This window comes from Paenibacillus sp. ALE2, assembly GCF_054113385.1.
In genome coordinates this window covers 842,501-900,171 of record NZ_CM134213.1, presented here as the reverse complement: position 1 = coordinate 900,171, position 57,671 = coordinate 842,501, and the positions used below count along the sequence as shown (strand labels likewise).

The 57,671-nt window shown below is 45.0% G+C and carries 55 protein-coding genes (2 of these 55 running past the window's edge); 37 read left to right on the top strand and 18 right to left on the bottom strand.

Annotated elements, in window-relative coordinates; genetic code table 11:
• From ACXHJ1_RS03695 to ACXHJ1_RS03675, 5 genes are all read left to right on the top strand, one after another.
• Window positions 1-594, top strand: the final stretch of a protein-coding gene (locus tag ACXHJ1_RS03695; protein ID WP_142613585.1) for a sensor histidine kinase. The gene continues 1,188 nt to the left of window position 1, outside the view; only the last 594 of its 1,782 coding nucleotides appear in the window; its start codon lies off the left edge, out of view; the stop codon is at window positions 592-594.
• Complete coding sequence (locus ACXHJ1_RS03690; protein ID WP_142613586.1) at window positions 591-2,141, top strand: response regulator transcription factor; 1,551 nt, start codon at window positions 591-593, stop codon at window positions 2,139-2,141. Before ACXHJ1_RS03695 ends, ACXHJ1_RS03690 begins: the two co-directional genes overlap by 4 nt.
• An 86-nt stretch (window positions 2,142-2,227) precedes the next feature.
• Window positions 2,228-3,184 carry an ABC transporter permease gene (locus tag ACXHJ1_RS03685; protein ID WP_016819520.1) on the top strand — a complete coding sequence of 319 codons (957 nt, stop codon included), beginning with the start codon at window positions 2,228-2,230 and terminating at the stop codon, window positions 3,182-3,184.
• A 14-nt stretch (window positions 3,185-3,198) separates the two neighbouring features.
• The gene (locus ACXHJ1_RS03680; protein ID WP_016819521.1) at window positions 3,199-4,137 is read left to right on the top strand and encodes a carbohydrate ABC transporter permease; all 939 of its coding nucleotides are present in this window, start codon (window positions 3,199-3,201) and stop codon (window positions 4,135-4,137) included.
• 42 nt (window positions 4,138-4,179) lie between these two features.
• A complete protein-coding gene (locus ACXHJ1_RS03675; protein ID WP_016819522.1) occupies window positions 4,180-5,859 on the top strand; it encodes an ABC transporter substrate-binding protein in 1,680 nt (559 codons plus the stop codon).
• Window positions 5,860-6,088: 229 nt separating this feature from the next.
• Here the strand turns inward: ACXHJ1_RS03675 and ACXHJ1_RS03670 are convergent, their stop codons facing one another.
• On the bottom strand, window positions 6,089-8,059 hold the full coding sequence (locus ACXHJ1_RS03670; protein ID WP_193191098.1) for a glycosyl hydrolase: 1,971 nt from the start codon (window positions 8,057-8,059) through the stop codon (window positions 6,089-6,091).
• A gap of 444 nt (window positions 8,060-8,503) precedes the next feature.
• Here ACXHJ1_RS03670 and ACXHJ1_RS03665 point away from each other — a divergent pair, with 444 nt between their 5' ends.
• Window positions 8,504-9,298: a GNAT family N-acetyltransferase gene (locus ACXHJ1_RS03665; RefSeq protein WP_107734806.1), complete on the top strand. Its 795-nt coding sequence runs from the start codon at window positions 8,504-8,506 to the stop codon at window positions 9,296-9,298.
• A gap of 93 nt (window positions 9,299-9,391) precedes the next feature.
• On the opposite strand, the gene ACXHJ1_RS03660 is transcribed toward ACXHJ1_RS03665, so the two are convergent.
• Window positions 9,392-10,153: an SDR family oxidoreductase gene (locus tag ACXHJ1_RS03660; protein WP_045245053.1), complete on the bottom strand. Its 762-nt coding sequence runs from the start codon at window positions 10,151-10,153 to the stop codon at window positions 9,392-9,394.
• A 211-nt stretch (window positions 10,154-10,364) separates the two neighbouring features.
• The gene (locus ACXHJ1_RS03655) at window positions 10,365-12,797 is read right to left on the bottom strand and encodes a UvrD-helicase domain-containing protein (RefSeq protein WP_457905626.1); all 2,433 of its coding nucleotides are present in this window, start codon (window positions 12,795-12,797) and stop codon (window positions 10,365-10,367) included.
• A gap of 311 nt (window positions 12,798-13,108) precedes the next feature.
• Between ACXHJ1_RS03655 and ACXHJ1_RS03650 the strand changes: the two genes are divergently transcribed.
• Both ACXHJ1_RS03650 and ACXHJ1_RS03645 read left to right on the top strand, forming a co-directional pair.
• On the top strand, window positions 13,109-13,954 hold the full coding sequence (locus tag ACXHJ1_RS03650; RefSeq protein WP_025363923.1) for a zinc ribbon domain-containing protein: 846 nt from the start codon (window positions 13,109-13,111) through the stop codon (window positions 13,952-13,954).
• A 65-nt stretch (window positions 13,955-14,019) separates the two neighbouring features.
• The gene (locus ACXHJ1_RS03645) at window positions 14,020-14,808 is read left to right on the top strand and encodes a TrmB family transcriptional regulator (RefSeq protein ID WP_250249071.1); all 789 of its coding nucleotides are present in this window, start codon (window positions 14,020-14,022) and stop codon (window positions 14,806-14,808) included.
• A gap of 8 nt (window positions 14,809-14,816) precedes the next feature.
• Here ACXHJ1_RS03645 and ACXHJ1_RS03640 read toward each other — a convergent pair whose 3' ends face one another.
• Window positions 14,817-15,449, bottom strand: a complete 633-nt coding sequence (locus tag ACXHJ1_RS03640; protein WP_457905625.1) for an NUDIX hydrolase — start codon at window positions 15,447-15,449, stop codon at window positions 14,817-14,819.
• Window positions 15,450-15,622: 173 nt separating this feature from the next.
• Here ACXHJ1_RS03640 and ACXHJ1_RS03635 point away from each other — a divergent pair, with 173 nt between their 5' ends.
• A complete protein-coding gene (locus ACXHJ1_RS03635; protein WP_016819532.1) occupies window positions 15,623-15,916 on the top strand; it encodes a hypothetical protein in 294 nt (97 codons plus the stop codon).
• A gap of 76 nt (window positions 15,917-15,992) precedes the next feature.
• Window positions 15,993-16,694 (top strand): histidine phosphatase family protein, encoded by a 702-nt coding sequence (locus ACXHJ1_RS03630; RefSeq protein ID WP_016819533.1) that lies wholly within the window; start codon window positions 15,993-15,995, stop codon window positions 16,692-16,694.
• Window positions 16,695-16,778: 84 nt separating this feature from the next.
• Here ACXHJ1_RS03630 and mscL read toward each other — a convergent pair whose 3' ends face one another.
• Window positions 16,779-17,273: a large conductance mechanosensitive channel protein MscL gene (mscL, locus tag ACXHJ1_RS03625; RefSeq protein WP_107734810.1), complete on the bottom strand. Its 495-nt coding sequence runs from the start codon at window positions 17,271-17,273 to the stop codon at window positions 16,779-16,781.
• Window positions 17,274-17,423: 150 nt separating this feature from the next.
• On the opposite strand from mscL, the gene ACXHJ1_RS03620 reads away from it, so the two are divergent.
• On the top strand, window positions 17,424-17,867 hold the full coding sequence (locus ACXHJ1_RS03620; protein WP_016819535.1) for a carboxymuconolactone decarboxylase family protein: 444 nt from the start codon (window positions 17,424-17,426) through the stop codon (window positions 17,865-17,867).
• Between the two features lie 17 nt (window positions 17,868-17,884).
• A complete protein-coding gene (locus ACXHJ1_RS03615; RefSeq protein ID WP_107734831.1) occupies window positions 17,885-18,841 on the top strand; it encodes a sigma-70 family RNA polymerase sigma factor in 957 nt (318 codons plus the stop codon).
• A gap of 57 nt (window positions 18,842-18,898) precedes the next feature.
• Here ACXHJ1_RS03615 and ACXHJ1_RS03610 read toward each other — a convergent pair whose 3' ends face one another.
• The 5 genes from ACXHJ1_RS03610 to ACXHJ1_RS03590 form a co-directional block, all read right to left on the bottom strand.
• Window positions 18,899-19,237, bottom strand: a complete 339-nt coding sequence (locus tag ACXHJ1_RS03610) for a DUF4870 domain-containing protein (RefSeq protein WP_019686043.1) — start codon at window positions 19,235-19,237, stop codon at window positions 18,899-18,901.
• Between the two features lie 141 nt (window positions 19,238-19,378).
• Window positions 19,379-20,062 (bottom strand): MOSC domain-containing protein, encoded by a 684-nt coding sequence (locus ACXHJ1_RS03605; RefSeq protein ID WP_107734811.1) that lies wholly within the window; start codon window positions 20,060-20,062, stop codon window positions 19,379-19,381.
• Between the two features lie 443 nt (window positions 20,063-20,505).
• Complete coding sequence (locus ACXHJ1_RS03600; RefSeq protein ID WP_019686045.1) at window positions 20,506-20,787, bottom strand: hypothetical protein; 282 nt, start codon at window positions 20,785-20,787, stop codon at window positions 20,506-20,508.
• 30 nt (window positions 20,788-20,817) lie between these two features.
• Window positions 20,818-21,969 (bottom strand): MGDG synthase family glycosyltransferase, encoded by a 1,152-nt coding sequence (locus ACXHJ1_RS03595; protein WP_457905624.1) that lies wholly within the window; start codon window positions 21,967-21,969, stop codon window positions 20,818-20,820.
• 43 nt (window positions 21,970-22,012) lie between these two features.
• Window positions 22,013-23,050, bottom strand: a complete 1,038-nt coding sequence (locus tag ACXHJ1_RS03590) for a serine hydrolase domain-containing protein (protein WP_457905623.1) — start codon at window positions 23,048-23,050, stop codon at window positions 22,013-22,015.
• A gap of 363 nt (window positions 23,051-23,413) precedes the next feature.
• Between ACXHJ1_RS03590 and ACXHJ1_RS03585 the strand changes: the two genes are divergently transcribed.
• The 3 genes from ACXHJ1_RS03585 to ACXHJ1_RS03575 all read left to right on the top strand — a co-directional run bounded on the left by ACXHJ1_RS03585 (window position 23,414) and on the right by ACXHJ1_RS03575 (window position 25,183).
• Window positions 23,414-23,602: a hypothetical protein gene (locus tag ACXHJ1_RS03585; protein WP_007428354.1), complete on the top strand. Its 189-nt coding sequence runs from the start codon at window positions 23,414-23,416 to the stop codon at window positions 23,600-23,602.
• A gap of 105 nt (window positions 23,603-23,707) precedes the next feature.
• Window positions 23,708-24,490: a type I methionyl aminopeptidase gene (map, locus tag ACXHJ1_RS03580; protein ID WP_107734813.1), complete on the top strand. Its 783-nt coding sequence runs from the start codon at window positions 23,708-23,710 to the stop codon at window positions 24,488-24,490.
• A 183-nt stretch (window positions 24,491-24,673) separates the two neighbouring features.
• Window positions 24,674-25,183: a GNAT family N-acetyltransferase gene (locus ACXHJ1_RS03575; protein WP_017428004.1), complete on the top strand. Its 510-nt coding sequence runs from the start codon at window positions 24,674-24,676 to the stop codon at window positions 25,181-25,183.
• On the opposite strand, the gene ACXHJ1_RS03570 is transcribed toward ACXHJ1_RS03575, so the two are convergent.
• Together ACXHJ1_RS03570 and ACXHJ1_RS03565 are read right to left on the bottom strand one after the other, a co-directional pair.
• Window positions 25,175-26,440 carry a DUF438 domain-containing protein gene (locus tag ACXHJ1_RS03570; RefSeq protein WP_457905622.1) on the bottom strand — a complete coding sequence of 422 codons (1,266 nt, stop codon included), beginning with the start codon at window positions 26,438-26,440 and terminating at the stop codon, window positions 25,175-25,177. The two genes, ACXHJ1_RS03575 and ACXHJ1_RS03570, sit on opposite strands and share 9 nt — an antisense overlap.
• 14 nt (window positions 26,441-26,454) lie before the next feature.
• Window positions 26,455-26,682: a DUF1858 domain-containing protein gene (locus tag ACXHJ1_RS03565; protein WP_017428003.1), complete on the bottom strand. Its 228-nt coding sequence runs from the start codon at window positions 26,680-26,682 to the stop codon at window positions 26,455-26,457.
• A 238-nt stretch (window positions 26,683-26,920) separates the two neighbouring features.
• Between ACXHJ1_RS03565 and ACXHJ1_RS03560 the strand changes: the two genes are divergently transcribed.
• The 5 genes from ACXHJ1_RS03560 to ACXHJ1_RS03540 are packed head-to-tail and all read left to right on the top strand — an operon-like array spanning window position 26,921 to window position 31,265.
• Window positions 26,921-27,640: a hypothetical protein gene (locus tag ACXHJ1_RS03560; protein WP_016819546.1), complete on the top strand. Its 720-nt coding sequence runs from the start codon at window positions 26,921-26,923 to the stop codon at window positions 27,638-27,640.
• A 41-nt stretch (window positions 27,641-27,681) separates the two neighbouring features.
• Entirely contained in the window at window positions 27,682-28,083 is a 402-nt protein-coding gene (locus ACXHJ1_RS03555) for a GntR family transcriptional regulator (RefSeq protein ID WP_019686050.1), read from the top strand.
• A gap of 5 nt (window positions 28,084-28,088) precedes the next feature.
• Complete coding sequence (locus ACXHJ1_RS03550) at window positions 28,089-29,054, top strand: ABC transporter ATP-binding protein (protein ID WP_174821134.1); 966 nt, start codon at window positions 28,089-28,091, stop codon at window positions 29,052-29,054.
• Window positions 29,051-29,953, top strand: coding sequence for an ABC transporter ATP-binding protein (locus ACXHJ1_RS03545; RefSeq protein WP_457905621.1), 903 nt, complete (start codon window positions 29,051-29,053; stop codon window positions 29,951-29,953). The genes ACXHJ1_RS03550 and ACXHJ1_RS03545 overlap by 4 nt, the downstream gene beginning before the upstream one ends.
• Window positions 29,946-31,265 carry an ABC transporter permease gene (locus ACXHJ1_RS03540; protein WP_457905620.1) on the top strand — a complete coding sequence of 440 codons (1,320 nt, stop codon included), beginning with the start codon at window positions 29,946-29,948 and terminating at the stop codon, window positions 31,263-31,265. The genes ACXHJ1_RS03545 and ACXHJ1_RS03540 overlap by 8 nt, the downstream gene beginning before the upstream one ends.
• Before the next feature lie 214 nt (window positions 31,266-31,479).
• On the opposite strand, the gene ACXHJ1_RS03535 is transcribed toward ACXHJ1_RS03540, so the two are convergent.
• Both ACXHJ1_RS03535 and ACXHJ1_RS03530 read right to left on the bottom strand, forming a co-directional pair.
• A complete protein-coding gene (locus tag ACXHJ1_RS03535; protein WP_013369248.1) occupies window positions 31,480-32,061 on the bottom strand; it encodes a TetR/AcrR family transcriptional regulator in 582 nt (193 codons plus the stop codon).
• Window positions 32,062-32,154: 93 nt separating this feature from the next.
• Window positions 32,155-33,165 carry a fumarylacetoacetate hydrolase family protein gene (locus ACXHJ1_RS03530; protein ID WP_025363934.1) on the bottom strand — a complete coding sequence of 337 codons (1,011 nt, stop codon included), beginning with the start codon at window positions 33,163-33,165 and terminating at the stop codon, window positions 32,155-32,157.
• Window positions 33,166-33,330: 165 nt separating this feature from the next.
• On the opposite strand from ACXHJ1_RS03530, the gene ACXHJ1_RS03525 reads away from it, so the two are divergent.
• From ACXHJ1_RS03525 to ACXHJ1_RS03515, 3 genes are all read left to right on the top strand, one after another.
• Complete coding sequence (locus tag ACXHJ1_RS03525) at window positions 33,331-34,353, top strand: MBL fold metallo-hydrolase (protein ID WP_457905619.1); 1,023 nt, start codon at window positions 33,331-33,333, stop codon at window positions 34,351-34,353.
• A gap of 199 nt (window positions 34,354-34,552) precedes the next feature.
• Entirely contained in the window at window positions 34,553-34,723 is a 171-nt protein-coding gene (locus ACXHJ1_RS03520; RefSeq protein ID WP_155399775.1) for a hypothetical protein, read from the top strand.
• 826 nt (window positions 34,724-35,549) lie between these two features.
• Window positions 35,550-36,368 (top strand): alpha/beta fold hydrolase, encoded by an 819-nt coding sequence (locus ACXHJ1_RS03515; RefSeq protein WP_016819554.1) that lies wholly within the window; start codon window positions 35,550-35,552, stop codon window positions 36,366-36,368.
• Window positions 36,369-36,629: 261 nt separating this feature from the next.
• On the opposite strand, the gene ACXHJ1_RS03510 is transcribed toward ACXHJ1_RS03515, so the two are convergent.
• Window positions 36,630-37,844 carry an ROK family protein gene (locus ACXHJ1_RS03510; RefSeq protein WP_016819555.1) on the bottom strand — a complete coding sequence of 405 codons (1,215 nt, stop codon included), beginning with the start codon at window positions 37,842-37,844 and terminating at the stop codon, window positions 36,630-36,632.
• Between the two features lie 364 nt (window positions 37,845-38,208).
• On the opposite strand from ACXHJ1_RS03510, the gene ACXHJ1_RS03505 reads away from it, so the two are divergent.
• From ACXHJ1_RS03505 to ACXHJ1_RS03475, 7 genes are all read left to right on the top strand, one after another.
• Window positions 38,209-39,027 carry a purine-nucleoside phosphorylase gene (locus ACXHJ1_RS03505; protein WP_016819556.1) on the top strand — a complete coding sequence of 273 codons (819 nt, stop codon included), beginning with the start codon at window positions 38,209-38,211 and terminating at the stop codon, window positions 39,025-39,027.
• Window positions 39,028-39,064: 37 nt separating this feature from the next.
• The gene (locus ACXHJ1_RS03500; protein WP_457905618.1) at window positions 39,065-39,976 is read left to right on the top strand and encodes an EamA family transporter; all 912 of its coding nucleotides are present in this window, start codon (window positions 39,065-39,067) and stop codon (window positions 39,974-39,976) included.
• Window positions 39,977-40,022: 46 nt separating this feature from the next.
• The gene (locus ACXHJ1_RS03495) at window positions 40,023-40,484 is read left to right on the top strand and encodes a nucleoside deaminase (RefSeq protein WP_457905617.1); all 462 of its coding nucleotides are present in this window, start codon (window positions 40,023-40,025) and stop codon (window positions 40,482-40,484) included.
• 157 nt (window positions 40,485-40,641) lie between these two features.
• On the top strand, window positions 40,642-41,832 hold the full coding sequence (gene deoB, locus ACXHJ1_RS03490; protein WP_457905616.1) for a phosphopentomutase: 1,191 nt from the start codon (window positions 40,642-40,644) through the stop codon (window positions 41,830-41,832).
• A 314-nt stretch (window positions 41,833-42,146) separates the two neighbouring features.
• Complete coding sequence (locus tag ACXHJ1_RS03485) at window positions 42,147-43,403, top strand: nucleoside permease (protein ID WP_457905615.1); 1,257 nt, start codon at window positions 42,147-42,149, stop codon at window positions 43,401-43,403.
• A 367-nt stretch (window positions 43,404-43,770) separates the two neighbouring features.
• Window positions 43,771-44,505 carry an SDR family NAD(P)-dependent oxidoreductase gene (locus tag ACXHJ1_RS03480; RefSeq protein WP_457905614.1) on the top strand — a complete coding sequence of 245 codons (735 nt, stop codon included), beginning with the start codon at window positions 43,771-43,773 and terminating at the stop codon, window positions 44,503-44,505.
• A 130-nt stretch (window positions 44,506-44,635) separates the two neighbouring features.
• Window positions 44,636-45,064, top strand: coding sequence for a MarR family winged helix-turn-helix transcriptional regulator (locus ACXHJ1_RS03475; RefSeq protein ID WP_430188244.1), 429 nt, complete (start codon window positions 44,636-44,638; stop codon window positions 45,062-45,064).
• 69 nt (window positions 45,065-45,133) lie between these two features.
• Here the strand turns inward: ACXHJ1_RS03475 and ACXHJ1_RS03470 are convergent, their stop codons facing one another.
• Window positions 45,134-46,108: a bile acid:sodium symporter family protein gene (locus ACXHJ1_RS03470; RefSeq protein ID WP_117290132.1), complete on the bottom strand. Its 975-nt coding sequence runs from the start codon at window positions 46,106-46,108 to the stop codon at window positions 45,134-45,136.
• Window positions 46,109-46,191: 83 nt separating this feature from the next.
• On the bottom strand, window positions 46,192-47,073 hold the full coding sequence (locus ACXHJ1_RS03465; RefSeq protein WP_457905613.1) for a helix-turn-helix domain-containing protein: 882 nt from the start codon (window positions 47,071-47,073) through the stop codon (window positions 46,192-46,194).
• 249 nt (window positions 47,074-47,322) lie between these two features.
• On the opposite strand from ACXHJ1_RS03465, the gene ACXHJ1_RS03460 reads away from it, so the two are divergent.
• Both ACXHJ1_RS03460 and ACXHJ1_RS03455 read left to right on the top strand, forming a co-directional pair.
• On the top strand, window positions 47,323-48,609 hold the full coding sequence (locus ACXHJ1_RS03460; RefSeq protein WP_457905612.1) for a cellulase-like family protein: 1,287 nt from the start codon (window positions 47,323-47,325) through the stop codon (window positions 48,607-48,609).
• A 78-nt stretch (window positions 48,610-48,687) separates the two neighbouring features.
• Complete coding sequence (locus ACXHJ1_RS03455) at window positions 48,688-51,045, top strand: beta-galactosidase (RefSeq protein ID WP_457905611.1); 2,358 nt, start codon at window positions 48,688-48,690, stop codon at window positions 51,043-51,045.
• A 111-nt stretch (window positions 51,046-51,156) separates the two neighbouring features.
• Here ACXHJ1_RS03455 and ACXHJ1_RS03450 read toward each other — a convergent pair whose 3' ends face one another.
• Complete coding sequence (locus ACXHJ1_RS03450) at window positions 51,157-52,140, bottom strand: glycoside hydrolase family 5 protein (RefSeq protein ID WP_457905610.1); 984 nt, start codon at window positions 52,138-52,140, stop codon at window positions 51,157-51,159.
• 491 nt (window positions 52,141-52,631) lie between these two features.
• Here ACXHJ1_RS03450 and ACXHJ1_RS03445 point away from each other — a divergent pair, with 491 nt between their 5' ends.
• From ACXHJ1_RS03445 to ACXHJ1_RS03425, 5 genes are all read left to right on the top strand, one after another.
• Window positions 52,632-53,195, top strand: a complete 564-nt coding sequence (locus ACXHJ1_RS03445) for a 5' nucleotidase, NT5C type (RefSeq protein ID WP_107734828.1) — start codon at window positions 52,632-52,634, stop codon at window positions 53,193-53,195.
• A 125-nt stretch (window positions 53,196-53,320) separates the two neighbouring features.
• Window positions 53,321-54,115 carry a Nif3-like dinuclear metal center hexameric protein gene (locus ACXHJ1_RS03440; RefSeq protein WP_457905609.1) on the top strand — a complete coding sequence of 265 codons (795 nt, stop codon included), beginning with the start codon at window positions 53,321-53,323 and terminating at the stop codon, window positions 54,113-54,115.
• A 79-nt stretch (window positions 54,116-54,194) separates the two neighbouring features.
• Complete coding sequence (locus ACXHJ1_RS03435; protein ID WP_457905608.1) at window positions 54,195-56,537, top strand: glycoside hydrolase family 2 TIM barrel-domain containing protein; 2,343 nt, start codon at window positions 54,195-54,197, stop codon at window positions 56,535-56,537.
• Window positions 56,538-56,693: 156 nt separating this feature from the next.
• Window positions 56,694-57,359, top strand: coding sequence for an ArsR/SmtB family transcription factor (locus ACXHJ1_RS03430; RefSeq protein ID WP_016819577.1), 666 nt, complete (start codon window positions 56,694-56,696; stop codon window positions 57,357-57,359).
• A gap of 121 nt (window positions 57,360-57,480) precedes the next feature.
• Window positions 57,481-57,671 carry the 5' end (the start) of an MFS transporter gene (locus ACXHJ1_RS03425; protein WP_290403595.1) on the top strand. The gene runs 1,093 nt beyond the window's last position, so only the first 191 of its 1,284 coding nucleotides appear in the window; the start codon lies at window positions 57,481-57,483; its stop codon lies beyond the right edge, outside the window.

Here is a 57,671-nt window from a genome sequence, read left to right as displayed (position 1 = left end):
CCGCATTTTCTCTTCAATTCTTTGGAGTCCATCAGAATGGAAGCCCACATTCGCAAACAGGACGATATCGCCAAAGCAGTATGGCAGTTGAGCGCGTTGTTACGCAGCAGTCTGGAGGCCGGTAACGACAAGATTCCGCTGCGTAAAGAGCTTGAGCGGGTGTGCTGTTATCTTGATCTTCAAAAGTTCCGGTATGAAGAGCGTTTGGAGTATCGCTTAACGGTTGATCCGGATTTGGAGGAAATGTTGGTTCCACCTCTGATTATCCAACCATTGGTGGAAAATTCTATTGTACATGGTCTGGATAATCAAGCAGAAGGAGCTGTCATTGAAGTGAAAGTAAAGGAAATTCCGGAGGGGGTCCGAGTTATGGTATGTGACAACGGCGCCGGTTTCACAGGTGATCGTCTCGCCCTTGTACGAGAAGAGCTTGCTGCATCCGTACATGAGCAGGAGGTCCAGCGAATTGGATTGCGAAATGTAAACGATCGTCTTGTCTTATTGTATGGGACCTCTAGTGCCTTAAGCATTGAGAGCGAGCCGGGGAAAGGCACTTGTATTCAGTTTTTCATACCTGGGGGTGAATCCAAATGATTAAGGTAGTTATCGTTGACGATGAGCCGAAGCTTCGTCAAGGCCTTCAAACGCTGATTCCATGGGAGAGTCTTGGGTTTACCGTTACAGCTACGGCAGCCAATGGAAAAGAAGCATTGGAAGTCATCCAGGAAAAGTCCCCCGATGTCGTAATCGTCGATATCCGCATGCCGGTTATGGATGGCTTACAGTTGATTGAGCACTTGAGATCTGACGGTCATCATTTACATTTTATGATCCTCAGTGGATATGCCGACTTCGAGTATGCCAAGCAAGCGATCAAATACGGGGTGTGCGGCTATCTCCTTAAACCGGTGGACATTGGTGAAATGTCGGCCAGTTTAAAACAGATACGCGAGCGGATCGAAGAGGAGCGCCTTCAACGGGAGTGGCGTAAGAAGGAGGTTATAAATCGGGATTTATACCTGCACAGCCTGCTCGTCTCTCAAGAGAAGACGGAAGATCCCACCAAGTTGAGAAGTAAGGCAATAGAAGCGGACTTATTGTGGCCCCACTACGAAGTCGTGATCGTCTACCCGCGTGTTTCTGAAGTAGACCGTTCCGATGTCGCATACCAGCTTTCGAATGGATTGAAGGCAACGATCGAGGGGCAGATGATGGGGCTTGTCACAGTAATCCCGCCGTATACGGTCCTTTTGCTCAACGAGCCGCTGCGTGGAAGACAACGACGCGAAACTCTGTACAACGAGATTCGTAACGCTGCGGATAAGGTCCGGTTCGCCGCTGCAACCGGAGGGGGAGTAACTGCTCCCGAAGATATTTGCAAATCTTTTTTAAAGGCCCAGGAAGCGGTAAAACGATCCTTTTTCAGCGAGAAGAACCGACTGCTAGATCCGTATCCTTTCTTTTCTCCTTCGCTGGCTTCCCCCGGATTGTCTGTCGATAAAGCTGAAGAAACGATGGAGGAATTCATCTTCCGCCTGTATTACAGTCTGGAAGTAGGAAACCAGAATGTCATACTACCATTGTTGAACGAGGTGGCAGCATTTTTTCTCCAACAGGGGCAAGATGAAAAGTCGATCAAAGAGTCGTTCTTCTTTCTATCCAATGCGATCATTCACAAGCTGACCGCGGGGTTCTGTATCGAGTTGAAAGAGACGGAGGAAGTTTCCCGTTTTTTGAATGGGATATACCAGCATGATCACCTAGATGACCTTTTGGAAGAGACCTACCGTTTCCTGCTAGCTTTGGCGAAAGACTCCGAACCTCGTGGAAAGGAGCAGGAATTCAAAAAAATGATCGACTTTATTCACAAGCATTATGCAGACAACCTGAGGCTGGAAGCGTTAGCCGGACTACTAAACTATAGTACCGCCTATTTGGGCCAGCTCTTTAAGAACAAGACAGGGGAGTACTTTAACACCTATCTGGACAGAGTCCGTATCCACAAGGCAAAGGAGTTGCTGGATCAGGGAATGAAAGTTTACGAAGTCGCTGAAAGCGTTGGCTACACAAGCGTCAACTACTTTTATAGCAAATTCAAAAGGTACGAAGGCTGTTCACCGTCGGAATATAGAAATCCATAATTTGTGGATGATTTTTCCCGAAATCCGTTATCTGGGCTCGGACTCTCCTCTGTTTTATGATGGATTTTAAGAGAGGGGATGAGAAAATGAAAGCGGTAACAGCAAATTCGGAAAACGTATACAAAAAACCGAAGAGGAATGCTTGGAAGGTATTTAAAAGCCAAAGGTATCTTTACTACATGTCTATTCCGTTTGTTATTTGGGTCTTCGTCTTTCAGTATTTGCCGCTATGGGGCTGGACAATGGCATTTCAGAAATACAGACCCGGTTTGAGTTTTTTTGAACAGAAGTGGGTGGGCTTGGAGCATTTTCGTACTTTGTTCCAAGATGATCATTTCTACCAAGTACTGCGGAACACGTTGGCTATGAGTCTTATGGGACTGGTCGCTGGTTTTATTGTACCGGTTGTCTTTGCTCTATTGCTCAACGAGGTCCGCATACAAGTGATAAAACGTTTTGTTCAGACCGTATCTTATCTGCCACACTTTGTTTCATGGGTGGTTGCTGCAGGCATCGTCACCAAAATGCTTTCAGCGGATGGCGGTGTCGTAAACGATATGCTCATGGGTCTAGGCATCATCGACCAGCCAGTCCAGTTTATGGCCCAAGGTAAATTATTTTGGTGGGTTGTAACTTTCGGAGACATCTGGAAGGAAACAGGTTGGAACGCCATTATTTATCTGGCTGCCATCGCCGGTATTGGTCCTGAATTATACGAGGCTGCGCGGGTGGACGGCGCTAGCCGATTCCAGCAAATGTGGCACATTACGCTGCCGGGAATCCGGCCGACCATTATCATTCTCCTGATTATGTCTATTGGCCATCTGCTCGGTACGGGATTCGAGAAACAATTTCTGCTGGGCAATCACCTGGTCATCGATTACTCTGAAGTACTTGATTTGTATGCGCTTAATTATGGTCTGGCGATGGGACGTTACTCTTTCGGAACGGCCATTAATATTTTCAATTCGGTGATCAGCCTAGTCCTATTGTTTGCGGCTAACGGAATCTTTAAGCGCTATACCAACGAGAGCATTATGTAAGGAGGAGAATGGACATGGAGGCTGTCAAAAGCACTACGCCGGTCGGCGGATTAAACAACAAGCTTCAGGCGAAATCACCACAAGACCGAATCCTGGGGGTAGTTGTTTATCTTTTCATGATTGTGGTCACCGTTCTGACGATCTACCCGTTCTTAAATGTGCTGGCTATCTCTTTTAACGATTCGGTAGACACCATTAGAGGGGGAATCACCATCTGGCCAAGGCAATTTACGTTGAAGAATTACGATTTGATTTTCACCTATGAGGGGTTAATCACTGGATTCAAGATCTCCTTTCTGCGGACCATCATTGGCACCGTAGCGGGTTTGGTCAGCGGCTCGATGCTTGCCTATACACTTGCCCGAAGTGATTTTCAAGCTAGAAGGTTCATCTCCATCTTTCTTGCTGTCACTATGTATGTTTCCGGGGGGTTAATTCCAGGTTTTATCCTGATGAAGGAACTGCATCTAATTGATACATTTGCCGTCTATATTTTACCAGGTCTTGTAAGTGCGTTTAACGTCTTCATTATTCGTTCCTTCATTGACGGCCTGCCTTATGCGTTACAGGAATCAGCCAAGCTGGATGGTGCCAACGATTTCACAATCTACTGGCGCGTTATACTTCCTCTTTGCAAACCGGCATTAGCGACCGTAGCGCTCTTCTTGGCCGTTGGGCAATGGAACTCTTGGTTCGATACTTATCTGTTTAATGGGTCCAATGAATCGTTGACGACCCTGCAATATGAATTGATGAAAATTTTGCAAAGTACGACAACAAGCGCAACCAATTCCCAGGACGCTGCCAATATGGCGGAGCGTATGGCACAGGTATCCCCGGAATCGGTTAAAATGGCAATTACCATCATTGTTACCGTGCCGATTCTTATCGTCTATCCTTTTTTACAAAAATATTTTGTTAAAGGTATGACGCTTGGAGCAGTAAAAAGCTAAAACGAAGCAGCAAACATTCATTATACAGGGAGGTTTCGCTCCATGAAGTCAAGAAAAAACAGAATGATCGTATCTTTCGTAATGTCACTGACTTTAGTGGCTACCCTAGCAGGGTGCAGCGGTAATAATCCGTCTGAGGCTACCAAGGCCGTAACTACAGGTGACATCACGCTTACTTATTTTTCGGAAGACTCCAGCACGAATTGGAATAATATGAAGGATGAAGTCGGCAAGGTCATCGCGGAAAAAACCGGAGTAACTCTAGATGCTGAATTCGCTGTCGGCGACCCGGTCCAAAAGATTTCATTGATTGCAGCCACAGGAAACTATCCTGATTTAATCGCTGCTAAGGCGGATGTCGGCAAACTTGTCGATGCTGGCGCAATCATTGATTTGACGGATTTGATCGACAAGCATGCACCAAACATCAAAAAAATGCTAGGAGACAAGCTTGTTCGGGCGAAGTACAGTTTAGATGACCAATCCATCTATGTTATTCCGACCTGGTCCGCTGTCGAAGAAGAAAAAATCAAACCCGACGTAGGATTTAAACTCCAACACCGTGTCGTCAAGGAAGCGGGATTCCCGGACATTCGTACAGTACAGGATTTCGAAAAAGTCATTAAGGACTATATAACCAAGCATCCGACGGACGAAAATGGCAACAAAAATATCGGACTGTCCCTAAATGCCGACGATTGGCATATGTACCAGGTAACCAACTCAGGTTTCCAAACTACTGGGGGACCAGACGACGGCGAGTATTACATTGATCAAAAAACACACCAAGCGACTTATCATTTCCGCCGACCGGAAGAAAAGGAATATTTCCGTTGGTTAAATCACATGAATGCCATTGGATTGCTTGATTCGGAAAGCTTCGTGCAGAAGACCGATCAGTTTAAGGCAAAAGTGGCTTCTGGCCGCGTACTGGGTCTAGCCGATCCAGAATGGGACTATGGCGATGGACAAAATGCACTGAAGGCGGAAGGCAAATTCGACCAGACTTACGGTCATTACCCAGTCACCATGAGCAAGGAGTACAAGGATACCAACTTCTGGCTGCCTGGTTTTGATGGGGGATACGGAATTTCGATCTCAAGCAAGTGCAAGGACCCGGTACGCGCTATTAAATTCCTCGATTTTCTGGCATCGGAAGAGGGTCAAGTCCTGAATAACTGGGGAATTGAAGGCAAGCATTACACGGTTAAAGACGGCAAACGGACGATTATTCCGGCTGTACTTGAACGGATGAACAATGACAATGCGGCTTTCCAAAAAGAGTCCGGAATCGGTCTATATTGGAACTTGATGGTCCATTATGGTGATGGCATCAAGGACTCAACTGGCAACTATTTTACTCGTAGTTATCCGGAACTGCTGACGGCGACTTATAACAAGTCGGAGAAGGAAGTTCTGAAGGGCTATAAGATTGAGCACTGGAAGGATCTATTCCCGAAGGAAGATGAATTCCAACCGAGAGCATACGGAGCAGCTTACACGATGTCTCTTCCCAATGACGATCCGGCTGTTATTCTCGGAGCCAAGATGAAGGATATTACATGGAAACGAATCCCGGAAGCTGTCATGACCAAGCCGGAAAACTTCGACAAGGTTTGGGATGCCTATATGGCAGAACTGGAGAAAGCCGGAGTACAAGAAATGGAAGAATCTTTTACCAAGCATATCCAAGACCGAATTAAACTGTGGTCCACTAACTAACTTGATTCACATAAAAGAACAGGGCCGTTTCCACTTTCCTGCCGGAAAGGAGACGGTCCTTTTTCATAATGGTTTGCCATAGACAACTTTTGCTCAAGGCACAAACAAACAGCGGCTACCCCGGATATTTTAGAGGTGGCCGCTGTTTGTTTAAAGTAGACTACTTCGTTACTTCATGACGCTGACGGGACGGTATAGTTACGGATACGGTAATTCTCATAAAAGCGCCTTACTCCGCTTTATTTTTGGATAAAGTAAGCAGGTCTTGAGGAAGCTCATCCCTCGTGATCACGTAATCGCTGTTGAACACTTTTATGAGATGATCCAGGGAGTTATATTGTCCATTGCGGATGAAGTCGCCCGTCCACGTAGTGAAAAAGAGCCAATGCGCTGAATATGTTTGAAGCAATTCGGGATCGCTAATCGGGCCGTTTTCAGACAGACCAACCAGCTTCTTACCCTGCACGAGATTTACCAAACTGTCGTACTTGCCAATACTTGGGCTATAATTAGCCGCCTGGTTGTAGATATCCACACTTACAATATCGACGACATCATCCCCTGGATACCAGTCGGGACTCTCGGAGTTCCATACCCAGATCAGGTTGTTCAGGTGATGGTAGTGTGTTAGGCGGTCGTACATGATACGGTACAGCTGCTTGGCGGAGTCTGGACCTTGGGCGCCCCACCAGAACCATTTGCCCTCCGCCTCGTGCAGCGGTCTCCACAGCACCGGAACGTGAGCGTCTTGGAGGCGTTTCAACTGAGCAGCAATGGCATCGATATCCCTTAGGATAAGCTGATACTCTTCCGACTCGGGATGACTAAGTGCATATTGAACGTCGAATGTAGTAGCGTCCGTGTAAAACCCGCGCCACCATTCTTTACCGGGAATATCATACAGTCCCTTAGGAGCATTCCAGTGCCATGCGAATGTGACAAGTCCACCTTCTTGGGCCCATTGAATTGCCTTTTCCACCTCAGTTGAGGTGGCGCCATGCTCGATGCGAGAGGGGGAATAATCCATCATGTCCATTGATAACATGGCAGGATACTTTCCAGTTTGGTCTTTAATCCACTGTGCATCCTCCAAAGTGTGCTGACCGGAAAGAATGTGGCTGCCGTAACTATCCACGAGATAACCCATGAGTGCCGTGGTTTCCGCAGTCGCATTCGGGTTTACTGGCTTTTTCTCAATTTGATGCAGTTTCGGGGGGGACACTGCTGATAGCTTGACGTAGTCGATATGATATTGGTCCGAGTCGACATTGAACTGTAAGATATTGTTTCCCGAATTCAGCATCAGTTTACCGCCGGATACCTCTGTGTAGCTTGCTGTTGTCGGCAGTGATATTTCGCTGGTCTGGCCGTTGACCACCAATTGGGTCTTTTTGTCTCCATTGGGGTTACTGTAACCGATTGCAAGATTGTAAAGCCCGCTTGAAGGTGCATTATAGGCAAAGGTTAACGAACCTGTGCTTTTGAAGGCGGCGTAACCGCTACCCGAATAGCCTGTATCAGCAGCTTCGATCTTGACCTCACCAGTAATGACTCCGTCTTCGGCTTCCATTTTGCTAATTGCAGCAGGCAGATTGGCGAATTCAACCTTCACGTATTCGATCCCGTAATATCCCCAGCCTCTTGCAAAAGTAAGCTCGTTTGTGCCGGCATTCAGCATGATCTTGGTTAATATTTTCTCGTTCACTGCCGCACCTTTCGGAGGAGCAGCCAGCGTTATGTTCTCAGACATTGTGCCATTGACCTCGATGCTGGTATCCTTGGAGCCAGTGCCCGCCGGAATGTAGTAGCCGAGGCTCAGTCTATAAAGACCTGCTGTGGGCACGTTCACTTTAAACGTGGCCGTCCCGTCGGACTTGCCGGAATTTGGGTCGTAGTCATAAAAGAAGGATACATAGCCATCGCCTTTATAAAGCGTATCGCCGGTATAGGGGGTATCCCGTTTTTCTACACCGTAACCTTGAAGAATTGCATCTTTGGAGCTGACGACGATAGAAGAGGAATTGTCATTAGTGGATGAATCTTGACTTGCATTCATCAACGTTCGCCCTTCAACATCGGTGACCAAGTGAGCTGATTCTGCTTTAGCTAAGCTTGGAATTAAATCAAGAGATACCAACAAAAAGGATAAGAGAACAAAACTGAGAATACTGAAAAACCTTTTTTTCCATGGATCTGGCATATGACTCACTCCTTGAATTAGTAGATGATACCGCCTCAATTGACCTGCAACATGCATTACAGAAAACGCTTTCATTATTGTGTACATATGAAGTACGCTTTGAAGTAATCGATGACAGGTGATTAAGGACCAGCTTGCACTTGTAAGCATTTTTTCTTCATTTGTATACGTTTTCAATATTTGGTATTCATTTTTTGGCACCTCACCTCTCTTTAATTTCATCATAAATTAGAGGCGAGGCAGGAACCATACAATGAATTTCGGAGAAAATCATCCTTAAATTATGGATTTTTATACTCCGGTGGCAAGCAATCTTCATATATTCTTTGAGATGTATAACACAAGATTATTAAGGCTATATGGGGTAAGCGGGAAGGATAGTTTCAATTTGTGGTATCATGCCAATAAGAAGATTACCCACATGGAAATGAAAGGGACTAATACATGATTTCTCATCGACTGCTTACCTACGAAACTATTTATCAATTAACGGACCAGATTCATAGGGATCAACACTTGTTATTCTATAGCTATTTAACTCAACGTAAGGAGCAGGCTAAATTTGTTGGTCAATATGTAGATGACAAGCTGACAGGGGTCCTAGCATACTTTTGTGGGCTCTCCTTCCCTGCGTTTTCTTTCCACTGCATCAACCGAGAGCAACTTAACTTTTCAGCTCTTATTGCTTTTACAGAGGAACTCATTCAACTTAAGAAAAATACCGTTTGTGGTACAATCCTGTGTGATTGTGACCTACAACTTTTTCAGTCTCATGGGCTCATAACGGGTAACCCACAACGTTTCTTAACAATGAAGCATAGGGATCAATCGAAACTGCTCGATTCAAACGTGGCTGAGCTAGTTAAGGAAAATGACATTTCAGATATAGTGGATTTATTGCGAAATGGGGGCATGAAATTTTTTACGAGCAGCGAACTTGAACAATATCCTTTCCTTGGGATCAAGGAATGTGGCCATTTTATTGCCGCAGGCGGCTTCCACTTTTATGGTTCTAAGCTCGTGGAGCTCGGGAACATATATACAAGCTCTGCTCACAGGGGGAAAGGACTAGCAAAGCACTTGACGAGCCAACTTACAAAACTGGGCAGAACACTATCATCAGATGTCTATCTGGGAGTACTGGAGGAGAACCAGGCTGCTGTACAACTTTACAAAGGATTAGGATATGAGGTTACGGCTGAGCAAACGATTGTTGATTTTAAACTATCTATTGATTGACGAACTAGGCCAGACTTTGCTTGAATACAATATGGAGAAAAACTCGCCTTTATAGTGGCGAGTTTTTCTTTTTATATCAATCTCATAAGCGTGTTATTCAATTGAATTTTTCGTTGCCTTGTACATATTTTCTACGTGTTCGTCGACTTCATCTCGTGACATTCGTAAGCGAGCCACAGAAGTACCATATCCGATTTCTATTTTCCCCTCTTCTAATCCTTTGAAAATTCCATCTGCGAAGGCATCTAATGGCTCTCCATGCGTATGCAACCCCGCTCCACCTAAATCTGTATTTACTGCTGGCGGGACAACTTCAATTACCTCTACAGACGTATCAGAAAGCTGGTGTCTTAGGCTGATTGTAAAGGAATGAAGTGCCGCTTTCGTTGCTGAATAAATCGGAGCAATCACAAACGGCGTAAAGGCTAACCCAGAAGTGACGTTAATGATAGTCGCCTCTTCTTTTGTTGCAAAATAGGGAGCGAACAACATGGATAGATGGAAGGGTGCTTCAATGTTAGTGGTGATTTCTTTACTGAAATAATCCCAATTGCTTTTTACATCCGTTTTTAGAACGTTAAAGCGTTGTTGGATACCGGCGTTGTTAACTAACACATTTACTTCTGGATAGTTGGCTGTTACCCAATCCGATAAAGCTATACGCTCGGATTCCATATTCAAATCACTTACATGAGTAATAAGGCTAGGCAATTTCTCTTTCGCTTTTTGAAGTACATGTTCACGCCGTCCAGAAACAATGACTTTATTTCCAGCTTTTAAAAATCGTTCTGCAAAGGCTAATCCTATTCCAGTACTTCCACCGGTAATTAGTATTGTATTTCCTGAAAGTTTCATTATATGTTCTCCCCTTTTATTAGTTTTCGTTCTTGTTTCCTGAATGCGTTGTGCCTAAACTGTAACTTTAACTTAGATAAAATTATATATAAAAAAACGGCAGACTAGGATTTTATTCTCACATCCTAGTCTACCGTTATTTATTTTATTTAGTCTGTCTAAAACTTATTTTCGCAAAGAACAGTTCCATCCGGCTATGTGCGCCTCACATTTATCTGGCCGGGATGTTGCGCGTTCCCTCCGTCATCGGGGAGGAGCAAAGCGGACACACCGGCGGCGTGCCTGCACTGGCCCCCGTTGTGCGGCGTCCACCTACTGTGTCGCGCCGCATCCATGCCTTGCAGGCGGCGTCCGTGCATTTCCACACAGGCACATTGACGCGTGGCTCAGTCTGCGACTTAGCCGCCGCCGAAGCCGTACGTGCTGTAGGGGTTACTGGGGCTGTTCCCGGCCTGCTGCTCACACGGGTTGTCGTGTCAGACATTGGCGAACCACCGCCAGCCCGGCTGCCATACCCCGAAGTACCCTTCGGTTGGCCGAAGCTACTGCGGCGCGTTTCTGGCTTGGAGACTTCAGGGGTGACCCCATAGGCTTCCAGCAGAAAACGCGACACGGCGGCAGGCTTGCCGTGATTGGAGGCAGGGGAGGTGATATACAGCAGCTCCTTCGCCCGGGTAACGGCTACGTAAGCGAGGCGACGCTCTTCCTCCAGCGCAGCATCGTTATCCACGGCTGTTGCGGGGGCGGCGCCTGCCCGACGATCCTCTGGCAGCTCGCTGTGTAGAGCTGAGCTGTGCGGCAGGATGCCTTCGCTGGCCCCGATCCAATATACGCAAGGGAACTCTAGTCCCTTGGCTCGGTGGATCGTCATGAGCCGAACAGCATCGCTGTCTTCCTCTCTGCGCAGAGATTCCATCTGGCGGTGGCGCTCGGAAAGCTCGTCCGCAAAGTTGACGAATGCCTCTATCGTGTCAAAGCGCTTGGCTGCCGTTTCGAGCTCCTCCAGACTTTCTTGCATCGTTTCCTTATAATGTGTCCATGCGCCTGTATCTCCGCTTTCCAAATATTTGTCATAAAAGACGCGCCGCATTTCTTGAATGGCATAGGCAGGCTTCATGGTAGTGAGACTGCGAATCAATCGAATGCGTTCTTTCACCTGTTCACGCTGAAAATCACGTAGTCGATCCCAACGGCTGAGGTGGATTAGCGGGTATTTTTTAGCCTGCTGCTTCTCTTCACGCATAATCCATTCCATTCCGGCCTCACGAGAGACATACAGCGGTCCAAGGGTGCTTGGAATAGATTCCATTCGCCGGGGATTCAGCGACAGACGCAAGTGGTCCATTAAGGGACGAATCAGAGATTGATCGTAAAATACGGCTCCCGCTCCGTACTGAATAAATGGGACATCCCGCATAATCAATTGCTCAAAAATAGATCGGCTTCCGCTGGCTGTCCGGTGCAAAATAGCGATATCCCGGTAGCGAAGCCGACCTTCCTCTACCTGTTCGAGTAAATGAGTAACAATATGTCCCGCCTCTTCCTCAGGCCCGGATGGGGTGGCAAACTGTGGCGGCAAGCCCTCACGCCCGGCAGCCGCAAGACGTTTGGAACGTCGATGAACATTTTTAGCGACGATGTTGGAACCCAGCCCCAAAATGCGCGCATCACTACGATAATTAATATCAAGGGTGATGACCTTTGCATCTTTATAGACCTTGTCAAATTCCAGAATGGATTCCTGGCGGGCTCCGTTAAAGGTATAGATCGTCTGGTCATCATCTCCGACGACCATCAGATTGCGATGCCTCGCAGCCAATCGCTGCACCATTTCGTATTGCAGGGCATTCGTATCCTGGAATTCATCGACCATGATATAGGAAAAACGCCGTTGAAGCGGCTGAAGCACATCCGGGTCACGCAGGAGAACAGAGGCACGCAGCAGAATATCGTCAAAATCCATCTTATTGCGTTCCTGTTTCCACGCTTCATAGGCGAGCATGGCACGCTTGGCATCCGCTTCCTCGCGCATGGTTTCCGGCAACTCGTCTGCGCTACGGCCTTCCGCTTTCCAGGCGGAGAGTGCGGACAGCAGGCTTTCCGGCTGGAAAGCCTCACTCAGTCCAAGCTGGCGTAGCATCATTTTCATAACGGTATGTTGGGCCTGCGTTTCACCGAACACTTCGTCTTGCACGCCGCGATGACGCAGCATCGCCAAAGCGAATGAGTGGAAGGTACGCGCCTGTACTGCGCGTGCAGCGGCAGGTCGCACACCGGGTAATCCCGCGATGCGCAGCTTCATTTCGGCAGCTGCTTTGCTGGTGAAGGTCACCAGCAGGATGGACGATGCAGGGACATCCCGCATCGCCATAAGGTAGCCTGCACGGGCTGCCAGCACCGTGGTTTTGCCGCAGCCAGCCCCTGCCAGGGTGAGAAGGGGGCCTTTACCATGGCGTACAGCCTGAATCTGCGGGCGGTTCAGATGAATGCCCGCATTCTCTATAGCACGAAAATAGGCCGCGTCTTGGTCGCTGTCGGGTACCAGCGTTATACTGGTATCCATAGAAGCTCGACGTGCCTGAGGGCTCGTCGTTGAATAAGGAACCCCGATGGGTCGGGGGTAAAATGCAGGATTTGGGTTCATGATCCTGAAACCCCTTTCGTTCTTAAAATCTTCCATTTTCACAAATGGGGGTAGTTTTTGGTATGATAGAGTTCTAGTCAGCTTTAGATGATGATAAGAACAAGGCGATGGACTAAAATGATACTGAATTCATGCGGATCTAGAGCTGGAGCGTCAGAACGTTAATAGGTTGACGCCAATGCCTATAGCCTTCAAACAGGCAATATGACCGCATTCCATTATACAGGAGTTCGAGGCTTGCCAACAGAAAAAAACTTTGGGATATACGGACGGTACAGTGAAATCCGGCTGGATATGGGGAGGAAATAACGATGAAGCTGATTCAACGTATAAAGGAAGGCGCTAATCGCGCAACAGAAAAGGCGCAGCATGCTGTCGAGATTAGTAAGATCAATTCGCAAATTACAACAATTCAGCAGGAAATGGATGTACACTTTTTACGAATGGGTCAAATTTTTTACGAAGGCTACCGGGCGGCCGATATGTCAGTGGCTGAAACCGAGATGACACAGTTGTCTACTGCTTGTGATGAGCTTCAGGATGAAATTGATGAACTGCGCAGCAGAATTGCAGAATTGAAAAATGCCCATTTATGTACCTGTGGTGCAGTTGTGCCGCTGGATGCGAACTTTTGCCCCAAATGCGGACGCAAGCTGAATGAAGGGCAGGCTGCCTCCAAGCAAGTAGCGGCCGTGCGGGAAGAGGTGCCGACAGACGCCTATTCGTTTGATCTGCGCAAGTCAGAGGCAGTGAAGGATGCTGCGCCTGCTTACACGGAGTATGCAGTAGATGAAGTCATCGATCGGCATGAACAGGATGAGCGGTATGAAACGCATGATCCAACGGAATTAGACCGCAATTACACGGTGTCTGATTTTACTCCGGAAGAAAAAGCGGCATTTGATGAAGAGTGGGAGCGCCGTCGTCAGGAAGAACTGGAGAAAGAACACCAGCGTCTTGAAGAACTGGAACGTGAGCGGGAGCGTCAAGAGGAGCTGGATGAGCGCATTCGATATTGGAAGGCCAACAATTCCGGGTCCGAGAAGCCGGCAACACCGTCTACGCAAATACGCGAAAATGTAAAATGCCAAATCTGCACAGCGGAACTACCCAAAGGCTCCAAATGGTGTCCGCGCTGTGGAGCTGAACAGATTTGACGCAGCCGAACAGGCTGCCGCAGGACACAGACATAACGCCGGGCAGCATAGGGGGAACAGAACATATGGAGCGTTTGCTGCAACATCTGCGGAATCTGGGTTTTACGGAGATGGAAGCCAAGGTGATGGTCGAGCTTTCGAGACAAAATGCAGCGTCCGGCTATGAAGTGGCTAAGCGTTTGGGGGCATCGCGCTCCAACGTGTACGCAGCTTTGCAGCGTTTGGCCGGACAGGGATATCTCAGAGCGAGTGCAGGAGAACCTGTACGCTACAGCATGCTGCCGCCGGGTGAGCTGACCCGGATGATTGAAGGGCAGATGCGGGAATCCCTGCTGGCGGTGGAGAAGGAGATGCCACGAACAGAACCAGCCAAGCCGACCTTTTATAATGTGGAAGGTGACCGGAAGGTGCTGGAAAGCCTGACACGCGAGCTGGAACGGGCCAAGCATGAGATTGTGCTGGATTTGTGGCGTGAGGAAGCCGAACTGCTGCGGGAAGAGTTGAAAAAAGCCGAGAGTCGGGGTGTGCGACTCCTATGGTCCTGCGACAACGGAGAAAGCATGTTGGGCCCGTGGCTACCGCGTGCATCTGGTACAAACAGCCAGGAACCGTCAGGGCGCAAGTTTTCCTTTGTTATTGACCGGCGTTGGTGCATGCTGGGAATGCGGGGAGAGAATTGCCCGACACAGGCGCTTATTACCGAGCATCCGGTGATGACAGGTTTGCTGCTTGATCATTTTGCTCAGGATCTTATTTTGTATGAGCTGGAGCATGATATGGGCAGCGAGCTGTCGACCCGATATGGCTGGCGGTATGAAGGCATTGTCGGCAAATATATGTCAGCCGGAGAATAGGTTAAGGACTACTGGGAGGGAAGTTCCATCAGAGCCCGGCATACAGATGTAATATAGCCCGCTTGATGAGGCACAAATTGATCCGGTGTAATCAGGCGGCGAGTTTTTTCCGGGTTCGGCCCCGACGTAATACCTTGGGCTTCGATAAATGGAATATGGCCTTCAAACAGGGCCAGTGCTTGCTCAAGGTCTGCTTCGTACAGTCCGGCTACTTCTTCCTGCTGAAGACGATAGGCTTCCAGGGGCTGGTTGGACAGCAGTCCAAACACCGAGCTGACCTCCCGATCCCAAAAAGAGGTGCCCTGTGCGGTACCTTTACTTTCATACCGAACGGTCATCAGCGGTGTTAAGGAGGTAAAGGGAACATGAATGCCCAGTTCTTCCTCCAGCTCGCGAGCTGCCTGGGACATATCTTCGCCTGAAGTCAAATGCCCAGCTGCTGTAATATCGTAGCATCCGGGGAAGGTGTCCTTTGCATCCTGACGCTGTTGGAATAGCAAGCGGCGGCCTGTCGAAGTGTCTCGTGCCAGCCAGCAGTGAAAGGTATGGTGCCAGTATCCCTTGGCATGTGCTTCCTGTCGAGAGGCTGTGCCAAGGGGGTTGTCTTCATCGTCATAGATATCCAGAAGCTCGCTAGTCATCGTGGTTCCTCCTATAATCAGCAGAAAATCAAAGTCTTACTTTACAGTATAACGTGTTTTCCACCCTGACGATATGATGGTCGATGTGGAATGTGGAGTAGCTTTTGGGGTATGCTGGGAACATGGAGATTTGCGCCATAACATAGGTTTATGATTGAAAGGAGCGATTTTACATGGAATGTATTGTACATTTCCGAGTGATGCATCCAGAGGAGCCCAAAGAACTGCGCGGGCTGATTATGCTGGAAAGCGGAGGCAAGCCGGGGATTGACCAAATAACAGATATGTTCAAAAATATGGGCTATGATGTGCGTCCAGACAACCCGGAGGAATTGATTTTTAAACCAGTCGATGCCAGAGCGAACTATACATATATCCGGGTTATTGAGCTGGATACGGGTGAGGAAGTTTACCAAGAAGACAGAGATTTGCGCGCGATTTTGGAAAATTTGCTGAATAAACATTAATTAAAGATCAGGAGAGCTAACCAATGGAATGAGATCAAGCGATCCTGTCGCCATTCTTAGGAACGGAGAACCAATGATGAGATTGTATATTATCCGACATGCAGACCCTGATTACCCTAACAACACCATCACGCCGGAGGGACATTTGGAAGCCAAGGCACTGGCCAAACGACTGTCCAGTCACGGATTGGACCGTATTTACGTCTCTCCGTTAGGGCGGGCTTTGGACACAATGCGCTACACCACCGACTCTCTCGGTATGACTTATGAAGTGGAGGACTGGACGCAGGAGCTGGCTCTAAAGCTGGAGGATACTCCATACGGTCGTCTTTCCCATTGGGATTTGCCTGGTGAAGTGATTCGTTCCGGGTCGCCTCTGCCGACTCATGACTCTTGGAAGGAAATTTCCTATTATCAGGGGACGCAAAGTCCCGAAACCTTCGAGCGACTGAAGGTTCATTCTGATGAATTCCTGAAGCGGCAAGGCTTTGAGCGGGTGGAGGGCAGGTACCGAATTTTGAAGCATACCGAAGACAGGGTAGCCGTATTTTGTCATGGCGGCTTCGGGCTGACCTGGCTTGCACATCTGTTGGAACTACCTTTGGCTTTGGTCTGGTCCGGTTTTTGGATGCCGCCTAGCTCTGTAACCACCATCTTGTTTGATGAACGCTCCAAGGAATGGGCAGTTCCCCGTTGCATTGGCTTCGGTGATGTCTCCCATCTGTACGCAGAAGGTTTGCCAGTCAGACCTCGGGGTATTATCACCAACTTCAATTAATGGGATTTCTATACGATGCCAAAACGGCTTAAGACGAACCACCGTCTTAAGCCGTTTGTTGTATTCATAGGAGTGTAGGTTGAGTCAGCGTGATTCAACGAATCCCTCTAGCTTGGATGTGCAATGTGCACAGCGGGTAGCAGCTATAGGAATTTCCGACAGGCAATGTGGGCATTCCTTGATCGTTTTTTCCTGAGGAGGTTTTTCTTCCTCTTTGCGCTTCAGCATGTTAATCCCTTTGACCAGCATGAACACACAGAAGGCCACGATGAGGAAGTCCAGAAGGACATTAATAAACTGACCATAGGCGAGGACCGCAATTCCTGCTTCCTTGGCTTGTGCTAGGGTTTTGCGTGTACCGTCAGCATTTAGAGGATCGGCAGCTTGTAAAGCTACATATAAGTCTGGAAAATTCATGCCGCCCAGAAGTTTACCAATCGGAGGCATAATAATATCGTTCACCACAGAAGTGACAATCTTGCCAAACGCTCCACCAATGATAACGCCGACCGCGAGGTCAATCACGTTACCACGTACAGCGAATTCTTTAAATTCTTGAATAAAACCTTTTCCGCTCATGTGATGTACACCTTCTTTACATAAAATCATTTATCTATAATACATGCTATGTCAATTGAGGGCAATTCCAAATTGATGTATTGCACTTTGTCACAAAACCACATGCTCATTTGTCTTCTATATGTAAACCAATAATGGAGGCGATGTATCGTGAGTTTAAGATTTAATCACAGAGCAGTGAGTCCCAGCACGTTCAAGGCGATGATGGAGATGGAAAAATATATTTCCGGTCGTTTTACAGACAAAGTATTGTACGAACTACTGAAGATTAGAGTATCCCAAATCAATGGCTGTTCCTATTGTCTTGATATGCATGCAAAGGATTTGCTAAAACTAGGCGATTATGCTGACCATATTTTGCAGCTTGCTTTATGGCGGGAGGTTCCTTTGTTCACGGAAAAAGAACGTGCTATGCTTGAATTAGCCGAAGCGGTCACTCATATCTCAGAGCAAGGGGTACCTACAGACTTGTATAATCGGGTCAGAGAACATTTTACAGAGGAAGAGTACGTAGATTTGATTACCGCAATTAATGTGATCAACAGCTGGAACCGGATTGCCATAGCGACCGGAATGTATCCAGGCAGTCTTTAATGAATGGGGGCTATGTTTTGTCTGGCAAAGAATACGGAATTGAACAAGAATCGGTGGATGTAAGTCTGGAGGAGCTGTATCAGAAATATCGCAAATATTCTTTTGCCATTGCTTATCGCATGCTTGGAACGGTGACGGATGCCGAGGATGTCGTTCAAGACTGCTTTGTCGAGCTGGAGCATAAGCCCCTGAATGACATACAGAACCCCAGAGCCTATGTAGCCAAAATGACGATGAATCGGTGCTTGAATCTGCTGAATTCTGCGCGCAAGCAAAGAGAGACGTATGTAGGACAGTGGCTGCCGGAGCCGCTGGGTGAGAGCGCGGATCTCCCTGCCGATTGGTTAGAACGTAAAGATATGATATCTTACGCATTTCTGGTTCTGCTGGAGCAGCTAAAGCCGATAGAACGGGCTGTTTTTGTGCTGAGAGAAGCTTTTCAGTATGATTATAAAGATATTGCGGAATTACTGGGCAAGACCGAGAGCAATTGTCGTCAGTTGTTCAGTCGCTCCCGTCGTATTTTATCTTCCGGAGAATCTGCTCCTGAAGCTCCAAACAGTCCTAGTATAAATAACTCTTCCCGGGTAAAACTGCTGGAACGTTTTACAACTGCTTTTCTCGCCTACGATGTGACTGCTATGCTGGAACTACTGGCTGAACAACCTGTATTCGTGTCAGATGGTGGAGGTAATGTGCATACGGTGATGAGACCGATGGTTGTACGCAAAGGCGTTCTCGCCCTGTTGACCTCTCGTCGGGTATTAACTGTTTTACGAGAAAGAGATGTGGTCCACACGGTCATCAATGGTGAGGTTCAGCTGGCATTTCTGAAAGACGGTGAAGTGAGAGAGACCTTGTGTCTCAGACTGGCACCGGACGGGGAGCATATTCAGAATTTTTATTTAATGGTTAATCCAGATAAGCTAGGACACATTCATATAAGGACAGTAGAAGCAAGCGTAAAAGAATGAACTGCCCAAATGGAAAAACCTTGAATCCTTGTTTAGGATCAAGGTTTTTTGCTGTCTTTATAACTGCCGGGCTTGATGAAGAGCCAGATCGCCTATCCAGGGAAGCTTGAGCCACTTTCCTTGTCCCGCACGAATTAACAAGATAATCCACATGGCAAGGCTTGCCAGCGTTAGCAGGGAAGCGAGCAAAGGACCGAGTAGCGGAATGAATCCGACCAGCACATGCCCGATCATGAGGGCTACAAAAAGAAGTATGGATTGCAGTGCGTGAAATAATACGAATCGGCTTTTCTTTTCCAGCATGACAAAGGCCAGCGCTCCAATAAATGCGAACAAATAGCACAGGACAGCTGCTATATTTTCATCCAGTCCTGTGGAAGACTTATAGACTGACATGTCAGGCATATCCTCCTTTATAAATGATTCAAGCTAAGTCTCCGTACTATACAAGCTATGAGGACAGGATTGAAGGATATGCCCGATCTCGGTAAAAAAGTTCACTCTACACAAAACATACTAACTCATTGAACCACTTCCTTACGAATTGCCTGATAGTCTTTCCCGAGAATCCGTTTCTGTTCCCGCCAAACGTTTTAGAAACGTATTTCTCCAGTTTACGGACAATTCTTCCACTTCGAGAATTTGTTTAATACCCTCGATATGATCCTTCTCTTGATGCATAATTCGATTGGCAAATGAAACCGTAATTGCTTTCGGATGGCGATGAAGGAGGGATAGTCCGTCGGCTTTAGAGGCAACTCCCTCTTCCAGAACGCGGAAGTAGAATCCCGTGTAGCCTGTTTGCTGTACTTTCAGGGGCATGTCCGGTACGCCGTACTTGAGGGACAACTTGTAGCAAGGCTGTCTCGGCTGGCTAACTTGAACGATAGCTTTGCCAAGCTTAAAGACGTCTCCAATGCAAACGTCGGATTCTAGCAAACCCTTTATCGTTAAATTTTCACCGAATGCGCCGTAATCGAGCGGACTCCGCAATTCATTTTCCCAGAACGGGTAGTGCTCGTAGGGATAGACGCATACAGCTTTCTCGTGCCCTCCGTGATGAACTAGATCGCCCTGCCCATCCCCTTCGAAGTTTAGATAAGATAAATACAGATATTCATCTGTGGCCGACTTGAATATCCCCGTAGAAACATCCTTCTGATTAAACCGGATCTGCTTGGGCATGCCGACATTAAGAGAAAGGATTTTAATAGATGCCATTCGGATCACCTCTACTCCAAATTTTGGTCAACGAGTTTCGCTAGATGCTTCTATATTCGCGTTCCTGCATTCCTGTTCCGCTTTCATCACGTCCATGCTTACTCCGCCTTTTTACATTTCGGTAATTCCTCTTGTGACTCTGTTTGTCCCCATTTCCATTTTACACTTCTCCATGTGCTATTTGCGAATTAGAGATGTGTATAAAAATACGAAAAAGGCTGAACGGAAAAGATTCGTTCAGCCTTTTAAACGTTTATGCACATGTTTTGCACATGTTGTACGCACTTTATCCACCGCATAATAGTGTTTATCCACAAAAACAACGTGGTTTATACACAACTTGTGCACAAACTGTAGACAATATTACAATAATTCATAGTTTGCGCACAGTTTGTCCACAAACTATCAACATATTGGTAGTAATTGTGGATATACTTCCGTAATTATCGGTCACCAGTTTTTAAATGACGGCGCGGGTGTGTGATTTTACCCATTTTATTCTTGTCATCCTCTTTGGGGATAAGTCGTTCATCGGTACGTCCTTCGTGATGGTTATCAAAGGCATATTCGGTCATTTTCCACTCAGAAGTACCCAAAACAACATCAGCGGGAAAGTGCTGGCCTCTGTGCAAATGCTGCTCATGTCCATCCTCATCCACATAAATACCATCCACTTCTACCTTTTCACCCGTTAGTGGGAGTAAATCCTTTCCTTTGTGTTCCATTGGTATCCCCTCCGTCTGGCTTATTCTTCGTTAATTTGTCCGGACGGAGGTTCTTTTATCCACAAGCTGCTGTAAAATATCCTCGGCAATCTGGTCTGCGGGATGAGGTTTGCGAAGTAACTCAATCGCCTGCTTCATTTCCTTAGCAAGAGAGGGAGTGGAGATCAGATCCAGACAATGTTGAATCAGTTCCTCCGTTGTGCGAGCAATGCGGGCAGCTCCTTTTTGCTGCAGATACAGAGCATTATTTAGTTCCTGACCGGGTACGGGTTTGAACACCAGGATAGGCAAACCCGATGCGATGCTTTCCGAGAGTGTGATACCGCCGGGCTTTGTAATCACCAAACTGCTTGCTCGCATAAGTGCTGGAACGTAGTCCACAAATCCGTAGGTGTAGATGTCGGGGTGGTCTGCATACAGCGCATCCAACTCTGCTTTCAGCTGCTGATTGCGTCCGCAGACGATCAGCAGTCGAAGCTGCGGCAGCTGGCTTAAATGATGACAGATATCCAGTATGCCGGATAACACACCATACGCACCTGCCATAATGAGCAGCGTGGTCGTCTCAGCCTGTAACGGTGGGATTACCTGTTGCTGATTAGGGGGTTCGTTGACAGATAGGTTATAAAAAGAAGCGTGAATCGGAATTCCAGTCGCGGCAATACGTTCGATAGGTATTCCCCGCTGTGCGGCCTCCTGCTGCAGATCCTCAGTAGCTACATAGTAGCGGTCAATATCGGGATGTAGCCAGCGCCCATGCAGGTCAAAGTCTGTAACCACGTTGACAATAGGCAAATTCATACCCATTTTGCGGCGTAACGCTGGAAGAGCGAGCTGCGGGAACGTATGGATCACGAGGTCCGGCAACTCCTTTTTCAGTGTAAGAGCAAGTTGACGCATTCCGAATGAATGCAACACATGGCCAAAGGCTGATTTAGCCTGCATACCGCGCGTGATGTTATAGACCCAGCCGTAAAGTTGTGGAATGGTTTTGAAACTTTGCATATATACAAATTTGGTCAGCCCATTCAACCATGGATGAGATTCAGCCATCAGGTCGAGTAGTTGTACCTCGCAGTGTCCGAGTCTTCGCAGACTATCCATGATTGCCCGAGCGGCCTGCACATGGCCTTCCCCGTAGCTGGCGTATAAAATTAGAATTTTCGGTGCTGAGACTTCCATGATTGTTTAGCCCCCTATATTCAATAAGCACATGTAGCTCATTTTAGGAACGTTCCAAGTTGAGGGAGGATACGGCTGGCAAGACGAAACGCTCTAGCAGTGTTCGTGGGTTTTTCCAACGGCTCACCTTGCTGTCTGCTGTAAATACCACGACTGCATTCGCTTCCGGTAGCAGATAAATTTGCTGTCCTCCATGTCCGTGTGCACACGCATAGTCAATGCCGTGGAGTCGTCCAGTCCACCATTGGAATCCGTAATCTCCGAATTCTGGATAGCCTTCAATCTGTCGCTGCGTCGCCTGATGCAGCCAATCGGCTGGAATCAATTCTCTTCCATTCCAGATGCCTTGATGAAGGCAGCAATCGCCGAATTTAGCCATGTCTCGCGACGTCAGATACAGTCCGATATGGCCCATGGTGAAACCCTCTGGATCTTGTGCCCAACCACTTCTCCCGAAACCTAACGGTTCGAATAAATGCTGGAGAGCGTACGTATAGGCGTCCATGCCACAGCAACGGGTCAGGAGCACGGACAGCAGATGTGAATCAACACTGCGATATTGGAATACCCCGATTTGATCCTCCTGTACAGGTAAGCGTAGGGCAAAGGACGGCCAGCTCTTGCTGCGATGAAAACGGTGGATAAAGGCTTCACCGAGCTTTTTGCCCGTCTGCCAATACAAGCCGGATGTCATGGTTAACAGATGACGAATCGTAATCCGTTCTAGCAGTGTTTCCTTCCGCCGGGGCAAATACTCAGGCAAAAGCTTATGCACAGCCGTATCTGGTCCGGGCATATCCCCGCGTGCCATAGCCATGCCGACGAGCGTGGAAGTGAAGCTTTTGGTCGCGGAACGCAAATCGTTCAGAGCGCTTGCTTCATGACCGTTGTAATAGCGCTCCCAAATCAGCTTGCCGTGGCGAAGCAGGAGAAAGCTGTGCATTTTCGGAAATTTAGCTCGGATTTCATGATCTGCCTGATCAAGTAGGGAGGCATCGATGCCTTCCTCTTCACAAGTTCCGAGGTTCAGCGCAGACAGACGGGCAACAGGTGCAGTGAACAGTGGAGCATAACGGCTCATCCCTTTCCCCCCTTTTTATGTTTATTTATTTTACCCCAAACACATACGCTCCAAAAGCCGATAAATAAGGTATACCTCTATGCAGCAGCTAATTGAGAACTCCAAATGCTATGAAGCGTAAAAGATAGGTAAAATCAATGTAAATTTACTGGAAAGCTGAAAGCTGTATCTGAATATGGTATAATGGGGTAGTGATTCAGCCAATAGAAAATCGGTTAATAATAGTGTCAGGTACATGCCTCGCGTAAGGCATTCCCGACCTAAGCTGCACTAGACATACTACTTCACTGCATAAGGACATCAATACTTTTCGGCATTCTCTTCAACGGAGCACTTATTTTCAACGTTTTGGGAGGGAGTTACATGGCAACGAAAGGTCACAATGAAGTTAAGGAAAGTCTGCGGGAAATGACTCGAATTTTCCGGCCTAAGGATCCCAAAAAATTTGTAAAGGAATATGTGCGAAAATACCGGATAACAGGAGGGTATGAGGAAGAGTTGACCATGGTGGTGGAAAACGAACTCGGCCGCATCAATTCTTCAGTATCTTAAAGGGTTCGCTTACCCGAACAACTAGAAACACGACTTTTATAAACCGTCTTTCCCTAGAGGAGACGGTTTTTTTGTGTCCGTCCTGCATACAATGGGATAGGTTTAGTGAATTTGTATGCTCAAAGGAGGCGGATTCCAATAGAAATAGCGATACGAACACCGGAGGAAATCGGCTACATCAGGGAGGCCGGACGTATTTTGGCAGATTGCCATCGTGCGCTGGAAAGTCGTATTCTTCCGGGAATCACAACGCTTGAAATCGATGCTTGGGTGGAGCAATTTCTAAACAAGCGTGGAGCTACGCCTGAACAAAAGGGCTACAAGGGGTTCCCTTATGCGACCTGCGCTTCGGTCAATGAGGTGGTATGTCACGGATTTCCTTCGGAGCGGGTGCTTCATGATGGGGATATTGTAACCATCGACATGGTGGTTAACAAGGACGGATGGCTAGCTGACCGGGGATGGACCTACGCAGTGGGTGACATCAGTCGGCCGGTAGCAAGGCTGTTGCGGCAGACCCATAAGGCGCTGATGCGCGGCATCGAGGTTGCCCGCCCCGGCCGGACATTAGGGGATATTGGGCATGCGGTCGAAAAAGCGGCAGGCTGGCGACGGTACGGTAACGTCAAATCTCTGATCGGGCATGGGATTGGCCGCCAAATACATGAACCGCCGGACGTTCTCCACTACGGCCGTGCTAGAACGGGATTGCCGCTGCGCGAAGGGATGGTGATTACCATTGAGCCGGTATTTACCCTCGGACCCGAAGGCGCGGTGCTCTGGGGAGATGATGGTTGGACCATCAGCACAGCAGACGGCAGTTGGGGCGCTCAATATGAGCACACCATTGCGATTACAAAGAACGGTCCTTATATTTTGACCTCATAAAAGAGTATTGTGCCATAGGGAGTCCAATGTGCGGGTTGTGTGCATAAGACTCTCTTGGTAAGTTTTTTAGGATAGCATATCCGCTTCACCAAACAATGAGCTTCTTGTTATAGATCATAGATCGCGATTCGGATCGTCGGTATAATAGGAGGCATAATATTGGAAACTAGGAGTGGAACCCACATGATGATTAGGGAAGCGATGATATCAGATGCCGAAGACATCGCCAAGGTGCACGTAGACTGCTGGAGAACGACATACAAAGATATCATGCCTGCCGAGGTTCTGGAACGGCTCTCCTATGAGCAAAGAACAGAATTGTGGAATGCGAATCTATCTACTGAAGACGGTCATCTCGTATATGTGGCTGAAAATGAGAAGGGGGAAATGATCGGATTTGTGAGTGGAGGTCCAGAAAAGTCAGGGGAATATCCCCCGTACGGGGGAGAGATAACGGCTCTTTATGTTTTGAGTGAATACCATAGTTTAGGGCTCGGCAAGAGACTATTTCTGCGGTTGCTTCAACACTTTAATAGTATGGATATTCACTCTGTCATGGTGTGGGTGCTGGCAGATAATCCAGCGTGTACTTTTTACGAAAAGCTAGGGGCCAAGCCTGTAGTAGAACAGCATATTATAAATATGGGCGGCAAAAACCTGAACATGGTGGCTTATGGCTGGCTGCTATTCTGATAGAATACGCTTTTGTCCTTCCAAGGCGCGAATAGGCGCGATATTTTGCGTGAATTCCAGTGTTCCCAAATAGCGTCCTTCGGTATCACGAACGGCAAAATAACGGATGTAGACAAATTTGTCCTTGATTGGAATCCAAAAATCTTCAACATCCTTGCGTCCGGCCTTAAAATCTTCCAGCAGTTTCTCAACGACATGCACGCTTTGCGGCGGATGGCAATTTTGCACGGTACGACCAATGACGGCCTTTGTGCGGGCAAAGATACGTTCTTTACCGTGAGAGAAATAGCGAACAACATCATTTTCATCGATAAAGGTCAGATCCACAGGCAGGTGATTCAACAGTAGCTCCAATTGTTGTACGGATACAATCCCTGTCTCGAATCGCACGAACCCTTGCGGAGTACCAGAAGTGGAAGTGTCTTCTGTTTGCTCAAGGGCTTCTACAGGTTCCTCTGCCCGTTCAGGTATCCATTCACGCTCAGGAGCGGTCAGGCAGAACCCGATTTCCTCGCTTTCCCGGGCTATTTTCAGCCATTCATCCTCGGTCAGCTTACTGAGTGCCATCGGCAGCAAAATATTCTCTTCCTTGAATATCATTTCATTCACTTCACTCATGATATGAGCAAGCGCCTTCCCAATCTGATCACGATCTCCGTTATATTCGGTAAGCAGCTTCTTCGCATCCTTGATTGCGGCGCGAATGCCGTCGTCCACCCCCCACATCACTTTGGTTGGACCAAAGATTCCATAGCGTTCTAGATAAGGAAATACTAGATTTTCTTTGCGGCTATAGTGTTTGTCGACATCCATCAGCAGACTTAAATCTTCAAGCAGCTTGTAAATAACCTTGGGGCTGTCTTCCTTTTGAAACTGCTCTGCATGGAGGGCCAGCTTAAAGTTGACCAGACGTTCGATCTCACGATTTTCCAGCTTGAAGGTGTGAACAGGATGTCCTGGTTGTTCCTCCGGTCCCGAAGGACGATGAATATCCTCAATAGAGCCCTTGAATATCGATGTATGAACGGAACAGAGACGTTGGACTTCCGACACCGGAATTCCCTCTTCGGTCATCAAGGCATGCTCCATCGCTGAAATTTCCGCCACGCTTACCCCACCAACAGCCTCTGCAAAACGCGCTTTAACTTCCTCCACGCTTTTCCCGGCATGTAGTTCTTTAATAATTTCCTTCAATGTTCGCTGACGCTCCGTTAATTCCTGTGCTGTATGTTCACGGTTGTTAATTAGCTCGCTCATGATCGTTAACCCCTTTATTTTTGAATGGTAAAACCATGTTGCATAAACGTCTGCTGCACAGTTTCCATACTTATTTTCTTCAACGCAATTCCCTTGGACAGTGTCATAAAACGTCCTGCGGTTTGGAGCATGCCGGGCTTGGCAATATCGTGAAAACCCAGTTCTACCATAATGTCCTTCACTTCAGGATAACGATTAACAAGGTTAAATATGGACTCATCCCAATGCAGTATTTTATCCATTTGTTCATCCCCTCAATTGAGAACGTTTTTCATTTACAGAGTAGCATAGGTCCAAACGAGCTATTGTGATTGTACGCACAATATTGTTCAAGTAGTTGACAACGGTAAATCTTGGTTTATATACTGTGTATAAAGATATATACAGTAATAACACTGAATACTGTGGTAACACCTTTGAAATGAAGAGTGAACGAAGTCGTTATTACACAAGCAGTGCAGAAGGGATCAGGATAAGAAAATGACAATCATGAAGCAGGCATGGATGATTACCCGTCAGGATTTTCGCAAGAATCCATATGCAGGACTATGGACGTTGCTGTTTATTGCGTATTTGGGATTTACCATGAGTTTTGCGGTAAGTGTGCAATGGGGTGAGCATGCAGCCTTGAGTCCAGTAGCTGATTTCATCATGCTGACGTTGATTCCGTTTTTAGGGTTCATTTATAACCGTCGAGCGTTCAAATATTTACAGGAAGATTCTTATACGCACATGCTAGCCTTTTTCCGCACCTTGCCTATACCGATGAAAGCGGTAATTATGAGTCGAATTCAACAGGCGGTGTTGGCGTTTGTTGCGAATAGTGTGATATTTTTTGCTCTTTTGTTTACATTGTCAGGTACGCTTCGGATATATGCCAGCACAGGATTCTTTGTATCGTTTGCTCTGACCTGGATAGGCTACGGAATGCTCATTCAAGCCATTTATATTCACTTGGAATTTTTGAAAAGAGGAAAAGAGTACTTCTGGCTATCTATTGTGATCATGCTAATGTGCGGGATGGTTACGATTATAGCTCGAGTATGTGGGGCCAACCTGGTATCGATAACGGCTTCTTATAGTAAGGAATGGTTGCTGTTGTCCCCGGTGATGTGGGGAGCATTGTTAGCAGGAGTTCTGGCTATGTCAGTGTCCTATCGGGTGACACAGCGTAAGCTCATGAAACGGAACTTAACTTAGTAGTATGTGTACAAAAATAACTAAAAAGGGGGGGAAAGCAGGTGAATATTCCAGTGCAAATTGATGAGAATAGCGCGGAACCGCTGTATGCGCAGATTGAAAAGCAGCTTCGTTCACTCATTGTAACCGGACAGATTGCAGCGGGAACGCTGCTTCCCTCCATTCGTGAGTTCGCGGGGACGCTTCGTTGCAGTGTAATCACCGTCCGGCGAGTCTATCAGGATTTGGAGAACGAAGGCTTGCTTCGTACCCGGCAGGGAACGGGCACCTTCGTCGCTCTGGTCGAGGATGATATGCGCACAGGTTACCGTCTCAAAGCGGTTACTGAGGCATTGGAAACGGCGATTGCCACAGGCATCGCTGTACAGATGAAAGAGCGGGAGTTATTGGAGCTTTTTGCAGAAATGGTGAAAAGAAGGTATGAAGTCCAGGTGAGGGAGTGACAGCCGTGAATAATCATGTGGGAGTTCCTACGGAAATACAGATGAAAGCACCAATTATTGAGATGAGCCAGGTCTATAAAACCCGGGGTGACCGGAAAATTGGACCGATTAATTTAACGGTTGAACCAGGATATGTGGTCGCTTTGGCTGGACATAACGGATCAGGGAAAAGCACATTGATTCATTTGCTGACTCAGCTTGTTCATCCGGATTCCGGTGAGATTCGTTGGTTCGGTCAAGCATACCCCGACGGCATGCCGGCAGATACACGACAATGGGTTGGGTATATACCGGAGCAGCCGGTTCGTGAGGAGGATCGATTAACTGCAGAAGCAGCAGCGGCTTTTCGAGCATTGTGGTATCCCGGCTGGGATGAAACACGTTTTCAGCGTCTAATGGACCGCTTTCAGGTTCCAGCACATACGAAATTATCGAGTATGTCCAAGGGACAGCGCCGGAAATTCGAACTGGCTGCTGCCTTGGCGCCGCACCCCCGTGTGTTGCTACTGGATGAGCCTTCATCGGGTCTAGACCCTTTTGCCTGGAAGATCATGCTGGAGGAACTGCGGGATTGTATGAAGAACGGTAAAACGACGATCATTATTGCTACCCATATCATGGACGAGATCAAGCGTTTGGCGGATTATATTGTCTTGATGCACGATGGCAGGCTGCTTGGCAAGCTGGAAAAAGACCATCTGCTCGAAAATGGCAAGGAAATGTGGTTTGAAGGTACACCAGAGGAGGCATCGGAGCTTCCGGGAGTTGTAGAGACGGAGAGTGATGGGAATTTACAGCGAATTATAACGCTGGCAGCTGGAGAGACCAGTGCCATATTGGAACAAGCGGGTATTCGCCCCATCCGTGTGCGCCGTCTGGAGCTGGATGATATTTTAGTACATTGGTCTGCGGGACAACTATCGGCGGATACAGAGACATTCATGAAGAAGGAAGGGGTAAAGCAATCATGAGCATGCTGCAATTGGAAAAGGTCGTGAAGCAATATGGGAATCATACGGCGGTAAACGGAATATCCCTGAATGTGAACGGTGGCGAGATTTACGGACTGCTGGGAGGCAATGGAGCAGGCAAAACGACAACGATGCGCATGGTGCTCGGCCTGATTTACCCTGACGGGGGAAGCATTCAATATGAAGGCAAGCCCTACAGCAAGGAGCTTCAGCGGACAATGGGCTATTTGCCCGAGGAGCGTGGACTGTACCCCAAGGTGAAGGTGAGCGAGCAGATTAATTACTTGGGCAGGCTGCGGGGAATGTCGGCCAAGGAGGCAGACAAAAGTCTACGCTACTGGCTAGAGCGCTTTGGAGTGCCGGAATATTACGACAAGCGGATTGAGGAGCTATCCAAGGGAAATCAGCAAAAAATGGGCTTTATTGCGGCTGTTGTGCATCGTCCGACGCTGCTCATTTTGGATGAGGCCTTCAGTGGGCTGGACCCGGTGAACGTCGAATTGCTCAAGGATACGGTGAAGGAACTGCGGGATGAGGGGGCAGCGATTTTATTTTCAACCCACCGTATGGAGCATGTAGAGGAGCTGTGCCGACATATTACGATTTTGCATCGCTCGAATACCGTAGTGCAGGGAAGTGTGCAAGAGATTAAGGGCCGTTACCCACGTGAAAAAGTTCGCCTCATCACTACAGGTGAAGTGAACGGACTGGAGCAGCTGCCGGGCGTACGCCGTGTAGAGCATATGGATCGTGGCTGGATGCTGCATATTGAGCAGTCGGATGCGGCGAAGTTAATTTTGCAAACAGCGTTAGGGCAAACGGATGTGGAGCATTTTGAGATCAAGGAACCTACGCTCAACGAAATTTTCATAAGAGAGGTGGGAGATTCCCATGAATAGACTGGGTACGGTGATCGGGTTTACGTTTCGTCAGAAGGCGAGGACCAAATCCTTTATCATTACGACACTGGTATTGGCCTTGCTCATTACGCTGGGCATGAATCTGCCGTATTTGATTTCTTTGTTTAAAGGAGAAGGGGCCGGAAGTTCCGGCACAACTGCAGCCGCACATCAACGCTTGGGTCTGATTGCCGGGAACCAGACAGAAGTGGCAAATCAGCTGGAGCGGTTTACCAAGGAGCAGTCCAATCCGGCAGCCATCTGGGTACGTTATGACAGCGTACAAGCGCCGACAATGCAGCAAGCCTTGAACAACGGAAAGCTGCAAGGTTACGTGCAGTTCACGGAGCCTGCCGCCAAGGGAGACACGTTTCCTAAAGTGGAATACGTCTCTGTAGAAAAAGAGCCATCTCCGGCTGTCATTACATTGGTGCAAACGGGACTTCAGGAAGCAAAGGTCAAGGCTATTATGGGCGACAAGTCGCTGACCAGCGACCAAATCCGTGAAATTAGTACACCTGTATTGGTGGATAGCAGGGAAGTAGACAGTCCGTCTGAGGCAGGGGGAGCTGCGGGGAAAGAGGAAAAAGCGACCTCCATGATTAACTATGGTTTGGTCTATGTATTGATGATTTTATTCTTCACCTCTTCCATGATGACGGGGAATATGATCGCCGCAGAGGTAACATCGGAAAAAAGCTCACGGATCATGGAGATTCTCATCACAAGCGTGTCGCCGTTGACCCAAATGTTTGGGAAGATTATTGGCATCTTCCTGGTGGGTCTGCTGCAAATTGCCGTTTTCGCAGCCGTTATATGCGCCAACCTCATGCTGCCGCATAATAATGTCATTCTTAGCTCGGTCGGACTGGATTTGTCTCAACTGAATATTGCGGTGCTCGGCTATGGTCTCATATTTTACATTCTCGGCTACTTTCTGTACGCGGTATTGTTCGCCGCGGTGGGCTCCATTGTTAGCCGTACCGAAGAGTTGGGGCAGGCAATCATGCCGATTACCGTGCTGTCACTCGCAGCCTTTTACATCGGGATCTTCAATATTGCCGCACCTGATACGATTTTCATTAAGGTGGCCGGATACATTCCGTTCTTTTCTCCGACCGTCATGCTGCTACGCATCGGACTGGAACGGGCGAGTCTGCTGGAAATTTGGCTGTCACTAGCCATTCTAGTTGCTTCCATCCTATTATTTGGCTGGCTGGCCGCCAAGATCTACCGTACGGGTGTCTTAATGTATGGCAAACGACCTTCGTTCAAAGAGCTAAGAAAAGCGATGAAGGCTTACAAGATTTAATAAATGTAGGAGAACATTGTGAGTAACCATTATAGTTGAGACAAATGTATTAATAAATGAGATTTTTTCAATATATGTTTGAGACAAAGTGAGAGCCTTGATTCATCAGAAGTACCGATGGATCAAGGCTTTTCTGCTTTATATTGTGATGATTAATAATTGGTGATGTTTTGAGAGGAGAAGTTAGACTTATCATTAAATAAATCAATAAAGCTTATGACTGAGACAAGATTCCTTTAACAAACAATGAGACACTGTGCTTGTAGAACTCTTCCTCGGTGACGAGTTGGGACTGATATTGCCGGTGAATCAGCTCGCTCATCTGAAATCCGTAGCACATCGAGAGGAAAGTCATGGCGGCAAGACGCTCATCCTGTCTGGCTATAACTTTTTTCTTCTGCAGGCGTTCAAAATATTCAACTAGCAAGGAGTGCAGCTTCACCGGCGGATCGGCCAGCACTCTGTCCAATTCGGGAAGCATTCCTTTGTCACGGATGCCAATCAAAATGATGTCCGCATTTTTATGGAAAAACAAACGGTACTGCTGACTTACATTCAGCAGATCTACTTCCGGATTATCGGTCGCATCCTCTTTTAACAGCTTCTCAAATTGCGGGATATCCGAATGTCTTTCAATGATGGCTTCCAATATGCCTTGCTTGCTTCCAAATTGCCGGAAAATCGTAGATTCATTGACTTTAGCTTCCGTTGCAATGGCTTTGGTGCTTACTCCCCGATAGCCCTTCTTTTTGATGAGCCGTGTCGCGGCTTCAATGATTCTGTCTGAAGTTTGCATTGCATTTCTCCTTTTACATATGTTAAACCTATTCTACTACAAGATTTTGCATATGCAGCAGGGTCGGGGTTCATCATTTTCATAAACGTTTATTTAAGGCAAATCGCTTCTTTTTTCCCAGCGGCTTGGTTCAGTAATCTTGACATGATCAGGCACCAATTGCGTGAGCGAGCCTAATTTATCAAATGTAATCTGGATTCGGTCAGAGGGCAACAGCCATTGTTCGGTCTCGATTGCGCAACAATCCGGTATCGTCCCCATTCCTATAATCGTGCCTGGGAGCGGCGTGAAAACTTTGAGAATCTCCTCCATCACTTTTGCAGGGTGTACAGAATACTCGGATGTGCTTCCCTTCCAATGCAGTCTCTCCCCGATCCGTACATCCACATCCAGTGCCAGCGGGTTGCCGATTTCATCCGGCGTAGCTAGAAATGGTCCAATTCCTTTGCTGCGATCAAAATCTTTGCAGCGCGTCGGTCCAGTCAGCGCCAGGAAATCAGGCCACTGCACATCGCGAACAGTACTGTCGTTAAAAATAACATAACCTGCAATGCAGTTCCCCTTCCCTGTAACAAAGGCCAGCTCCGGCTCGATATCCAGGTAGGAAGAGTACGAAGGCCAATGTATCGTATCCCCATCGCCAATTAATGCGTTATGGTTACACTTGTAATAACTGAAAATTACTTTATTCGGATCCCGCTGGAATTTTTCAGCAATTTTTCGTTTAAGTTCTTCTCTTTCCGGTCCTGTGTATTCTCTTTGCAGCAGATTTACGCCAGCATTTCTCAGATGTCTTGGCGTCAGCCCGAAATCGATAAGCGCAGCCGGATGTGGAACCGGCGGCAGCAATTTTACCGCTGCAATCGGGCAGACTTCATTTTCATTGAATTGATGCGACAGTTCGACAGCATATTGCATCAATTCCTTAGCGGCATCATAACTTGCCGGCAAATAATGAAGATAGCTGTCCATACTTTCAAGACTGTCAACGAATGTTCCCTGCTTTTTCATGATTGCGGCAAAAGACACGACAAATTTCTCGTTAATTACAAGCCCAAATAAAGGTTCCTGAGATGTCTTGGTTTGAAAGGTTACTAGCTTCATGTTGCAGCGCCACCATCCATGTTGTTTGATGTTGTTCTGTTACTATCATATTGCATAACATAAATGCATGCAAGTGCTTGCTTGTATTTATGTTTTCGATTCTCTATATTAAAGACATAATCAGTGTGCTTTACCCCAAAAACATATACGCAAAGGAGAATTTCCATGAAGTATGGACGTATTATCCAAAAACCTCGCGTTAAATTTTTTGAAGTCGCAAATGGCGTCTTTGCCGGTATTTCGCCGTATCGCGGCATCAGTTGGGCCAATGCCGGGTTCATCAACAAGGGCGGAGGGCTGGTGTATGACACGTTCTTCGATTTGTTCCATGCGCGGGAAATGCGGGAGGCTTTTAAGGAAGTAAGCAACGGCGGCTCTCCCGCATATGTGGTGAATTCGCACTATAACAGTGACCATGCCTGGGGAAACAAAGTGTTTGAAGATGCTTGCATTATTATGCACAAGGAAGCGTCCAGAGAGCGTCTCACCGAAAATATCGCCTGGATGGATAGCGTCATCAGAAGAGGAAAGAATTCTCCGGAATCGACTTCGGGCGAGCGGTTTTTTGCAGCGGAATTTGAAGGATTCGACCTGAAAGGCGTAGAATGGGTGCTCCCGAATATTGAGATAAAGGACGATATCAACATCCGTCTTGGCGATATGGAAGTTATGATTTACAACGTAGCTCCGGCCCACTCTGACAGTGACTTGCTGCTGTGGATGCCAAAAGAAAAGGTGCTGTTCGCCGGCGATGTCGTGTTTAACGGTTGTACGGCATACAGCGAAGAGGGAACCCTCAATTTGGTTAAAGTGCTTGATCGCATTATTGATGAAATTAAACCCGAAATCGTTGTTCCAGGACATGGCGCCATCTGCGGCCTGGACTTCGTGAAGGAGCAAAGAGACTACCTCCTGAACCTGATTAGCGAGTTTAACAAGCATTACAATGACGAAATTGATACCTTGTCCCTGACCAAGCAAATTGATATTTCCCGCTTCCTTCATTGGATTCAGCCAGAACGGTTGTATGTTACAGTGGATATCCTATTGAAAAGCAAACGAGGGTTACCACCCCTTCCAATTTGGAACGAGGTGCCTGCTAAGCTGGAAGACATGAAAGCTTTTTTGGCCGGAAAATATGGCGATCAGATCAAGCCATGGGACCCTATGAGTGTTTGGCAAGAATAGCAAGTTGAAGCTAGCGTACGAAAAACAAAAAACGGCCTTGTCGCAAACGATGCGAACAGCGGCCGTTTTTTTTTATTGTTCCACGGAATTTAAATCGGCGTTTAGAACCGATTATAAAGAAATGGAGATGGACTTATGACTAACTTAACTTTCGCAGCTCAATCATGGGAGAAAAAACAGAGAGTGGTAAGGCAAGGCAGTGTCTGAGCTTGGAAGTTTTCCACCCATTCGGATACGGGTCCCGGATTCGCCGCAGTACACACCGCAGCAGCCGAAGAGTAAGGAGCAGTTTATAGAAGGACTTCGTGGTGTAGTGGAGCGGATGAAACGTACTGAAATCACCTTGCGTCAGGCACCCGGATTTGAATAAAATCCTCCATCCCGGTTTCGATGCATTTAATGCTACAGAGTGGTTTTTACTAGTTAAAATGCAATACAGCATCATCTATTGCAGCTAGGGCGTTTGTAACATTTTTTAGAAAATAACGATGTATAAATTGCCAAGTAGAAGTGGTGTAACGATGTTAAATGTAAAAAAACAGTACCAAAGTCGCGGCTGGAATGGCGTTGTATCTGCTTTGAATGTTCTATATGTTGGGTTCGCGCAGCTCTGTCATGGCAAAGCCCCGTCCGAAGTGATTCTTCTAAATTCATATTTTTTACAAGAAAGCAATTCTAAAACCACGATAACATTGTCCCGCTGAAAGTCGCTATTTTAAGTTGAAATTAAACATTGAAAAAGCTTGTCGCTGGCAAGCTTATTTTGATGTCTTTGAGCTAATAAAGATAATATGAAACCTATACAAGTAGATGTATACTTATGCATTACAGTAATGAGGATATTCTCATTAATTATGATTTTTATGGCTTACATGAGTTGGATAGCGATAATTTTCTCACTAATTATGACACCGCACATTGTGAGTAACCATTATAGTTGAGACAAAGTAGGGACCTTGATTCGTCAGAAGCACTGATGAATCAAGGTCTTCCTACTTTATATGGTGATGAATAATAAAACAGCAATTTAGTTTAACCCCGGAAACAATTATAGCGAACAAGTGTTCTTTACATATATTATGTATGAGTATATAATCAAAACGAAACGGAAACGGAGATCTGGTGTGCTAGATAAAGCAATGTAGATTTTTCTTTAGTATAAGCACATTATAAATATATCAATTGGAGGAGTCTGTATGCCATATTGTAAAGTCAAGAATGCCAATATATATTACGAGGAAATTGGTACAGGCAAACCGATTATAATGATCCATGGTTTTACACCAGACCATCGGTTAATGAGTGGGTGTATGGAACCGATATTTGAAGATATCCCCGGTTGGCGTCGTATCTATCTTGATTTGCCTGGAATGGGACAAACAATGGATTACGATCAAATATGTAATTCAAATGATATGCTAGAAGCAGTTATAAATTTTATTGAAACTCTTGTCCCAAACCAAGATTATCTCATAGCAGGCGAATCATACGGTGGTTATATTACAAGAGGAATAATTAATAGACATAAAGATCGTATTGGTGGAGCTGCACTGATTTGTCCATTAATTGTTCCTGAACACAAAAGAAGAATACTTCCCGAGCATTTTGTTGTTCATCGTGATCGCGAGTTTATGGGCACCTTAAGTGAAGAGCAAATAAGTGATTTTAGCGCAAATCAAGTCGTTCTCGATGAATATAATTGGAAGAGGTATTCAGAAGAGATCGTGGCAGGTTGTAAGATCGCTGACTACGATTTTCTTAGCAAGATTCAAAGAAACTATGGATTTTCCACCAATATAGATGAATTAGTATTCGATAAACCAACAGTATTTACTCTTGGACGACAAGATGCAGTCGTTGGTTACATAGACGCTTTTAAAATTTTAGACAATTATCCTAGAGCAACCTTTGCCGTTCTAGATCGAGCAGGCCATAATCTTCAAATTGAACAGGCTCTATTATTTGAGTCACTTATTCGTGAGTGGCTTGAAAGAGTAACAGAGTTTGGATTTTAGTTGTATATGAATCCATTGAACTAACGGGCAGGGAATTAATCTGTACTTTATTCAGAAAGCTCTGAAGCGTAAGCTACCGATCTTGAAGCTGGAATCGTTCGAATCTCAACTGGACATCTACTGAAGAATAAAGGCTATGCCGTCGTACGTAAATAAATAGTCACTTCAAAAAGATGAGTCGCTTGGCTCGTCTTTTTTTGTTTTGAATGATTCAAGTTCTCATCTCAGGTGTGGATAAGAACTTGACTCGATGACTAAATGCTAAACAGGTACCTCTTCAGTGAAATAATCCAACACCATACAACCAGCTCCTTGAGCCACAATATTGTAGGCTTCAGTGGATTTAATGATTTGAACATGACTATCAGGATAAAATTTTAATCGATCCTGTGCTGTTTTAGCTGCTACCTCAAAAAAACGCGGTTTTGGTACTAGAGTTCCTCCGAAAATCACGATCTCAGGACGTAACAGAAAAATCAGATTACTGAGACCCACACCAAAGTAATAAGCTGCATCCTCAACAACTTCTAAACAGAGCGCATCGTTTTGCTCTAAAGCATATAAAATGTGGTGTAAATTGATCTCTTCGAAATCGTTAACTTCGGTCGTAAGCATTGAAGGCTTGCCACGCTTCATGAGCCTAACCATTTCGTCACGAATAGCAGGCAAACTACTGTATGCTTGGAGACACCCATATGAGCCACAAGAACAACGTCGACCATGAATATCAATGATGATGTGCCCAAAGGTATCATCCATATCTCTTTTTCTGCTAACCAATCTGCCTTGAAAAATAGTACCGCATCGAATTCCAATATCACTGGATACAAAGACTAAATTATCTGTTTCTTTCCAAAAGTTCATACGATATTCAGCTAGCGCAGCCAAGTTGGTCCCATTCTCCAGAAATACAGGAGTGTTGGTTTTATGTTTTAAATATTCAATTATATTTATATCCCATCCACCTGCAGGAAAAAGTTGGGGATGTGAAATGACTCCCATTGCCGGATCAAACGAATCGAGAACCCCAATGCCGATGCCCAACAATTTCTCCCTAGGAACGTTATGTTCAGCCAGTAAATCCTCAACGCACTTTGCTACATAATTTAATGTGTACTCTCCAGTACATTCGGTGGTCATCTTTAATTTTTTGACGCCTATAATATTTAGCTTTAAATCAAGCAGCAAGACAGTTGTGTATAAGCTTGTAATCTCAACCCCAATCAAGTTGTAAGCATCCGGTTTGATGACATAGGCCAGAGGTTTACGTCCACCACTTGATTTTCCAATCCCACTATCATAGATAAGATCTTCTGCAACAAGTTCGTCAAGTAAACGCCCACATGTTACATGCTTAAAACCAGTGTGTTCAGCTAACGTGTTAATGGTTACAGGACCTAATTTACGAACTAAGCTATATAACAGTTTTAAGTTTTTCGCTTTGGGTGATGATAACTCTTCAAATTTATTTAACATATAACTTCCCCTTGATCTTTAATACAAGATGTTGTTTTCAGACATAAATATATAGTTACAATTATTATCGGGCTTTTTTGATGATATATCTACTCTGATTATTAAATCTGTACAATTTTGGATGTTTTAGATACACGTTGAGCTAATGAAGAAAACATGAATTAACTTTTGATAATTAGTATAAAAAGAACTGGAGATAATGACGAATTATTTAACATTTAATTAGTCTTTTTATATAAATGATAAATAGTCATTTACAAAAGGTAGTTAAGCTATTACACTAATCAATGAAAGCTGTTGGAGCAGCAATTTGAAGTGATTGATACAGATAGCTTACAGCAAACTATTTTAGGAGGAATTAAATATGCATAAAATGCAAGATATTTTGGAAACCAGAGACTTTATCATGAGTAAAACATCATATCGTCCGACGATCGGAATGATTTTGGGGTCCGGATTAGGGACATTGGCTGACGAAATTGAAAACCCTTTCACAATACCTTACAGCGAAATTCCCCACTTTGCAAAATCTGAAGCGTTAGGTCATGCGAACGAATTAGTTATTGGGGAGCTAAAGGGAAAAACTGTATTGGCAATGAAAGGACGTTTTCATTACTATGAAGGCTTTTCTTTGGATGAAGTGACTTTTCCGGTGCGTTTGATGAAGGCCCTGGGTGTAGAAAACTTGCTCATCACCAATGCTTGCGGCGCCGTTAATAAAGACTTTAAACCGGGTGAGTTAATGTTGATTACGGATCACCTCAATTTGGTAGGTACGAATCCATTGATTGGACCGAATAATAACGATTTGGGTACTCGTTTTCCTGATCTTTCTCAAGTGTACAATGCTGAATTGCGACAAATTGCTACGGAAGTTGCAAAAGCACAAAATACAACTTTACGCGAAGGCGTATATTCCTGGTGGAGTGGTCCAGCTTATGAAACTCCAGCTGAAATTCGCATGATTCGTACATTAGGAGCAGATGCTGTTGGAATGTCAACCGTACCAGAAGCCATCGTAGCTGTTCACGCGAATATGAAGGTTCTTGGAATCTCCTGTTTAACCAACATGGCTTGTGGAATTCTAGATCAGCCTCTAAGTCATGACGAAGTAATTGAGGTAGCTGCCTTGGTAAGAGAGAATTTCATTGCTTTAGTTAAGGGAATTGTAGAGAAGGTTTAGTAATTATATAAAATCCGATGAAGAAAAAGGCGAGGTTATGAAAGGGTATATTTATGTCATATTAGGTGCAATTTGTTATGGTTTATTATCGACTTTTGTGAAATTAGCCTATAAAGATGGTTATATCGTGAATGATGTTGTTGGAATACAGCTCCTCTTAGGATCGATATTATTATGGGGCGGAGTGCTTATTACTAAAGGCACGAAGAGTACAAAACAGAAGAAGTTTGTAACGCCAGGTAAAAGGGAAATAATTTTATTAGTCACTGTAGGGGCTACAACAGGGCTTACAGGAATGTTTTATTATCTTTCACTTCAATATATTTCAGCTTCTTTGGCGATTGTACTTCTTTTCCAGTTTACATGGATCGGTGTGTTGCTAGAGGCGATTTTCAATAGAAGAATTCCTGAAAAGGGAAAGCTACTATCCATTATTCCTTTGCTAATCGGAACGATAAGCGCAACTAATATTTATTCGACTGGAATTTCTGCCGTTCATTGGCTTGGCTTTTTATTTGGTCTGCTTGCAGCACTATCTTATTCTATTTTTATGATCGTTAGTGGTAGGGTCGCCGTGCAAGCAAATCCGATGATGAAGACAGCTTTCATGACTACCGGAGGTCTGCTCGTTTGTTCGATCATTTTACCTCCAACGTTTTTAACAGATGGAAAGCTTCTATTACAACTGGCTGTACAATATGGGTTTGTTTTAGCTTTTGTCGGTCCCTTCCTCTCCACACTGCTTTTCTCCAAAGGTGTTCCGTTAGTGGGATCAGGAATAGCATCAATATTAGGGGCAATGGAGCTTCCAACAGCCTTATTAATGTCTGTCTTTGTCCTGAATGAGCACATTGGTGTTCCGCAATATGTAGGGATCGTTCTTATCTTAATTGGAATATCATTACCGAAATTACTGAAAAAAAATAAAAAGGACATCTTAACCATTTGAAACATCCTTAGCTAGATAATAATCACAGATTAGGGAGGCATATAGAATGACAAACAAAGATGAACTCTTTATGAAAAAGGCAATTGAGGTTGCTTTACAATCCCGAAATGAAGGAAATGAGCCCTTTGGTGCGATATTGGTCAAAGGGGAGGAAGTCGTAATGGTTGGGGAAAATAAAATTAATACGTTTTGTGATCCAACACATCATGCAGAAATGGGTTTAATCCGGAAATTTTGTTCTGAAAACAATGTATTTGATTTGAGCGAATACACTTTGTATACAAGTTGTGAACCTTGTGTAATGTGTTCTGGCGCCATGGTGTGGTCTAATCTGGGCAAAATAGTATACAGCGTATCACATGATCAGTTAGCTGAAATCGCTGGGAGCAACATCATGATCGCATGTAATGAAGTATTTGAGAAAAGCCCTCAAAGACCTGAATTAGTTGAACAAATACTCAATAAAGAAGGTTTAAAAGTCTTTGATGGATACAAATTTTCTCATTAAATAACTTTTTTTTAAATATGAGAATTTATGAATTCATTGGGCAACTTCACTTGGTAGTGAAGCTGTCCTCTTTTATGTGTCGTATTACTGCTGCCTGGATATAAAAAATAATGCTTCAGATAAAACAAAGGTGCGTGTTGAGAGGAGAGATTGATATATGAATAAACGATTTCAACGAATTCATTTAATTGTCCTAGATTCAGTTGGTATTGGAGAAGCACCGGATGCTGCGGCTTTTGGAGACGAGGGGGCAGATACGTTGGGGCATATCGCAGAAAAAATGAATGGACTGTATATGCCTAACATGGCTGCACTTGGATTGTCCAACATTAAAGAGATTCAAGGAATACCAAAAGCTAATCGCCCCGCGGCTTTTTGGACCAAAATGCAGGAAGCCTCTAACGGGAAGGACACGATGACAGGGCATTGGGAGATCATGGGGTTACGTATAGACGTCCCCTTTCAAGTATTTCCGAATGGTTTCCCTGCCGCTTTAATTGAAGCACTTGAAATGAAATCAGGGAGAAAAATCATCGGAAATAAACCTGCCAGTGGCACTGAAATATTAGATGAGCTTGGGGAGGAACATATGAAAACGGGGGCCTTGATCGTTTACACATCAGCGGACTCCGTTCTGCAAATTGCTGCTCACGAAGAGATTGTACCGCTGGATGAGTTATACCATGTCTGTGAAATGGCACGCGAAATGACCAAAAACAGTGATTATATGGTTGGCCGAGTCATAGCCAGGCCGTTTGTAGGGGAGCCGGAACAGTTTAAACGAACGGCTAACCGGCATGACTATGCACTGAAGCCTTTTTCCCGGACGGTCATGAATGAATTAAAGGATGCTGCTCTGGATGTAATCGCTGTAGGGAAAATTTCAGATATTTATGATGGAGAAGGCGTGACCGAGGCGATTCGAACGGTATCCAACATGGATGGAATGAACAAGTTTATTCAGGTTGCACAGAAGGATTTTACGGGTTTGTCCTTTTTAAACCTGGTTGACTTTGATGCCCTTTTTGGTCACCGTCGAGATCCACAAGGGTATGGCAATGCACTGGAGGAATTTGATGCCCGGTTGCCAGAACTTCTGGAAAAAATTACCGAAGATGATTTGCTTATATTGACTGCGGACCACGGAAATGACCCGGTTCATCATGGAACCGATCATACACGGGAATATGTGCCGCTACTCATCTACTCCAAGGCGTTTTCGGAAGGCCGAGAGCTACCTCTTCGCAAAACGTTTGCAGACATTGGAGCATCCATTGCTGACAACTTTGGAGTCGAATTGCCAGACCACGGTACCAGTTTTATGCATGAGTTAATCATAAAAAGATAAACGTTGTAGCGTGCTAATCCTTAAACGAATTAAACCAAATAACTTCCGCTCCTACGGAGGTCATTTGGTTTGGAAAAAAACAACTTTTACTATTTTATAAAAAAAGATTGAAACGAATATGTATATTATAAGTCATTTATTATAAATACTTTATTACTTTTTATAAAATATATATTTAGTTCTTTGCTTTAATGACTTTACCTATTAAACTATGAATAACAAAATGTAAGCCTTTGCAATTGTGTCCGATAGAAGATTTGACGGAAGAGTAGTAACACAACAACTTGAATATTCAAGCTCAGGGGACATGAAAAATGGCAATGAAAACAAGGCTTAGAATAATGAATTTCTTTCAGTTTTTCATTTGGGGATCATGGCTTGTTACGCTAGGCTCGTATATGATCAATACATTGCATTTTACGGGCGCACAAGTTGGGATTGTTTATAGCTCAAAAGGATTAGCCGCGATCATCATGCCTAGTCTCGCAGGCATTATTGCGGATCGTTGGATTAAAGCCAATAGATTATATGGAATATTCCATACGCTTGGCGCAATTTGTTTATTTATTGCTGCACAAGTTTCAGATCCGACGCTTATGTTCTGGGTGATATTTTTTAACGCATTGGTGTATATGCCTACCACAGCTTTGACGAATGTTATTTCTTACGTTGCTTTGGAGAAAGCAGGACTTGATACAGTTAAGGATTTTCCGCCGGTTCGCGTGTTTGGAACAATCGGGTTCATTGTTGCCATGTGGGTGGTTAGCCTTAGCGGATTTGAGTTAAGTAACATTCAGTTATATATAGCCGCGAGTATCTCACTCTTGTTAGCCCTATACTCACTTACGCTGCCTGATTGCCCGACCTCTAACGATAAGAGAGAAAAGTCATGGATTAGTCTTTTAGGGTTAGATGCCTTTGTACTGTTCAAACAGAAAAGAATGGTTATATTCTTTCTTTTCTCAACACTTCTAGGTGTTGCCTTGCAAATAACCAATACATTTGGTAATCCGTTTTTGCATGATTTTGGACTGAATCCTGAATTTAAAGATAGCCTGGTCGTACAGTATCCATCTATCTTATTATCGGTATCACAGATTGCTGAGGTGTGTTTTATCCTTGCCATCCCATTCTTTTTACGTAACTTTGGAATTAAAAAGGTTATGCTCATTAGTATGGTGGCTTGGACATTACGTTTTTTATTTTTCGCATATGGTAACCCATCTGGTGTAGGATTCACTTTCCTTCTGTTATCCATGATTGTGTACGGCTGTGCATTTGATTTCTTTAACGTCTCTGGAGCCATTTTTGTAGAAAAAGAAGTCGATCCTCGTATTCGCGCAAGTGCGCAAGGCTTATTTTTAGCCATGGTTGATGGAATCGGAGCGTATGTAGGCGCCATCGCAAGTGGAAAGGTTGTAGACTATTTCACGGTGGAGGGTGTGAAAGATTGGCAAAGTATTTGGCTAACCTTTGGAGCATATACACTCGTACTTGCAATTATTTTTGCTGTAAGCTTCAAGTATAAACATGATCCAAATGCTATGAAAGATGTATCTACAGGCCATTGAAATCAATAACAAAAGAAGCAGAAGCCTTGACTCATTAGAAACACTGATGAATCAAGGCTTTTTTACTTTGTATAGTAATGAATCGTAAAGAATGGTGTTTTGAGCGAAAAGTTACTGAATCGAAATTATACACAATGATACGTCCATTTTACTGTCCAATTAAGTGTAGCCGATTCAGACAAGCAAAAAACCTTCGTTCTATATAGCACGGAATTCCCTTTCATACCATAAGATTGGGATAAAGCAGCAGTTGTATATTGAGTATAAAAGGGATATAATTTAGATATCAAATATTTAGATGTCTAAATAATATGTCTGAATATATAAGATTTGAGCAGATTGATAATGATTAAAAGGAGATATCAACATGAATAGACTGGCAGGTAAAGTTGCTATTATCACAGGCGGAGGATCAGGGATAGGAGAACGAATGGTTGACCTCTTCAGTGAGGAGGGAGCTATAGTTATTGCTGCTGACATCAATGATCAAGCTCTTGAACGGGCTAGTAAGAAAACGAATGTGTACGGAATGAAACTGGATGTTTCTTCTGACGAGGATTGGAAGGCTCTTTCCGCAGAAGTAAACATTAAATTCGGTAAAATTGACATTCTAGTTAACAATGCAGGAATAACATCTGAAAAAGGATACCAGGATATCGACCTAAATGACTGGCATAAACTGATGACGATTAACGGGTATGGTCCGTTTGCAGGTATTAAGCATGTAGCCCCGTATATGGTTGCCCAAAAATGCGGCGCTATTATTAATATTTCTTCTTACACCGCTCAAATTGGTCAGGGATTTAACCATTATTCCGCTTCAAAAGGTGCTGTACGTGCTTTATCGAAGGCTGCGGCAACAACGTTCGGACGGGTTGGAGTCCGTGTAAATACGCTTTTTCCGGGCATTATTGAGACACCAATGACTGAAGCGCTCAGCACATCCAGGGAAATGCTTACCCACTTAATTCAAGCGACTCCATTGCAGCGACTTGGTCGACCTGACGATGTAGCTAACGCTGCCTTGTTTTTGGCTTCGGACGAATCTTCATACATTACGGGATCGGAGCTTGTGATTGACGGTGGTTTTTCTGCCCAATAACATTACGATTCACTTTACTGTGGGGAATGGATATCTGACCTTCTTTCAGTAAAGAATGACTTTTATACAAGCCCCCTATACAATATAGGGGGCTGTTATTTCATTTGAGAAAGCAGGTTAAGGAGTGTTAATGAAAGAACAAAATATATTTACGTTGATTCATGCTATGGACCAGGTTACAAACAACCTATTAATTAGATGGAATAAAATGTTTAATGAGAATCTAGGGATATCACATATCCTTATTCTTTCGTATCTAAATAGTTACGGAAAGTGCCGTCCTTCTGACCTGGCCAGGTTATTGGGGCTAACTCCTCCGACATTAACCCATCTATCTGGAAAGCTTGTAAAAAAGGAGTTGGCTGTACGAGTGGCGGATGAGGAGGACCGGCGGATTGTGTACCTGCAAATAACTGACGCTGGTGTCGGAATGCTAAATAAAGCACAGGAAGAAGGACGAAAGCTTAGAAGAGAACTATTTGAAAATCTAACCGAAGAAGAAAGAGAGTCTTTATTGTCTGTTTATGAAAAACTAAATAAGGTAATGAGTGAGGATTGACACAGGTAATCATAAAAAAAGCCGCCATATTGGCGGCTTTTTTTATTGATACTTAGAACCGCTCCGACTTTAGGAAGCAGAGAGCGTACTGCGCTTATTCTTAGCGTTGGCGCGGTCGCGGCGGCTCAGCAGAAATCCGACCAGAGACGCTGTGGATTGTTGAAAAATCATCCCGAGTACAACGGGCAGCGCTACCGGAGCCGGGAAGTAGGTGATGGCAAGCACGGCCCCCGCGCTAATATTGCGCATGCCACCGTTGAAGACAAGCGCTGTACGGTCTGCATTATTCCATCGCATCAGCCCAGATATGAGATAACCAATCGCATATCCAGTGGAGGCAAGGATAATGATGGAGAGGCATACTCCGACAAGTTTGAGATTAAAATCGACCAGATAAGGTGCGATGACAGATCCGTTAATCATGACGACCAGAGCCATAGCCAGCTTGGAGAATGGACCGAGCCGAGGTCCCCATACCTGCTTAATCTTTCCTTTGGTCCATTCGTTCAACACCATGCCAATTAATGAAGGAACGACAATCATCCAGAACAGGCTCTGCATCATTGCCCAGGTGTCGAGTTGGACATTCGCTCCGATCAGCAGGGACATAATGCCGGGCACAGCGAACGGGGCCAAAATTGTATCAATTAGAATGATCGCCAATGTCAGCGCTGTATTGCCTTTATAAATATTGACCCATACGAAGCTGGAGATGCCCGTTGGGATAGCCGCACCAAGAATCAGTCCAGTAATTGTATAAGGATCGTCACTAAAAGCCAGATGCCCAAGCAGCATGGCGAGAAGCGGCATGGCGAGATGAAGAATAAACAGACAGGCGATCAGCGGACCAGGATGCTTGATCACATGGATAAAATCCTTGAACCCCATACCGATGCTGCCCGCAAAGGTCATGAATGCAAACAGCCAGGGAGAAAGCTCAGTATACTGGGACAACGGCGTACCGATCAGGACGCCAATTAGAATGCTGATGGGTGTGATTAGCGGCATAGCTGCATTGAGTCTTCGATTCAACGTTAGGAGCATACAAAACTTCCTTTTTTGTACTTAAGTATAGACCTTGCTCCTTGGTCCGTAAATGATCCGTGTAGGGGGAACTCATCCATGAATTAGCCCTTTAAATTACTTCGGTACGCCAGAGGAGAGCAGCCCATTACTTTTTTGAATAGCCTGGAGAAGTAATAAGGGTCCCTAAAACCGAGTTGTATGCTAATTTCTTTAATAGAAGCATTCGTTAAATCCAAAAGCTGACTGGCTCTTTGAATTTTCATTCTTAAATAGTAATCGACAGGAGAATACCCGGTGGATTGCTTGAATATTAGGTTTAAATGCTGCTTGGATACCTGAACATGTCGGCTAAGCTCATCAAGCGAAACGGTGGATTCCAATTGTTCGCCCATATAACGTGTGGCCTTATCGACATAGCTCTGGTACGTGCTGTCCTCCTTGCGAGAGGCAACGGATACAACAAAACTCAGTAGATAACGGATAGTTTGCGACACTTGAACTAAATGTATCATGGAGTAGGATTTGTTCAATAAAAGGTCATAACACTGATGAAATAGCTCTAGCAGTTTGATTTCATCACTGGCGGCCATCGAAATATACATTTTAAACGGCTCAAACAACGCCATAAAATCATCCATTTGGTCCCCTTTAAGATGAAACCAGTAAATTGTCCATGGATCTTCATCGTCAGCCCCATAAGCATGTGGAATGTCCCTAGGAATGTAAGCAAAACTTCGCTCTTTCAGGACAATGGTTTGGCTATCCTTGGTTCGTATCCAGCCCCTTCCACTCGCACAGTAAATGAATATATGAGAGTCACAGCCGTGTGTTCTTTCACGAAAATGATGACGGGCATGGCTGAAGCAGCCTATATCCGTAATATATACATTTTTTGTTAGCGGGTTTATTTTTAATTTATTCGGCATATAGGGTGGAAGGACATATACTTTTTTACGCTCAAATCCATCGGCTTTCTTATTCATAGTCTACTTTTCTCCTAGCCATAGGCGGCTCTAGTGATGAAATACGTATATAGTCCATCATAAACAGTGGATTGTCAATTGTCTGTGATACCGCTTACTTATAAGCTTTGATATAAGAGCGACTATGAGGGAGCGATGAATGGAGCATGAAGGTAACTGGACAGATTGAACAGGCTGTAGAAGCATTGTGGAAGGCTTGTGAATTAAGGAGCATTGAACCCTATGGACTAGGGCTTGGGGGGAGATCGAATGAGTAATCTGATGAGAAATGTACTGCGTAAATTGACGATCACGATGTGGGACTTCTCTTGGTATACCATGACACAGGAGGGGGAGCCCTACAGCGACCTGGCAGCTCGTTTTCAGGAAGCGGTCGAAAGAGGCTACAATACGATCCGAATATGCGCTATGCCCTTCATGTTGTTTACGGTGGATGGCAAACGCCCCGGGCCATTGGAGTTTGCGAGTCTTGGAAAAGTGGGCCAGCGTACGCGCTGGTATAACTGTCGCGGCGGTGCAGTGCTGGATGGGCATGCTCATTTGCTCGAACTGTTTAGACAGGCCAAGGCTCATAATTGTTACATTATATTATCCTCTTGGGAATATCAGCAGAGTCCGACCTTCCTGGCTCATGCCGAGCTTAGAGATGAATTAGCTGCGATCCCACCTAAGGAAAGATTCATGACGATTGCAAAATCAATGGATCAGTTGATTCGGTTTGTTACAGCAGAAGGCTATAGGGATCAGATTATCTATACAGAGCTGCATAACGAAGTGGAATTTGGGCAGCTAAACGCCGTCGGAACGTCTGAGGGCATAGCAGAAACGAACGTACCGGCAATGATTGAAGCAATGCAGCCTTACGTAGAAGAAGCAATTGAATATCTTCGCCAAAGCCATCCAGATATTATGATGACAGCCAGCTATACACTAAATGAAGCCTACCCTAAAGCTTACGTGGCGCGCAATATGCAGGTGGCCCATTTTCATCTTTATATTAAAGGGGTGCTGAATGAGCTTATGGAAGCGGCAGGGCTTGATAATGAGCTGGCGCCATTCCCCAATCCATTCGTCCAATCCCTATTGAGGGAAGATGCCCCTCCATTTGCAGAATGGGCTCTGCCTCCAGAGCAAAATTGGCGGATGGAAGGCAATCCTGTTGGCATGAGGCTTATTTATTTACACGACTGGGTAGATCCGGATCAATGGGATTTATTTTTGTACGATCGGTACGGAGATCATAAAATGGCCATGTTGCAGAAGGCCGACTCCCGGTTGGAAGAGATTCATGAATGGACCCGTCATTCCGGTATTCCAATTGTCATAGGAGAAGGTTACGTAGGCTTTACACCCCTGCATGCCCAATTTGAAGAAGGCCCAGTCGGTAAATATATAGCTGAATATGTGTTGCGAAAAGGAATGGCACTGGGGTTCTGGGGAATGACCCTCTGCTCCAACTGTGCGCCGCATCACCCATTCTGGAATGATATAGCCTGGCAGCGCAAGTGGAACCAATTTATTCTAAACTCAGATTAGAGTTTACTTCTTAGACAACCTATTGTCTCTGAGATAGCTAGAGTCATTCAATATGAACGAGTGAGGGGAGTGAACTTCATGAGAAACTATCGAATTACGGTCCGAGATGATCATAAGCATATTGTGAAAGGAAAGCCCAGACTTGGCGGCACCAATCCAAAGGGAGAACAAATCGGTTTCACCAACTATTTTATGGAGAAGGATGGAGAGCCTTTTTTCGGGATTTGTGGTGAATTTCATTATGCACGCTATGATGAACGCTGTTGGGAAGACGAAATTATTAAAATAAAAATGGGTGGCGTCAATATTATTGCTACTTATGTTTTTTGGAATCTACATGAAGAAGTCGATGGTATTTTTAATTGGAGTGGGAATAAGAACCTCCGCTATTTTATTGAGTTATGTGGCAAACATCAGCTATATGTCATTATCCGAATCGGACCCTTCAATCATGGCGAAATCCGAAACGGCGGTATACCGGATTGGCTATTTGGTCGCCCATTTGAGGTTCGTTCTAATGATGAGGGATATTTGTTTTATACGAGAAGAATGTATAACGAAATCGGCATTCAGGTTAAAGGGCTGTTATATGAGGAGGGTGGGCCGATCATCGGCACCCAAATCGAAAACGAGCATCATCATTCCTCTGCCCAGTGGGGATTGACTGTAGGAATTAATGATATGTGGTTAAACTCTGGGAGTGACGGTAATTCACATATGTTAAAACTTAAAGAAATAGCTCTAGAAGCGGGGATTGATACTCCGATCTATACATGCACAGGATGGGGAGGAGCGACAACGCCTGTTCCTGATATGCTGCCCTTATGGGGCGGATATGCCTACTGGCCGTGGATCTATTATGAAGAGGGACGGTTGGAGGGGAAGGATGAGCATCCTGCGACACCGGAATACATTTTCCGAGACAAGCATAATAACAAGATTCCGAAAAGCTACAATTTCGAGCCCCTATACGCCCCGGAAGACTATCCGTACGCTTGCTGCGAAATGGGTGGCGGTATGGTTCAGTTTTATAAATACCGGTTTGTCTTTCCCTATCGTAGTGTTCCAGCGATGACTGTCATGAAGGTTGCAGAAGGCTGTAACCTGATCGGATACTATATGTATCATGGGGGTTCCAATCCTCAAGGTAAGGTTAACCCGTTCACAAACGATATGGCTACACCTAAAATATCCTATGATTTCAATGCCATGATTGGAGAATTCGGTCAAATCAGGGAGTCATACCGAAGAACAAAGCTGCAGCATTATTTTCTTTCAACGTTCCAAAAGCAATTCTCTCTGACGAAGACTATTCTGCCAGAGGACACGTCCTCAATGGACCCTTATGATGTGGATACCTTACGATATGCGGTTCGCTCCAGTGCCGGGGCGGGGTACTTGTTTCTAAATAATTTTCAGGACCATGTTGAAAATTACGATCTGTGCAATTTCAATGTAAGCATTGAGCTGCCTGAGGAAACGATTGTAATCCCTAGTCAAGGTGAACTGACATTAGGACGGGATAGCTTCGCTATTTTGCCTTTTAACCTCAATTTGGATGGAATAAAGCTCAAATATGCAACATTACAGCTGATAACAAGGCTAGAAGAGGATGGAGAAATATATTATTTTTTCTTTGTACCGGACGGGATGAAAGGCACGTATGTATTGGAATCAAAAGATATCATCCGTGCCACAATTGACAAAGGTTCGATTGAGCAATTGGGTGAAAATACGATCATTCAGGTTGCTGAAGAGGAAGAGAGTCTCATCCGCCTGGTATCTGAAAGTGGCCAAAAAGTCGTCATCTATACGATGACTGATGAACAAAGCTTGGAGTTTTGGAAGGTCAATCTGCAAGGTCGGGACAGAGTTGTCTTGACAAGTACCAATTTACTTGTATCCGGAGCTGAGGTGAAGCTGGAATCAACAGATCAGGAGATTGTAACGCTGAGTGTATTCCCGGATTTTGACGACTCAATCACATCCATATCCGGTGGAGAGTTGCTTGCAACAACAGCAAGTGAATTATTTACAACGTATCGGTTCAGAGTTCCTAAGAAGGAAATACACTTTCATCTGAAAAGGGTGAATCATGATAAATTCGTCCTTGATTTTGAAACAAATGCCCTTGATGGGGTCAAGGAGGCTCTGCTGCGTATTGATTATACGGGAGATATCGGTTATGCATTTATTGATGGTGAACTGATTCACGATAATTTCTGCAACCATACGACCTGGGAAATAGGTTTGAAGTCATTTGAACATCGGCTTATCGAGCGAGGGATGTACGTATATGTTTCTCCAATTCGAAAGGGCAAGGTTCTTAATAGCAATACGACCATGGCTGGCTGGAAAGAGACAACGGAGGAACGAATTGCGGACATTGGCACGGTCAGCATTGTGCCTGTGTATGAAATCCAAATCACCGTATAACAGGGTAAGATCAAGACGCTCAGCGAGTACTTTTAATACGAAGTGTAAAAATGTAATAGCTCATGGTGGTTCAGCCATGAGTCTATTACATTTATTTTCCTATAGCACTTTTTAGTAGATACCGGCTTTTTTCGATGTTTCTTTGATGCCGTTGGTTCCTTCTACCACGGTGCGGCCCCAATCGGTCAGATTGCCATTAGGTCCTGTTACAAGATCAAGATAAGAAAGGTTGGAGCTATTGCCGTACCAGGACCAAGCTAACCAGCCAATACCTTTGGATTGGCCGTATCTCATGATTTCTGTTTCGTCGACGTCTGCTCCCTGGTGGTAACCGCCAAATTCACCAATAATCAGAGGGAGTCCTTGATTCAGAACGTTATCAATATTGGTTCGAACAGTTGGAACATCTTTACCAGCGAACTCATACATATGGATGGAGAATACCGTATTCTTCAAAGAATCAGCTGCAAATACAGATTTACCGAAATCATTGATAGATTGAGGATATTGTCCCCAACCAGCACAATCGACGATGAGCGTATTTTTGATACCTGCGTTTCTCAGCTTGGGAATCGCTTGCTTATACCCATCTGCCCAACCGCCTCCATTCCAGGAGCCATACCATTCGTTCGCAATGTTCACGATAACCCGATCTTCCTTGCCGATCAAGGCATCTTTTATACTAATCCAGTAATTCACAGCCGCATCCAAAGACGCATAATCGTCCTTACCCGTAGCGTCATGAACCTCAAGTACAGGAATCATTTTATAACTTGTGACTAGGGAGATAATATTTTTTACGGAATTTATGTCATCCTTGGTGTATTGGGTTCCGTTAGAAAGGACAATCCGGACTGTATTAGCACCTGTCTTGGCAATGGCTGGGATGGCAGTATAAAGATCGTTTTTGTACCAAGTGTGAGCATGATTGACGCCTCTCATAACGAACGGCTTGCCTGTAGAGTCATACAATTTGGTACCGCTTACATAAAACCCTGAAGCAGCTTGCGCCTTGGAGAAGAATCCCCCCAAACCAATCATGATAAGCAGACCAGCGAGTCCAGACAATAATGCTTTTCTTAACAATGCTTTCACTTTTATTCCTCCCTAAAATATATTATTCAACTTCCTGCTATGTAGAGGTGGAGTAGGTATGTCAGTATGTAAATAGCAGTAAGCTAAACACGATATAAAGCGCTTTCATTTTTAAGATAGTTATTTTTCGTTATTCTATCATTTGCGTGTTTGTTATTCAATTGATTTTTTTAGTTTATTTTTGTTTTCGGAATATTTATGTACGAATTTCTTGCTGTAATAGTGTTTTCAAAGGTTTTATTATGATTATTCTCTCTGAAATGACATGTTTTCTTGTTTTTTTATTGATGAGTTAGCTAAAAACAATAAAATAAAAACTAACTTTTTATTATAATAGATTTGTTTTATATAAATTACCTAACAATATGTTTGGGGAGTTATCGGGAGTCATGTGAGCACCAATGATATAGTCTATGCCCAGCTTCACCCCAGTATTAAATTGTTGTATGATATTCTCGTAATACTTTTAACAGAATAGATAGGGGCAAGAGATGAGAAAACCAATCATAGCAGTCGATATGGACGATACGATCTGTCATCTCGTCAAACGGGCTATATACCATAACAATAGTGAATTTCCCACTCATCCGCTTCGTTATGAAGAAATGTTCGATTGGAATACCGATCATCTACGTCATCCGAAAAGCACACATGATGTATTTTATGGACGACCGGGTTTGTTTGAGGAACTTGAACTGTATGACGAGTATGTCGTAGAAGAAATGGAGAAGCTTTGCAATGCTTTTGATGTCATTATTGTGACAGCGGCAGAACCGAAAACCGTCGTGGAGAAATGGAATTGGCTTCAAAGGCATATGCCATTCATTCCGATCGAGAACTTTTTTCCATGTAAACGAAAGAATCTGATTAACTATGACCTCCTGATTGATGATGGTCCCCACAATTTGGTGCCTGCACTGGAGGAGGGGAAGAAGGTGCTTTGTATTCCTCATCCATGGAATTTGATAGCAAGAGAGCAATATGAGTTCCCGGTCATGGCATCTTGGCAAGGAGCCAAAGAACGAATCGACTCTATTTTGGGAGTTCTGAAGTAAAAAATAGATGCTTTTGCAAAACAGCTAGTTCCCTCGGAGCTGGCTGTTTTGCGAGAAATAATAGGCTCCATAATAGAATAAAATGGTACAATGGATGCATATTCTTCATGGGGAGGGACACGTGTATGACCATAACTATGGGGCAGATGGTAATTTATCTGACAAAGGGAATAGACACACCCAATACAAGCGTAGATTTGCTTGACCCAAAATTTAGAGATATTGAAATCCAAGGAATTGTAACCGCTTTCTGCGCGTCACAATATGTGATAGAGCAAGCTATTTCGCTTGGTGCAAATTTTATTATTACACATGAAGGTATGTATTATAGCCATCACGAGATGCAGGAATGTTTACTTCATGATCCCGTCTATTTGCACAAATCTCGTCTGGTCGCCGATTCAGGCGTAGGGATTTATCGTTTTCATGACACTATACATCGTTACCAACCGGATGGAGTGATGGTTGGACTTCTACAGGCGCTTGACTGGCACCCTTATGTTGTGAAACAGCAGCCTTCTTCCTCCATTTTGGCTATTTCGACTATGAAAGTTAAAGAGATTGCTGAATATATAAAAGCCAAACTTGATATTCGTTATGTACGAGTTGCTGGCGAGGTTTCCATGCCGTGTGAACGAGTGGGAATCCTAGTCGGATATAGGGGAGGTGGTGAACTAGCCATCCCATTATTTTTACATGAAAATGTGGACCTGATCATTGCTGGTGAAGGGCCCGAATGGGAAACACCAGAATATGTGAAGGACGCTGTTTATCAAGGGCAAAATAAAGCACTTATTATGCTGGGACATGCTGAAAGTGAAGCACCTGGTATGAAGCATCTTGCTGATACACTTTCCGTCCAATTTCCAATGCTCCCCGTCTTCTTTGTTGAGGATCGTCCCGTATTCCAAATATTGTAGGCGAGAACATACCTAATGATGATCATCCCGCACTGTTGTTTTTATCCGTTCATCTACTTTATGAAATGGAGGCAAGATAATGGGAAGCAGAGTGATTATGCCGTTCAGAACGGGCTGGAAATTTATAGAAGAGAATTACACGGGCGCTGAGAAGACAGACTATAACGATGGGCATTGGCAGGACCTTCATATCCCTCATGATTGGAGTATTGAAAAATCCTTTGATCCACATATGCTGTATGGCGGCAATCAAGCTTATTTGCCCAGGTGGTCTGTTGGGTGGTACAGAAAGCATTTTAATGTGAAGCCCTCCTCTCCAAAACAGCGCGTATACATACAATTCGATGGCATTCACAGTAATAGTGAGGTTTGGCTCAATGGGCATTTTGTGGGCAAGCGGCCCTATGGGTATGTTAGCTTTCAATATGATTTGACTCCATATATTCGGTGGGACGAGGATAACGTAATTGCCGTCAAAGTGGACAATACGCTTCTTCCGCCTGACAGATGGTATTCGGGGGCCGGTATTTATCGTAATGTGTGGCTGATTTATACGGATTATCTTCACGTAACCGAATGGGGAACTACTATTACCACACCTGAAATTTCGCCAGATGAAGCCAAGGTGAGTGCCAGAATCAAGGTCAGGAATCACCATGAGCATGCCGTAGAGTGTACGATTAAGACTGAAATACTAGATTCACAGGGACAACTAAAAGGAAAAATTGAAAACCGAGTAGCTCTTGCGGGCTTTGAAACAGAGGAAATTGAGCAGAAAACGAGAGTTATAGAGCCAGAGTTATGGTCACCGGACAACCCAGTGCTCTATGAAGCCCAAACGACGATCTATTGCGACAATACTGAGGTGGATCGTTATCGTATCCCTTTTGGCATAAGAGAAGTGATCCTCGATTCTCAAAAAGGATTATTGCTAAATGGAAGCAGCTTGAAGCTGAAGGGAGTGTGCATTCACCATGATTTAGGCTGCCTAGGGGCTGCTTACCATGATACAGCCATGAAGAGAAGGCTGGAGAAGCTGAAGGAAATGGGCTGCAACTCAATCCGTTTTGCGCATAATCCTATGGCGCCCGAATTATTAGACTTATGTGACCATATGGGTTTCTTGGTGGTGGACGAGGCTTTTGACAAATGGAAATCTCTTTCCTATGAGCATATATATGATGAATGGTGGGCAAAGGATCTGGAGGCCATGCTTGTTAGAGACAGAAATCATCCTAGTGTTTTTATGTGGAGCGTTGGTAATGAAGTGGAGAACCAAGGTCAACCGTCCATGCTAAACATGTTGGAGCAGCTCGTTGCCTTTTGCCATGAAAAAGATCCAACCCGGCCTGTTACCTGCGCGCTTGAGCCGCATAATACACCGATCAGCTTGCGTGATGGTTCGATTGAGGCCAAGGTGGAGCATACCAAGCTGCTGGCCCAACGAGTGGATGTACTGGGGCTGAACTATCAGGAGCAGTGGTACGAGCACTATAGAGCGGCCATGCCGGATACGCTTATCCTTGGAACAGAGACGTTCCCATATTATCGGGGTAAAGATAACCGGGTTAAAGGTTATTTGCCCCTGAATCCCTGGTCTGATGTCGCTAATCATGATTATGTGATTGGTCAATTTGTTTGGAGTGGAATCGACTATTTGGGAGAAACAAGCTACCCCTCCAAAGGGTGGTCCTCCGGCCTGATTGACACGTGTGGGTTTCGCAAACCTGTATCTTATCTCCAGCAAAGTCTTTGGTCTGATCAGCCAGTTGTGCACATAGCCGTATTTAATGAGCATATGAAATCGGAGTATAATCCGACTTGGACAATGCACTGGAAATCGCCAGCTATGGAAGATCATTGGACATTTCCAGAATACGCAGGAAAACTGATACGGTTGGTTACTTTTACCAACTGCGAGAGCGTAGAATTGATCGTGAACGAGGAATCATACGGTGAGAGAAAGTTGGCTGATTACCCTAATCATTTAATCCTATGGGAGCTCCCCTATACACCAGGCAAAATTCGGGCTATAGGCCGCAATGGGAATCAGCAGGTTTGTGAACATGAACTGACTACCGCCGAGCTTCCTTATGCTCTAAAAATGGAGGCTGATCGGGCGACTCTACCTGCTGATGGGCATGAGATATCTCATGTGGAAGTAACCGTTATAGATCAACACGGGATCGTTGTACCTCACCGGGATTTTGATTTGAGCTTTGAGCTGCATGGTGATGGCCGCATCCTTGGAATAGACAATGGGGATCTCACCAGTGATGAACCTTTCAAGGGAAAAGGAAGACGAACACACAGAGGAAGGTGTCTTGTAATAGTACAATCCGGGGATGTAGCTGGTGAACTGTTGCTACAAGCCTCAGCAGATGGGGAATTACAGGGAGAAATCAGCTTGAAAGTGGAATAAAGGAGAAAATGAATTTTTGCCAGCTCTTGCAGCTGGCTTTTTTTGCGTGAAAACTGAATATATTTCAGAATTGACATGAAAAAAAGGAAGATTTATAATTTCGTTATTAATATTAAAGTAATTAATTGAATAGTTTAGTGAATGGGGTGTTTAATAGTGAACGAACGAGATTTCAAAGATGGGCTTTTCACCGAATACGCACGGATCGGAAAATGCTTGTCCAGCCCGAAAAGGTTGGAAATTCTTGATATTCTCATACAAGGACCCAAATCAGTTGAAGTTCTATCTAAAATGACTTCGATGTCCGTTGCCAATGTTTCTCAGCATCTACAAACTCTATATCAGGCTAAGTTGGTTCAATCCAAAAAGCAAGGAAACTTTGTCTATTATGAACTTTCTGACTCATCTGTTTTGCACTTTTTAAATTCATTGTATGACCTGTCTGAAAAGCAGTTAATTGAAGTTCAACACATTAAAGAGCAATTTTTGGGTCAATTCTCAGATGTTGAAGGAGTCACAATGGAAGAATTGGCAATGCGGATGGAAAAAGGGGAGGTCACACTTCTTGATGTACGGCCGCGAGATGAATATGAAACTGCTCATATACCGGGAGCTGTTTCCGTTCCAATTGAAGAATTAGCGGAGCAGTTATCTCTGTTGCCAGCCGACTCGAAGATTGTGGCTTATTGCAGAGGCCCGTATTGCTTAATGGCGGTTAGGGCTATTGAATTGTTGCAAGCTCATGGCTTCAAAGCTAGACACTTGGATAAGAGTGTTCACGATTGGAACGACTTTATTCTTAACGAAGTGACAGGATCATGAAGCTTGGAATGTTTTTCGTTCTGCAAATGTAGCTTGTCGAGTGGGCCGATAAGACCGTCGCTTTTTGATGGAAAAAATAGATAACTGTTCTGTAGGGAATCAGGGGAGGATGTTAGCCTTAATGAATTTGACGAATGCTTCGCAGAAGAAGCAAGCGCTTATCAATTCCTATGTGGAATCTTCAGATAAGCAAAGAAAACTGTATCGTCGTACGCTTATCACCGTTATTTTCTCTCAAATTTTTGGAGGCGCTGGACTGGCTGCCGGAGTAACCGTTGGTGCGTTGTTGGCGCAGGATATGCTGGGTACGGA

Coding starts and splice junctions, on each gene's coding strand:
- ACXHJ1_RS03690 (WP_142613586.1), top strand. CDS start 591: ATGATTAAGGTAGTTATCGTTGACGATGAGCCGAAGCTTCGTCAAGGC.
- ACXHJ1_RS03685 (WP_016819520.1), top strand. CDS start 2,228: ATGAAAGCGGTAACAGCAAATTCGGAAAACGTATACAAAAAACCGAAG.
- ACXHJ1_RS03680 (WP_016819521.1), top strand. CDS start 3,199: ATGGAGGCTGTCAAAAGCACTACGCCGGTCGGCGGATTAAACAACAAG.
- ACXHJ1_RS03675 (WP_016819522.1), top strand. CDS start 4,180: ATGAAGTCAAGAAAAAACAGAATGATCGTATCTTTCGTAATGTCACTG.
- ACXHJ1_RS03670 (WP_193191098.1), bottom strand. CDS start 8,059: ATGCCAGATCCATGGAAAAAAAGGTTTTTCAGTATTCTCAGTTTTGTT.
- ACXHJ1_RS03665 (WP_107734806.1), top strand. CDS start 8,504: ATGATTTCTCATCGACTGCTTACCTACGAAACTATTTATCAATTAACG.
- ACXHJ1_RS03660 (WP_045245053.1), bottom strand. CDS start 10,153: ATGAAACTTTCAGGAAATACAATACTAATTACCGGTGGAAGTACTGGA.
- ACXHJ1_RS03655 (WP_457905626.1), bottom strand. CDS start 12,797: ATGAACCCAAATCCTGCATTTTACCCCCGACCCATCGGGGTTCCTTAT.
- ACXHJ1_RS03650 (WP_025363923.1), top strand. CDS start 13,109: ATGAAGCTGATTCAACGTATAAAGGAAGGCGCTAATCGCGCAACAGAA.
- ACXHJ1_RS03645 (WP_250249071.1), top strand. CDS start 14,020: ATGGAGCGTTTGCTGCAACATCTGCGGAATCTGGGTTTTACGGAGATG.
- ACXHJ1_RS03640 (WP_457905625.1), bottom strand. CDS start 15,449: ATGACTAGCGAGCTTCTGGATATCTATGACGATGAAGACAACCCCCTT.
- ACXHJ1_RS03635 (WP_016819532.1), top strand. CDS start 15,623: ATGGAATGTATTGTACATTTCCGAGTGATGCATCCAGAGGAGCCCAAA.
- ACXHJ1_RS03630 (WP_016819533.1), top strand. CDS start 15,993: ATGAGATTGTATATTATCCGACATGCAGACCCTGATTACCCTAACAAC.
- mscL (WP_107734810.1), bottom strand. CDS start 17,273: ATGAGCGGAAAAGGTTTTATTCAAGAATTTAAAGAATTCGCTGTACGT.
- ACXHJ1_RS03610 (WP_019686043.1), bottom strand. CDS start 19,237: ATGTCAGTCTATAAGTCTTCCACAGGACTGGATGAAAATATAGCAGCT.
- ACXHJ1_RS03605 (WP_107734811.1), bottom strand. CDS start 20,062: ATGGCATCTATTAAAATCCTTTCTCTTAATGTCGGCATGCCCAAGCAG.
- ACXHJ1_RS03600 (WP_019686045.1), bottom strand. CDS start 20,787: ATGGAACACAAAGGAAAGGATTTACTCCCACTAACGGGTGAAAAGGTA.
- ACXHJ1_RS03595 (WP_457905624.1), bottom strand. CDS start 21,969: ATGGAAGTCTCAGCACCGAAAATTCTAATTTTATACGCCAGCTACGGG.
- ACXHJ1_RS03590 (WP_457905623.1), bottom strand. CDS start 23,050: ATGAGCCGTTATGCTCCACTGTTCACTGCACCTGTTGCCCGTCTGTCT.
- ACXHJ1_RS03585 (WP_007428354.1), top strand. CDS start 23,414: ATGGCAACGAAAGGTCACAATGAAGTTAAGGAAAGTCTGCGGGAAATG.
- ACXHJ1_RS03575 (WP_017428004.1), top strand. CDS start 24,674: ATGATGATTAGGGAAGCGATGATATCAGATGCCGAAGACATCGCCAAG.
- ACXHJ1_RS03570 (WP_457905622.1), bottom strand. CDS start 26,440: ATGAGCGAGCTAATTAACAACCGTGAACATACAGCACAGGAATTAACG.
- ACXHJ1_RS03565 (WP_017428003.1), bottom strand. CDS start 26,682: ATGGATAAAATACTGCATTGGGATGAGTCCATATTTAACCTTGTTAAT.
- ACXHJ1_RS03560 (WP_016819546.1), top strand. CDS start 26,921: ATGACAATCATGAAGCAGGCATGGATGATTACCCGTCAGGATTTTCGC.
- ACXHJ1_RS03545 (WP_457905621.1), top strand. CDS start 29,051: ATGAGCATGCTGCAATTGGAAAAGGTCGTGAAGCAATATGGGAATCAT.
- ACXHJ1_RS03540 (WP_457905620.1), top strand. CDS start 29,946: ATGAATAGACTGGGTACGGTGATCGGGTTTACGTTTCGTCAGAAGGCG.
- ACXHJ1_RS03535 (WP_013369248.1), bottom strand. CDS start 32,061: ATGCAAACTTCAGACAGAATCATTGAAGCCGCGACACGGCTCATCAAA.
- ACXHJ1_RS03530 (WP_025363934.1), bottom strand. CDS start 33,165: ATGAAGCTAGTAACCTTTCAAACCAAGACATCTCAGGAACCTTTATTT.
- ACXHJ1_RS03525 (WP_457905619.1), top strand. CDS start 33,331: ATGAAGTATGGACGTATTATCCAAAAACCTCGCGTTAAATTTTTTGAA.
- ACXHJ1_RS03515 (WP_016819554.1), top strand. CDS start 35,550: ATGCCATATTGTAAAGTCAAGAATGCCAATATATATTACGAGGAAATT.
- ACXHJ1_RS03510 (WP_016819555.1), bottom strand. CDS start 37,844: ATGTTAAATAAATTTGAAGAGTTATCATCACCCAAAGCGAAAAACTTA.
- ACXHJ1_RS03505 (WP_016819556.1), top strand. CDS start 38,209: ATGCATAAAATGCAAGATATTTTGGAAACCAGAGACTTTATCATGAGT.
- ACXHJ1_RS03500 (WP_457905618.1), top strand. CDS start 39,065: ATGAAAGGGTATATTTATGTCATATTAGGTGCAATTTGTTATGGTTTA.
- ACXHJ1_RS03495 (WP_457905617.1), top strand. CDS start 40,023: ATGACAAACAAAGATGAACTCTTTATGAAAAAGGCAATTGAGGTTGCT.
- deoB (WP_457905616.1), top strand. CDS start 40,642: ATGAATAAACGATTTCAACGAATTCATTTAATTGTCCTAGATTCAGTT.
- ACXHJ1_RS03485 (WP_457905615.1), top strand. CDS start 42,147: ATGGCAATGAAAACAAGGCTTAGAATAATGAATTTCTTTCAGTTTTTC.
- ACXHJ1_RS03480 (WP_457905614.1), top strand. CDS start 43,771: ATGAATAGACTGGCAGGTAAAGTTGCTATTATCACAGGCGGAGGATCA.
- ACXHJ1_RS03475 (WP_430188244.1), top strand. CDS start 44,636: ATGAAAGAACAAAATATATTTACGTTGATTCATGCTATGGACCAGGTT.
- ACXHJ1_RS03470 (WP_117290132.1), bottom strand. CDS start 46,108: ATGCTCCTAACGTTGAATCGAAGACTCAATGCAGCTATGCCGCTAATC.
- ACXHJ1_RS03465 (WP_457905613.1), bottom strand. CDS start 47,073: ATGAATAAGAAAGCCGATGGATTTGAGCGTAAAAAAGTATATGTCCTT.
- ACXHJ1_RS03460 (WP_457905612.1), top strand. CDS start 47,323: ATGAGTAATCTGATGAGAAATGTACTGCGTAAATTGACGATCACGATG.
- ACXHJ1_RS03455 (WP_457905611.1), top strand. CDS start 48,688: ATGAGAAACTATCGAATTACGGTCCGAGATGATCATAAGCATATTGTG.
- ACXHJ1_RS03445 (WP_107734828.1), top strand. CDS start 52,632: ATGAGAAAACCAATCATAGCAGTCGATATGGACGATACGATCTGTCAT.
- ACXHJ1_RS03440 (WP_457905609.1), top strand. CDS start 53,321: ATGACCATAACTATGGGGCAGATGGTAATTTATCTGACAAAGGGAATA.
- ACXHJ1_RS03435 (WP_457905608.1), top strand. CDS start 54,195: ATGGGAAGCAGAGTGATTATGCCGTTCAGAACGGGCTGGAAATTTATA.